The sequence below is a fragment of the Mesorhizobium sp. GW821-FHT07A06 genome (assembly GCF_059419085.1).
The window spans coordinates 843092-899550 of record NZ_JBWKRC010000002.1; the positions used below are offsets into that span (position 1 = coordinate 843092).

The following is a 56459-nucleotide window of genomic DNA, read 5'->3' on the forward strand; positions in this document are numbered from 1 at the left end:
AACGCCGGTGCCGGTGAAGGTCCAGGTCTCGGTGAGGTCGAGCTTGCCGTCATGGTTGGTGTCGCCGACATTAAAGCCGCCGCTGAGATCCGGCGTGACGGTGACGCCTTGATTGTCGGTCACGTTGACGCCCGAAAGCGCGACGTTGCCCACATTGGTGACCGTGTATTTCCAGGAGATCGCCTCGCCGGCCAGGATGTTCAGGCCGTCACCGGATGTCGTACCGTCGACCGTCACCTTGTCGATGGCGATCTCGGGATCAGCGCCGAAATAGCTGGAGCCGTCGGTGGCGCTAGGTGTGGCGACATGACTGGCATCGTCAGTAAAGGAGCCCGTGGCCGTGCCGACATTGCTGTAGTTGCCTTTTTCGGCAACGCCGGTGCCGGTGAAGGTCCAGGTCTCGGTGAGGTCGAGCTTGCCGTCATGGTTGGTGTCGCCGACATTAAAGCCGCCACTGAGATCCGGCGTGACGGTGACGCCCTGATTGTCGGTCACGTTGACGCCCGAAAGCGCGACGTTGCCCACATTGGTGACCGTGTATTTCCAGGAGATCGCCTCGCCGGCCAGGATGTTCAGGCCGTCGCCCGATGTCGTACCGTCAACCGTCACCTTGTCGATGGCGATCTCGGGATCAGCGCCGAAATAGCTGGAGCCGTCGTCGCTGGTAACGGTAGCCGCACCGGCTGAAGCGGAAACGTGGCCGACATTGGCATAGTCGCCTTTGACGGCCGTGCCGCTGCCGGTGAAGCTCCAGGTCTCGGTGGTGTCGAGCAGGTTGTTGTGATTGATGTCGCCGACGTTGAAGCCGCCACTGAGAACCGCCGTCACGACAACACCCTGGTTGTCGGTGACCGTGACGTCCGACAATGCGACGTTGCCGGTGTTGCTCACCGTATATTGCCAGCTGATCGTATCACCGGCGAGCACGTTCAAGCCATCGCCCGTTGCCGCGCCGTCGACCGTCACCTTGTCGATGCCGATTCCAGGCGTATCCGTGCCGGTGCCGGGGGTCGTAAGGGTGCGCCACTCCTCGAAGCCGCCATTGGCTCCGGAGAAGCTTGAAAACAGCGTCACATAGGATCCGGGAGAGACGCCGGCCGCCGTAAAGTCGCTGACCGGGACGAGCACACGGTAGTCGTCCGTTCCCGAGCCATGGTTGGAATCGATCAGCAACTGGTCGGCGCTCAGGTGGAAGACGGAGGTGAATCCGGCGAAGCCTGCATTGTAGTCGGTGAGGGTCGCTCCGGCGTTGGAGATGTAGATATCCAGGCCGGTCATCGTGATGTCGGCGTTTACGGCGTTGTTGCTTTCGTTGAGGTCGAGCCGGAACTCGAGATAGTCGACGCCGCCGACATTGATCGATTGGATGTTGCCGTATTGCAGGTCGTGGGTGAAGGACGCCTTGTTATCGAGGACGTTGCCGTTCTGGTCGGTGTTAAAGCCCTCCTCGATACCTGTCGCCTGCAGCCGCAGGAAGGAATCGTAGTTGCCGGTTCCCGACCCCTCGGTCGTTGCCTCGAGAAGGACACCGGAGCCCAGATATGTTGCCATTATCGTTTCCTCCACATTGTCGTCCGGTCAGCGGCCAAGCCGCTTCCGTCTATCCAGTTTGCTAGCTCCGGACGCCCGGCTCCCGCGGAACGCGGCGTATCGATGAGCGACCGTTTCGCGAAAAGAAGGTGGGTGAATTTGGACAAAAGTACCGAGGCGACGGCGAAGTCTGAACTCGCTTCGCCAGCTGTTTCTGCGGCATGACGGAACACAAGTGCCTTCGAACCGCCTGCCACGCCCACGCCCCACGCCCAAACTCACGCGGTCGATGCCGACCGGCAGAGCCTTAATATTCCCCTAACCATATTGCGCAGGTTGCAATGGATGCGTCTATATAACCGAGGTTATAGGCGCGAACGAAAATTCAATATCGTTAAATACCACGAACGTTGAAGTAAAGACCTGCAACATTAGCCGATTTGTATGAAAGTTTGTCGGCTTTCACTCTCACCGACGAGGCCGCTGGAGTCAGGCCCGTGATCTCATCAAGTCACGGACGGGCAATGGCGCCCCGGAACCGACCTGTTTTCATTTCGGCACCGGGCGCCTTGGTGCCGACAGCGTATCGACATTGATTTAGTAATTGCTAATTCTTTCCGAAAACACGATGCTGTCGGGATGGGTCATCGCATAGGGTGTGCGAGCCTGACCGGGTTGGAGCGCGGCTGAAGGATGGTCACTTCTGTGTTCATTGTCGACGACCATCCGCTGCTCCTGCACGGCCTGGAAGACCTGATTGCCCGAGACCCCGGCTATACGGTCGTCGGATCCGCGCTGGATGGCAGGAGCGCACTGACCAGGATCAGGCAAGACCTGCCCGACGTCGCGGTGATCGACCTGAACATGCCGGGCTTCAGCGGACTCGACGTTGCCGTTGAACTCGGCAAGGAAACGCCGGGCACGCGATGTGTGATGCTGACGGCCGGCGCGTCACAAGGCCAGCTCTACGACATCGTCATGGCCGGCGTCGCCGGGATCGTGCTGAAGGAGTCCGCCATCGGGACGCTGCTGAGATGCATTCGGCAGGTCGCCGCCGGCGGCCACTGGCTGCCTGCCGAAATTGTCGGCGAAGCCCTTGAAATCGAGGCGTCCCGCCGGATCAGATGGCGGAGCCTGTCGTCACGCCTGACCAGGCGGGAGATGGAGATCGCCCGGCTCGTTGCCGGGGACAAGCCTTACGAGCGGATCGCGCTCGACATCGGCATCTCGAAAGGCACGCTGAAGATCCATATGAACAACATATATCGCAAATTGGAAGTTGCCTCGCGAGGCCAGCTTGTGCAGCTCGCCGCCGGCCAGGTCGGACTGGATGCCGGCATCGGGCGCGAATGAGGCCGCCAGCGTATAGGCCGCCCTCGCCTCCAGGACAGGCGCAACTGGTCACGGTGCCGTCATCGTCGACGCCAGTCTTGGCCCGGTCCTGACGTCGACGATCTCGGGCTTCGCGCTGTCGACCGCGCCGTCCCAGCCGCCGCCGAGCGCCTTGTTGAGGGCGATGTAGTTGGTCGCCAGAAGGACGCGGCTCTGCAGCAGGGAATCCTCGGCCGTGTAAAGCGAGCGCTGGGCGTCGAGCACATCGAGCAGGCTGGTCTCGCCGGCCTTGTAGAGCGTGCCTTCGAGGCTCGCCGCCTCGCCATAGGATTTCGCCGACGAGGCAAGCTTGCCGATCCGGATGCGCTCCTGCGCCATCAGCACCAGCGCATTCTCGACATCCTCGAGCGCGGTCAGCACCGAGGCGCGATAGGCGATGAAATACTGGTCGCGCTGCGCGCGGGCGACATCGGCGGCGGCCTGCAGCTGGCCGGCATTGAACAGCGGCACGCTGAGCGAAGGCCCGAACGACCAGCCGATCGACGAATTCTTGCCGAGATCGCCGAGATTGAGGGCCGCCGTGCTGATGTTCCCCGTCAGGCTGACCGAAGGGTAGCGCGCCGCCTCGGCCTGGCCGACCTTGGCGGTGTATTGCGCGTATTGCCGCTCGGCCATGCGCACGTCCGGCCGCGACAAAAGGATGTCGGCGGGAATGCCGGTCGGCATCGGCAGGCGCGGCGACGGGATCGGCTTGCCGCGCTTCAGTCGCTCGCTGAGCGCGGCCGGCGGCCGGCCGGTGAGCACCGACAGGCGATGCACCGCCTCGGCATAGCTTGCTTCCAGCGTCGGCACCGCGGCCTCGGTGCTCGCCGCCTGCCCCATCGCCTTGGCGACGTCTGCCGCTGTCGCCGACCCTGCCAGCGCCATGGTGCGGGTGAGTTCGGCGGTCTGCCGCTGCGAGGTGGCCGAACGCCGGGCGAGCGCGATGCGGGCCTGGTAGCCGCGCGCCTGGGTGTAATAGGACGCGACATCGCCGACCAGCGTCAGCAATGTCGCGCGCAATTCCTCTTGCGCCGCGTCCACGCCGTAGCGCGCGGCCTCGACGCCCCTGCGGTTGGCGCCGAACAGGTCGAGCTCCCAGCTGGCGTCGAAACCGGCCTGGTATTCGCTGTAGATCGAATTGGTCCCCGCCGTGGTCTCTGACGACTTGTCGCGCGTCACCGAGCCGGAGCCATCCACGGACGGCAGCAGCGTGCCGGCGCTCTGGCGATAGCTGGCACGCGCCTCGCGGATCTTGGCCTTGGCGGTGGCGACGTCGAGGTTGCCAGCGACGGCTTCCGCGACCAGCGTGTCGAGCTGCGGATCGTGCAAGCGCTGCCACCATTGCGACAGCTGCGCCGGCTGGGCGGATTTCGTCGGCTTCTCACCGCTCCAGTTCGCCGGCATCGGCAGGATCGGCGTCCGGTAATCCGGCCCGACGACGCATCCGGCAAGCAAAACAGCCGTGATCATGGGCGCAATGAGCCGCCCCGCGGCCACCGGGCCACGTTTCAAACCTGTCATGGGAAGTTCCTTACTGCTAGTTGGCCGTCGCCGGCTTCTCGTCCGTGCCTTGCCCGAGATCCGGGCCGGTATCCTGTTTGGCCACCTTGCCCTTGAAGATGCGCCGCACCGTGACGAACAGCAGCGGCACCAGGAACACGCCGATCACCGTCGCCGCGATCATGCCGCCCATCACGCCGATGCCGACCGAGTTCTGCGCGCCAGAGCCGGCACCGCTGGCGATCGCGAGCGGCGTGACGCCGAGGATGAAGGCCAGCGACGTCATCAGGATCGGCCGCAATCGTTGTCGCGCCGCTTCCAGCGTCGCCTCGACCAACCCCATGCCGGCCGCCTGCCGCTCGATGGCGAACTCGACGATCAGGATGGCGTTCTTGGCGGCCAGGCCGATCGTGGTCAGCAGGCCGACCTTGAAATAGACGTCGTTGGTCTGGCCGAAAAGCGTTGCCGCCGCGAGCGCGCCGAAAATGCCGATCGGCACCGACAGCATGACCGCGAACGGGATCGACCAGCTCTCATAAAGTGCCGCCAGGCACAGGAACACGACCAGCGCCGAAATCGCATAGAGCGACAGCGCCTGGTTGCCTGAAAGCCGTTCCTGATGCGACAGACCGGTCCATTCGTGGGAATATCCGGGCGGCAGTTGCGCCACCAGCCGGTCGATCTCGTCCATCGCCGCACCGGAGCTCACGCCGGCCGCCGCCGCGCCCTGGATCTCGACCGCCGCCGAGCCATTGTAGCGTTCCAGCCGCGGCGAACCGAACGTCCAGTGGCTGGAGGCGAAGGCCGAGAACGGCACCATGGCGCCGCCGGCATTGCGCACCTGCCATTTGTCCAGGTCTTCCGGCTGCATGCGGAAGTTCGCGTCCGACTGCATATAGACCGGCTTCACCCGCCCGCGGTCGATGAAGTCGTTGACGTAATCGCTGCCCCAGGCGCTCGACAGCGTGTTGTTGATGTCGGCAAGGCTGACGCCGAGCGCGCTGGCCTTCTCCTGGTCGATATCGATCGAGAATTGCGGCTGGTCCTCCTGGCCATTGGGCCTGGTACTGGCGAGCAGCTTGCTCTGCGCGGCGAGACCCAGCAGCTGGTTGCGCGTCTGGATCAGCGCGTCATGGCCGGCGCCGTTGACGTCCTGCAGGTAGAAGTCGAAGCCGTTGGTGTTGCCGAAGCCCTGGATGGCAGGCGGGGCAAGCGCGAAGACCTGCGCGTCCCTGATCCCTCGGAAGGCGCCCATGGCGCGCCCGGCAACCGCTTGCGCCGACAAGGCCGGCGATTTGCGCAGGCTGAAATCCTTCATCGGCACGAAAGCGATGCCGACATTCTGCCCGGCGCCGCCGAACCCGAAGCCGGAGGCCGTAAAGACGCCCTGGACGGCGTCCTTTTCCTGCTTGAGATAGTGGTCGGTCACCTCGGCCAGGACACGCTCGGTCCGGTCCTGCGTCGCGCCGACCGGCAGCGACACGCTGGTGATCAGGATGCCTTGGTCCTCTTCCGGCAGGAACGAGCTCGGCAGCCGGGCAAACATCCAGCCCATGGCGACGACGATGGCGAGGAACACGGCGAGGAAGCGCCAGGACCGGTTGATGATGCCGTGCGAACCGTCGCGATAGGCTGTGGTGCCGCGATCGAAGACACGGTTGAACCAGCCGAACGGGCCGGTCTGCGTTGCATGGTCCTTGGGCCGCTTCAGGATCGTGGCGCAGAGCGCCGGCGTCAGCACAAGCGCGACCAGCACCGACAGCACCATGGCCGAGACGATGGTGACCGAGAACTGCCGGTAGATGATGCCGGTCGAGCCGCCGAAGAAGGCCATCGGCACGAACACCGCCGACAGCACTGTGGCGATGCCGACCAGCGCGCCGGTGATCTCGTTCATCGATTTTCGCGTCGCCTCTTTCGGCGACAGATCTTCCTCCGCCATCACGCGCTCGACATTCTCGACCACGACGATGGCGTCGTCGACCAGCAGGCCGATGGCCAGCACCATGGCGAACATGGTCAGCGTGTTGACCGAATAGCCGAACAGCGACAGCACACCGAACGTGCCGAGCAGCACCACCGGCACGGCGATGGTCGGGATGATGGTGGCCCGCAGATTCTGCAGGAAGATGAACATCACCAGGAACACCAGCACGATCGCCTCGGCCAGCGTCTTGACCACCTCCTCGATCGACAGCCGCACGAAGGGCGAGGTGTCGTAGGGGTAGACGACCTCGACGCCTTGCGGGAAAGTCGAGCTCAGCCGGTTGATCGTCGCGCGCACCGCTTCCGCCGTGCTGATGGCGTTGGCGCCGGTTGCGAGGTTGACGGCGACGCCGGCCGCCGGCTGGCCATTGTATCTGGCTTGCGTCGTATAGCTCTCGGCGCCGAGCTCCACCGTGGCGACGTCGTTGAGGCGAACGAGCGAACCGTCGGTCTGGCTCTTCAGGATGATGTTGCGGAACTGTTCGGCGGTCTGCAGCCGGCTCTTGGCCGTCACCGTGGCGTTGAGCTGCTGGCCCTTGCGTTGCGGCATGCCGCCGAGCTGGCCGGCCGAGACCTGCGTGTTCTGCGCCTCGATCGCCGCGGCCACGTCGCTCGGCATCAGCGTATATTTGGCGAGCTTGTCGGGATCGAGCCAGATGCGCATGGCATAGCTGGAGCCGAACAGCTGCGTCGAGCCGACGCCTTCGACGCGCTTCAGCGTGTCGTTGATGGTCGAGTCGACATAGTCGGCAAGATCGGTCGAGTTCATCTTGCCGTCGCTGGAGACGAAGCCGATGACCATCAGGAAGCCGGTTGAGGATTTGGAGACGGTGATGCCGTTGCTCTGCACCACCTGCGGCAGCTGCGACTGCACCAGCTGCAGCTTGTTCTGCGTCTGCACCTGGGCGGTGTCGGGATCGGCCGCGCTGGTGAAGGTCAGCGTGATCGTGGCCTGGCCGGTCGAGGTCGAGGTCGCCGTCATGTAGTCGAGATTGTCGATGCCGGTCATGCCTTGCTCGATGACCTTGGTCACCGAGTTCTCGACCGTTTGCGCGTCGGCGCCAGGATAGGTGGCGCTGATGTTGACCGTGGTCGGCGCGATCTGCGGATATTGCGAGATCGGCAGCGCGGTGAGCGCGAGCAGGCCGCCCAGCATGATCACGATGGCGATCACCCAGGCGAAGATCGGCCGGTTGATGAAGAATGCTGACATCGCCTCAGTTCCCGGTCGACTGGCTGCTATCGGCCATCTTGGACGTGGAAGATGCGGCCGAAGAGGTCTGCGCCCGGTCCTTGACCTCGCCGGTCATCTCGTCGATCGTCACCTCGACGCCCGTCGCGTCGCCGCCGGGCCGCACCAGTTGCAGGCCCTCGACGATGACACGGTCGCCGTCGCCGACGCCCGAATCCACCAGCCAGTTGTTGCCGACGCTGTTGCGCACGGCGAGCACACGCGTCTCGACCTTGCCCTGCGCGTTGATGACCATGGCGGTCGCCTCGCCCTTGGTGTTGCGGGTGACGCCCCGCTGCGGCACCAGGAAACTGTTCTGGGCGACGCCCTCTTCGACCAGCGCGCGCACATACATGCCCGGCAGAAGCAGGCGGTCGGGATTGGGGAACTCGGCCCGCAGCGCAAAGGTGCCGGTGGTCTGGTCGACATTGGCGCCGGCGAATTCCAGCTTGCCGGTCTGGTTGTAGATGGTTCCGTTCTCGAGCTTCAGCTTGACGCTGACATTGGGGCCGCTGAACTTCAGCCGGCCCTCATTGATGGCCTGGCGCAGGTTGAGCAGATTGGTGCTCGACTGCGTGACGTCGACATTGATCGGATCGAGCGAACGGATGGTGGTGAGCAAGGTGTCCTGATTGGCGGTGACCAGGGCGCCCGGCGTCAGCGACGACTTGTCGATGCGGCCGGCGATCGGCGCGGTGATCTTGGTGTAGTCGAGATTGATGCGCGCGGTTTCGACGCTGGCCTTGGCGGACGCCACATCCGCATTGGCCTGGGCCAGCGTTGCGGCGGCATCGTCATAATCCTGTTTGGAAACAACGTTCTGCTTCAGCAAGCCGGCATAGCGGTCGAACTTGGCCTGCGCCGTCGGCACCGCCGCCTCGGCTTTCTGCTGGGCCGCCTGCGCGCTGTCATAGGCGGCCTGGTAGCTCGCCGGATCGATGAGGTAGAGCGGCTGCCCGACCACCACCTCGCTGCCCTCCTTGAACAGGCGCGCCTGGATGATGCCGTTGACCTGCGGCCGCACATCGGCGGTGAGCGAGGCCGAAGTGCGTCCCGGCAGTTCGGCTGTTATCGCCACCGACTGCGGATGCAGCGTGACGACGCCGACTTCCGGCTTGCTTGCACCGGCCATGCCGGCCGGTGTCTTGCTCTGCTCCTGCGAACAGGCCGCCAGAAGAACCGTGGCGGCGAGCGCTGCCGCCCAGGGCGCGAGCCGGCGTGGATGGACCGACACGACGGATTGGCTAGGCGTGAAAGGCATGGCCTGGATCTTTCCCTGGAGTTGCGGCGGCCTGGCACCGGAAGCGAGGCCAGGCAGGATCGATGAAATACGCTCGACGGCGATCGATATCGTGAAAACGGGCCGCGCCCATGCGAGGGCGGCGTCGAGCAGTGCCTCGAAGCGGCTCATGTCGCGCTCCTTCTCCGCGGCCAGATCGAACCCGACGATAGAGTTCCGGGCCGCGATGCCCATCGCGCTCATTTATGCCGATTGGCGGTTGCATGCCAAGCCTTGCCTGCATCCTATGCGGTCTTGCGGTCATGATGATCGTGGAGCTGCCGCGAAACCGGCAGCGACAGGCGCCAGGCGGCAAAATGCAAGCGGATCGCACCCTGCGGCGTGCCGACCGGCGGCGCCGCTGGCGTGACGGCATGGCCGGCGCGCTGGCCGAGCGAGCCGATCGGCCTGACCGACGCGATCAGCCGCAGCATCATCAGGGCTTCCCACATTGCCGAGCTTCCATTGTGTGTGATTTGAAGGGTGGGATGGCTGGATATGTCAGCCATCCCACGGGACCGGCCGGCCCGAGAACGGGTTGGGCGCCGGGCCGGCCGGCGCAGCCGGCTGGAGTGATCAGCCGTTCCCGGGCTGGGGTGGCGGAAGCTGCCCGCCCTGGTCGGGCGGACCTCCAGGCGCGGCTGCATCATTCGGCGGGCCGCCCCAGGGGCCGGGGGGTGGTCCGTGGGGGCGTTCCGCCGAAGCGAGGATTTCGAGCTGTTCGGGAGTAAGCTTGGCGCGCAGCACGGCGATCGCATCCTTGAGCTTGGCGGCCGAAGCCGCGCGCGCCGTGATGTCGTCGGCCAGCCTTTCCTGGAAGGCGAAGGCATCGGGCTTGCCGCCCGGAGCCGCATCAGGCCCCTTTGCCTCGGGACCGCCAGTGCCGCCGGGACCGCGATCAGGCCGGGGCGGCGAAAGCACCGCCTGCAGCGCGCTGGTGTAGTCGCGCCAGGCGTCGAGCTGCTCGCTGCGGATGCCGACGCGCGTCTCGAGCGCCGCCAGCCTGGCGGCCAGCATGAATTCCGGCGGCGGTCCCATGCGGCGGGGACCAAAGCCTTCCGGGCCAACGCCTTGCGGGCCCCAGCCTGGCGGACCCCAGCCTGGCGGACCATGCCGCATCGGGCCATGCGGGCCAAAACCCTGCGGTCCGGGCATCCGACCGTCCTGCATGGCCATGGCGGGCGGCGGCTCGCCCGGAGCGGGGCCGGCATCGGGCTGCGCCGCCAGCGCGGGATGAATCGCGGCGACGGAAAACAGGCCGAGCGCAAGAAGTCTGCTTCGCATGATTGGTGTTCCTTTCTCTCATGCATCGGACGGCCATGAGGATAGGAAGCCTGTTTGTCCGCTTCGCGTCGGCATGTTGCCGAAGGTTTCCGCAAAGGGGCAATTTGTTTCCGAATGTTTCCCGACCCCGGCCAGAAACATTGCGTTGCAATTTTCCATGCCGCCGGCGCGCGCTCTCCCTATAATCAGCTTCAAGCCCCCTACAATCACGGGCAAGGGCACGCCTCATGCAGTCACAACCCCATATCCTCGTCGTGGACGACGACCGCGAGATCAGGACGCTTCTCGGCCGCTACCTCGACGGCCAGGGCTTTCGCGTCTCGGTGGCGGCCGACCGGCGCGAATGCGAGCAGAAGCTGGCCTCCGGCCAGTTCGACCTCGTCGTGCTCGACGTCATGCTGCCGGACGGGTCGGGCCTCGACGTCTGCCGGAGCTTGCGGGACCGCAAGCCGCACGTCCCGGTCATCCTGCTGACGGCGCTGAAGGAGGATGTCGACCGCATCATCGGGCTGGAGCTCGGCGCCGACGACTATCTCGGCAAGCCCTTCAACCCGCGCGAGCTCACCGCCCGCATCCGCGCCGTGCTGCGGCGCGCGGTTCCCGAGGAAGTCCCCGCTCCCCGCGCCCGCATCTACCGCTTCGCCAGCTACCGGCTGGAACCCGACACCCGCAAGGTGACGGACATGCAAGGCGCGAGCATCGATCTCACCGGCGCCGAGTTCGACCTTTTGCAGGTGTTCCTCGACCGGCCCGGACGGCTGCTGTCGCGCGACCAGCTGCTTGATCTCACGCAGGGCCGCGAGCGCGACCCGCTCGAACGCTCGGTCGATGTGCTGATGAGCCGGCTGCGCCGCAAATTCGCCGACACCGGCGACGGGCCGCTGTTCAAGACCGTGCGCAATGGCGGCTACCAGCTCACCGCCCGTGTCGAGACGGTGGAGGTCCCGGCGTGAACTCGCTGCGCCGCCGCCTCATTGTCTTGCTGGTCGCCTCGATCGTCGGCGTCGTCGGCCTGGCGACGGCCGCCATCCTCAGCGTGCGCGGCGGCGGGCCGCCGCCGGAGCTGATCGTGCCCTGGATCGCCCAGCAGATGGAACTGGTGGTCCGGCTGCTGCCGGGCCCGATACCGGACGTGCTGCGGGTGCAATTCACGGACCATCCGGCCGGCGGCAAGGTCGCCAGCGCGGAAACGGCGATGCTCAACCACATCCTGCAACGCCGCGGCCTCGACCTGCAGGCCATCGTCAGCGAAAAAGGAGAGGAACCCGGCCAGGTGGCGTCGGTGCGATTGCCCGACAGCCGCTGGGCGATCATGGATGTGCCGCATCTCAAGCCGCCGGGCCGCGAATGGCTGGTTCTGGCCGGCTGGATCTCGCTGATCGTGGCCGGCGCCACCGCCGTCTCGGTATACTTCACCTCGGTGCTGATCCGGCCGCTGGAAATGCTGGAGGCCGCCGTCTCCAAGATCGGCAGCGATGGTGTGCTGGCGGCGGTGCCGGAAGTGGGCTCGGCCGAGGTCAAGGCGACCGCGCATGCGCTGAACCAGCTGTCGTCGCGGCTCAGGACCGCCATGGAGAGCCGCATGCGCCTGGTCGCCGCCGCCGGCCATGATCTGCGCACGCCGATGACGCGCATGCGGCTGCGCGCCGAATTCCTCGACGAGGACCGCGACAAATGGCTTCACGACCTCGACGAGCTCGACCGCATCGCCGACAGCGCCATCCGCCTGGTGCGCGAGGAGGTGAACCAGGATGCGGTCGAGCCGTTGGACCTGCGCAAGATGGTGGAGGATATCGAAGCCGAGATGGTGTCGCTCGGCCATGCCGTCTCGATCGGCCACCTCGACAAGGTTTCGGTGCGCGCCGGCGCGCTCGGCCTGCGCCGGGCGCTGCGCAACCTGATCGTCAACGCCGCCACCCATGGCAAGGCCTGCGGCATCAACCTCGCGCTCGCCGACAGGCGTGCCGTGCTGACCATTTCCGACAAGGGCCCGGGCATTCCGCCCGACCTCATCAACAAGGCCTTCGAGCCCTTCTTCCGCGTCGACCCCGGCCGCCAGCAATTCATTCCGGGCGCCGGGCTGGGCCTGGCCATCGCCAAGGAGATCATCGAGCGCTATGGCGGGACGGTGACGCTGGAGAACCGCGAAGGCGGCGGGCTGGCGCAGACGGTGGTGTTCAAGGCTGTGTGAGGGGTACGGCGCGGCCCCCCACCCCGATCCGCTTTGCGGATCGACCCTCCCCACAAGGGGGAGGGTGAAAAGTCATCCCGCTATCGCCATCGGCACAGCGCTCTTGTTGGGGATCTGGATATCGATCTCCAGCGTCGACATGGTCTCGCCGCGGTCCATCGAGACCTGCAGGTAGTCCTGGTCGATCTGCACGTGCTTGGCGATGACGGCCATGATCTCCTCGCGCAGGATGGAGACCAGGTCGGGCTGGCTGCGGTTGCGGCGCTCATAGGCGAGCAGCACCTGCAGCCGCTCGCGCGCCACCGGCGCGCTGGAGCGCCGACGGAAAAGGTCGAACACGTTCATGCCGCCCTCCTTCCCAACAGCCGGTCGAGGAAGCCTTTGCGTTCGAAGGGAACGACGACCGGCAGGTCCTCGCCTTCCAGCCGCCTTGCGGCGTCGAGATATGCCTTGGCCGCGGTGTTGAGCGGCTCAGACAGCGTCACGGGCGCGCCGAGGTTGGAGGCGCGCAGCACATCCTGGCTCTCGGGGATGATGCCGAGCAGCGGCACCGAGAGGATTTCCAGCACATCGTCGATGCTGAGCATTTCGCCGCGCGCGGCGCGCGCCGCGTCGTAGCGGGTGACCAGCACGTGCTTGGCGATCTGCTCGCCCTGTTCGGCGCGCATGGTGCGGGCGTCGAGCAGGCCGATGATGCGGTCGGAATCGCGCACCGACGACACTTCCGGATTGGTGACGATGACCGCCTCGTCGGCAAAGCGCATGGCGAGCTGCGCGCCGCGCTCGATGCCGGCCGGGCTGTCGCAGAACACGTAGTCGAACACCGAGCGCAGCTTGTCGATGACTTCGCCGACGCCCTCTTCCGTCAGCGCGTCCTTGTCGCGCGTCTGCGAGGCCGGCAGCAGGAACAGCGTCTCGACCCGCTTGTCGCGGATCAGCGCCTGCGACAGCTTCGCCGTGCCCTGGATGACGTTGACGAGGTCGAACACGACGCGGCGTTCGGCGCCCATGATCAGGTCGAGATTCCTGAGGCCGACGTCGAAATCGACGAGCGCCACCTTCTTGCCGGTCTTGGCCACGGCGGCACCGAGCGCCGCCGTCGAGGTGGTCTTGCCGACGCCCCCCTTGCCCGAAGTGACCACCACTACCTTGCCCATGAAAAATGCCTCCGTTGTTTTTCTCTGTTATTTCAGTCGGCCCGCCGGCTTGCCATCTCGGCAGCCTTGCGGACCAGTCAGCTCAGTGTCTCGACGCGCAGCTTGTCGCCGTCGAGGAAGGCCTGCACCGGCTTGCCGCGCGAAACCCCTTCCATCTCCTCGGCGGTGATGTACCAGCCGTCGACGGACAGAAGCTCGGCCTCGTTGCGGCGGCAGAAGATGCGCGCGCTCGTGTTGCCCAGCGCGCCCGCCGAAGCGCGCCCGCGCAGCGTGCCGTAGACATGGATCGAGCCGGCGGCGACGATCTCCGAACCGGACGCGACCGAGCCGAGCACGATGACATCGCCATGCGGATGCATGATCGCCTGGCCGGACCGGATCGGCGCCTTGATCATCAGCGTGCCCGAATCATAGTGCGAAACCTGCGGCTCGCTCTCGCCCGCCTTGCTTGCGCCAGCCTTGCCCTCGCCACTCCTGCCGCTGTCGGCCTTGCCGTTCTCCGCCCTGCCCTTGCCGGCGCCGCCTTCAGGCGGCTCGGCCTTGTCGGAAACCTCCGCCCTCGCTTTGTCGGCACCCTTGCGGCCAGGCAGCAGCCCATCCGTCGTCGCCTCCTTGGCGCCGACCAGCAAAGGCGGCAGGTCGGGCCCGAGCGAGGCCCCTTCGAGCTCGATGGCATAGATGCGGATGCCCCGCGTCCCAAGCTCCGCCACCAGAGCCGCGATCTCGCTCGGCTGCGGCTTCAAGACGTTCAGGTCCAGCAGCACCGGCCGCCCGGCAAAATAGCCCGGCGAATTGCCAATCCAGTGATCCAGCCCCTGCAGCCACTCCGCCATGGGCGCTTCCGGGGTCAATGTGAAAGCGACGAAAGAACGGGCACGAAAGCGAATGGATTTGGCCTCGAGGGGAGCGGCAAAGGTCACGGCTGGCGAATCCTTACTGAGAGGTAAACGCTAGCGAGAGAATGGTTAACGAATGGTTAACGAAGGGGGTGGTGGTGGACCGTCGGAATTAAGGTTCCTGATAGCCCACCGACCTTGCAGCGGGCCAGCCGGCTGCGTATTCGGCAATCAAGCCACTCCATAAAAACCATAAGTGCGACGAATGGCCAGCGCCTGTTGTCAAAAATAGTCGTGTGTAACGCGCCGCCCAATACTTGTGCAAATTCATGCACCACGTAATGTTGTCGACGGGTGGGTTTATTGAAAGTTGGGGGGAATAGTGAAACGTGCTGTTTTGACAATATCGGTGTTGGCCGGCCTAGCAGGCTGCGCCACGCCGCCGGATAGGATTTCGGGAATTCCAAATTCCGGCCCCTGCACACAGGCCGACAGAGAGCGCCTAGCCGTCATATCCAATCAGCAGAATAAGGCTGCGACCGGTGACGCGCTGGGGGTGTTCCTGATTGGCGTGCCGGTGGCGTCGATGTCGGGAGGCGATCACGAGGCTGAGATCGCGGTGCTCAAGGGGCGGTGTGGCGCGCCGAAGAAATAATCAAGTTCCGGCTGTTGCCGATCTCGCTTCTGAGCATCCGCAGCCTTGGCGTGGCCAGCATAGTAGAAGTGGCAGTGGGAAGCAGAATATATAGTCTTGTGTATGTGGTCGCATACTTTTTGCGTCGGTCAAAATAATGAGCGAGATCACCTTAGATATTCCAGTAGAATCAGCTTGGCCGTCGATTGAAGACGCCGCGCCGAATGAGGAAGGCGGACCGATTGCCCGAACCGGTTTCAACTACCAAGACGAGATAGCCGTAAGCTTCCTCATAGAAATGCTCGAAACGCCGACACTGGTAAAGGTACACTGCGAAACGCATGATGATGTAATTCTTGTCCGCCAGCAGGAATCATCGGCACCACTCTTGGCCGAGTTCGTCCAGGTCAAAGCAAGCGAGCAGGACAAGCTCTGGTCGGTTGCTGACATCAGCCAGAGAAAGGGTGGGAAGGCCGGTACGTCGATTTTCGAAACGTCGCTGGGACGAGACAAGCATGCAGAAGCTTCGACGTTTCGGCTCGTGACGTTGAGGCCCGTCGTGACCGGCCTTGAAGCCCTGACATACGCCTGCGGTACGCCGGGCCGTAGTCCTGATACGGATGGGATGAAGGCGTTACGTGCCGACTTGGAGAGGCGTTTTCCAGAAATTGCTTCGCCGAAAGGAAATGGCTCCAGATATTGGCTGGATAACTGCTTCTGGGATCAACGCCACAGCGAGGAAGCGGTTCGTAGGGACAATGTTCTACGCTTGCTTCGCCTCAGTAGCAAAGAGGGGCACCCACTTCTGCCCGAACCTGCGGAAGCACTACTGCAAGAGCTTCGTGCGCTCGCTAAAGCAGCGGGCGATGCTAAATGGGTTCCAGATCGCGACAAAAAGATCATTAACCGCGCGACAATCCGTGCTTGGTGGGAGCAGCGTACTCAAGAGGTTATTAGTGGCGCAGCGGCGGGAGGAAAGCTCGCGGCCAAAATGGAAGATGCCGCGTTGCCCAAAGAGCTTGTTGGCCTCGCCGTCGAAATGCGGCGCGGCTATGCCGCTGTCTCGCGAACTTCTCGATACTTGGAGCCAGACGAAGCGGAACATTTACAGCGTCGCGTACAATCAGAAGTCATGTCGTTGCGATCCCGATTTGTTGCCGGACAACTCGATCTTAGCGGAGCCGAATTCCACGCGCTTTGTCTGGAACGCATGGATGCGGTGAACGCGGAACGCGGCGCAGATGTTGCAGATCGATCAGCCTTTCTGAAAGGCTGTATGTACGACATAGCGGATCGTTGCCTCCTGAGATTTGCGAGGCCAACATGATGAGGTCACTCAATCGTATCGGGATTAAGTCTGTCGGTCTTCCCCTATCCGCCGATGAAATCGTTGAATTTCATGCGGCGCGGCTAATGCTTTTGGCGCATATCTGCGGGATTTCAGGCAGAATCGACGGCCTTACGAAGATGGCCAAGCTTGATTTCTTCGCACGCTATCCTGATTTCTTCGAAGCAGCACGAGCTGCGATCACCTCAGCCGAAAACGATCAGACGAAGCTTAAAGCGGACACCGACAACAGCGTTGAATCTGCTATGGTACGACATCACTACGGGCCTTGGGATAAGAGGTATTACCATGTGCTCGCCCACCTTGAAGCCAAACGGTTGATTTCGGTATCAAAGGAAGGAAATTCCTACCGCATTGCGCTTACCGACATAGGGCGCGAACGCGCCAAGGCGCTCGCAGCCCTTTCCTCGTATGCTCATCTCGTAGAACGGATGCGACAGGTGAAGAAGACGTTTGGCAGCAAGAGCGGAACGTTCCTAAAAGATCTGATCTATCGGCTATTCGATGAAGAAGTCGCGCAGCGCCCCATGGGGGAGAGGATAGGCCGATGAATTTCCCTTGGCTCACAATCTCCAGTTTGGAGCGGCGCCATTCAAACGGCAACGTCGAAGACCTCACCTTCATGCCTGGCGTCAATCTCATGATAGGCCGGCCAAACACGGGCAAAACCAAATGGTTGCAGACGCTAGATTTCCTTCTAGGCGATCCCGGTGACAATCCTTTTGAAGGTGTAGAGGAAGCCGGGTTAGGCGAAAAATACGACACCGCTGCTGCTCAAATCCTCATTGGTGATGAAACGGTGCGGATCGAGCGACGGTGGCGCGAACCTGGTGCAAAGACCAAGATCTTTGTCAACGACGAGGGCATGCCTGCTCGTGAGTTTCAGCACTGGCTTATGATGAAACTTGGCATTCCATTGCTAAGCTTTCCAAAAGGCAATCCCATGTCAGGTCAGACTTGGCCTGAACTAAGCTTTCGAATGTTGTTGCGCCACATTTACCGTCAGCAACGCTTCTGGAGCGGGATTGCGGATCAGCAGCCCGACGGGGAGCAGCACGCATGTCTATTGCAGTTTCTTGGCTTGGCGGAGCGCATCTACACCGATGAATACGGCCAGCTAGTCAAACTCAAGATGGAAGTCGATAGGCTGAAGGCCCGACGGGACCAGTACGATCAAACGTTGGAAGAACTTGCCCGCGAAGTACTCTCCGAACCAGGTCTAACGGTCAGTGTCACCACCGGGACCGTCAAAGCGGCTCAAGACCGATTGGCGAGCGAAGTCGAAGATCTGCGGAAACGTCGCAACGATCTTCTATTTAAAGCTCGCGAACGTGCGATCTCACCTGCGAATAGAGGACGTGTCGTTCAGTTGGGTGAGAAGCGTGCCGATACGTTGTCCAGGCTTGAGGACAATCGCCGTAAATTGACAGCAACATCAGAACGTGCCGAGGAACTCCGTCGATACCGGGCCGATCTTGCCGATGAGCTGGAGCGGCTCACGCGGGCCGAAGATGCTGGAACAATTCTAGCTGACCTTAGGATCACACACTGCCCTGCTTGCGATCAAGCCATCGCAGCAGCAAAGATCACGGCGGACCGTTGCTTCCTTTGCCATCAACACCTGCCGGATGAACCGATGATGGAGGAACTCGGCGCGGTTCGGCTGCGATTTGAGAGGGATCGCCTTGCAGGAGAGCTTAAAGAAGTCGACGAGCTATTTCGGGTACTTCAGCAGGAAGCCAAAAAATTGACCGGCGAGATTTCGGATGCGGAGGAAAATCTCCGTGCGATTGAGAGTGAGTTGGCACCGGCTCGGCAGGCAATTGCCTCCTTGGTGCAAGAGGAAGTTAGCGCCGTTGATATGGCACTAGGGCAGGCGAACGAGCGCGAGCGACAAATTAGCAGAATTGCAGCTGCGCTTGCGGTTGGCACCGATATAGCCACTCGCATCGACGAGCTTGAGAAACAAATCGCGCCTCTTCAGGACCGGGTCGACGAGATGGGGAGAGCAACCGACTTCGATGCTGCGGCAGCACTACTGGAAGACGGTATGAATGAGTACGTCAATGCGATCAATCGCCTACACCCAGATGTCTGGCGACACAGCCCTGTCACTATCGACGTCTCTAAATCGGACTTCAAAATGAAGATCGGTAAGAGGAAATGGAATGCAGCCCTTGGAGGGACTGACACGCTCTACTTTTTAATGGCCTACCACTATGGCTTATTAACCTTGAGCTCAAAAGTTGGTTGTCACTATCCTGGCTTTGCCATCATCGACGTACCAGGCGAGTTTTCAGGTGAAGCGGTGGAGGACAAAGAGAACTTTATCGTTCAGCCATTTATCGACCTCCTAAAGAATGAGGAGTACGGTGGAGCGCAACTCATCATGACTGGCGCTTCATTCGTAGGCTTGGAGGGCGCACACTTCCAACGCTTGACACACGTCTTTGCTGCTTAGACACGTCCGATTGCTTTGTTGCCATATCCGGGGTCGCTGTTTTACAGGTCCCACTCATGACTTTGCAGGGTGGAAAGATACCAAGCTTCGCCTTCATGCACCTAACGATTGGAGCGCAGTGGAGCTTTGATAAGGGTCTTGGTTCTACGCACGAGAATTCGAAGTAATGCAACGTAGCTTCCAAGCGTTCCCCCTCAGTGCCGCTTAAAATACTGCACCTCCTTCTCATGCTTCTCCGCCGCTTTCCGCGTCTCGAACGTCCCCAGGTTGCGCCGTTTCCCGGTCTTCTCGTCCTTCTTGCGGGAATAAAGCCGGTATTTGCCGTCCTTGAGTTTGCGGATCATCTCGCTCTCCCTCGCTAGGATCGATCAGGATTTGCGCCTCGCCTTCAGGCCGCGCGCGGCCTGCTCGATCGCGGCGCGGTCGGTGCCAAGGCGGTCGATCAGGTCCTGCGCCTCGTCGCCCGACAGGCCGGTGCGCATGGCGAGTTGCTCGACCTCCAGCACGTCGGTGCTGGCGATTTCGCGGGTTTGCGGCAGCGCGTCGTCGGCTGTCAGCGGCAGGGCGGCTTCCCTGTCGATCTCCATTTCGGCCTGGTGCCAGTGCCGCTCGTGGTCGCCATGGGCGCCGCCTTCGCGTTGCCAGATGGCGTAGGCGCGGTCTCGGATCTTGTCGTTGCGGTCGTCGCTCATCGTCGTTCTCCCTTGGTGTTCGGGAAGAACGCCGCGCCTGCGCGAATGATCCAAAAATTCTGCGTGATCGCTGGCCCAGGTGGAATTGCCGGATGAAGCGAGGCGCCGGGCGGAGCCGGGCGCAAAATGATCCAGGCGGCGGGGCAAGCCCGCCGCCTGGATGCCGGCCGTCGTGGACGGCCTTGGTGTCAGTGGCCCCAGATGCCCTGGCCGGAATCGGCCGGCATGTCGAGGCGCGGCTGTCCCGACGCCGCGCTGTCGGTGATGCTGTGGGTGACGCGTGGGTCGACCGCCTTGGCGCCGGGCATCATCGCATGGGTGGCCGGATAGCCGCCGGCGGCGGGGACGAAGTCCGAGCCGAAGTGGTCGCTGCCGGCAAAGGCCATGCCGGAGGCAAACAGCAGTGAGGCAATGGTCAATACGATCTTCTTCATTTCAGTTTTCCATCTTCTTGAAGTTGACATCTGGCCCCGACGCGCCGCCCGCCCGCGTTTCATGGGACCGTGTTTGCTGCTCCTCAGGCGAAACCGGGCAACCGCCACCCTCACGGCGTTCTTGCGATGTCCGGCTGTCAGCGCACGACCGTGTCGGTTCGTTGTTGCGCTGTTGGCCGCTTCAATAAGGGCCTGGTGTTTGTGCGGGCGTGGTAGGCGGCGTGGTAAAACCCGCCGCCTGAGTGGAATTTTGCGTGGAATGCGGCCCCGCGTGCCTCAAACCGGCAACCGCACCTCCAGGGAGAACTGGTTCTCCACGGCCAGCAATGCGTTGACCATTTCCTTGTCGCGCCGGCGCTTTTCCAGATAGCGGGCCAGCAGCCAGTCCAGCGAGAGCGTGCCGGCGCCGACGGCGGCCAGCACGAACATGCCGCCCGATATGGCCAGGTCCTTTTCGAAATGCAACAGTTCGTTCTGGTTGGCGAAGTTGACGTGGAACAGCAAGGCCGTGGACAGGCAGAACAGGCCGAGCCCGATGCCGCCCAGCCGCGTCAGCAGGCCTGTCGCCACCGAGAGCCCTGCCCCCAGCTGCAGCGCGATGGTGGCGGCGAACAGCGGCAGCCCGACGCCTTGCGCGGCCATCGCCTTGGCGGCGCCGTCGAAATGGGTGGCCAGTGTCACGCCCTCATGCAGGAAGATGAAGGACATGAGCAGGCGGCCGGCAAGCAGGGTCACGTCCCTGATGTGGTATTTCGTGGCGAGGCCGGTGAGCTTCGCGGCGATGTCATTGGGTGTCATGGTCAGCCTCCAATTTTTGGGCACGGGCCAATTTGGTAACAGGTGGGCGCCGCCCGCCGCGGGACGCGCGAAAACGGCGCCTGCCGGATGTGATGTTCGAAAAGGCCGGAGCCGACTCGAGGGAGAGGCGCCGGCTCCGGCAAGGGGCGCCAGCCACGAGCGCCCGAACTGGTGGTGGGGGACTGGAGCGGTCAGTCCCGGTCCCCCACTCCGGCCGCATCGCGGCCACCTTTCCCCCGCCCCCGCGGAGGGAAAGGAAATGGGTCGCGGTCTTACTGCGTCACCTTGGTGTCGATGGCCTTTTGCAGGTCGGAAAGCTCGTCGCAGCCGGCGGGGCAGAGTTTCTGCAGCGAGGCCAGCTGCTCCTTGGCCTTGGCCATGTCGCCGGTCTCGACATAGAGCTCGCCCAGATATTCGCGGGCGGCCTTGTGGTCGGGCTTCAGCTCCAGCGCCTTGTTGTAATAGGTGAGCGCGGTGGCGGTGTCGCCAGTCTTGCGCAGCGTGAAGCCGAGCAGATTGTAGACGTCGGCCTGCTGGTTGTCCTGCGCGAGGTCGCGCAGATCGGCCAGCGCGCCCTTGTAGTCCTTGGCGGCGATCTTGGCCTGGACGGCGGTCAGGTCGGGCGCGTCGGCGCCCTCGATGTCGTCGACCGCATAGGCCGGCATGATGGTCGCGACGGGAACCACGGTCAGCACGGCAATGGCGCCGAGCAGGCCGTAGAGGGCGTGCTTGCCCAGATAGGATTGTTTCATTGTCTTTCTCGCTTGGTTTGGGTTGCCCGTTCAAATCTGAACGGGTGTGAAGCCGTAGGCGCTGCCGTCCTTGACGAAGACGCCGGTGCCGGGGAACGGGAAGTGCGAACCGGAAATGCGGATGTTGTCCGCGATCACCCGGTCGATGATCTTGTGGCGCGTGGTGATGGCGGTGGGCCCATCCTGGTCGTAGCTGCCTTGCCATTCCGGATGCGGCGCCAGAAGGGCCGGCACATACATGGTGTCGGCCGAGATCATCAGCTGCTCCTTGCCGGAATTGGCGAGATAGACGGAATGTCCGGGCGTGTGGCCGGGTGCTGCGATGATCTGGATGCCGGGCGCCACTTCCGCGCCGTCCTGGACCAGCTTCCAGTTCTTCCATTTCGGGAAGTTTTCGGCGATGCGCTTGCCCGCCGGCTTGCGGCCCTCGGGCAGCTTGGCCAGCCGGCTCGGATCGGTCCACCAATTGTACTCGGTCGCGTTGACGATCAGCTCGGCATTGGGGAACACCGGCGTGTTGGTGCCCTTCTCCATCAGGCCCCAGACATGGTCGGGGTGGAAATGCGAGATCATGATGGTGTCGATCGCCTTGTAGTCGATGCCGGCGGCGGCCATGTTGGCCGGCAGATGCGTGGCATTGGCCTGCCACTGGCCGACGCCCGAGCCGGCATCCATCATGATCAGCTTGCCGCCCATCTTGAGCACGACGACGGTGAGCGGGATGGGCATGAAGTCGGTGGTCAGCCCCGCCTTGGCAAGCGCCGCCTTGGTCTCGTCGACCGAGACATCCTTGATGAAGGCCGGGTCGTGCGGCTTCTTCCAGATGCCGTCATAGATGGCGGTCACCTCGATATCGCCGACCGTGTATTTGTAGAAGCCGATGGTCGGCTCGACCAGCAGTTCCGCGAAAGCGGGACGCGTGAACTCGAGCTTGCCGGCAAGACCGAAGGCGGCGGCGGCGGCGGCGGATTGAAGCACTGTGCGGCGTGTCATGCTGAACATGGTGGTCTCCTGTGGGTTGCGGTGGCGGCAAAGTCGGAAGGCGAGAAACTCCGGGGGTGACGGAGGGCCACGCCACATGGCCCTCCGTCCTGAGTGCGGACCGGGTCGGGACCTCGAGGAGGGGGCCCCGACCCTGAACTCAGTTGCCCGGCACAGGCGGGCCGACGAATTCGCCCGCATCAGTCTGGGAAGCGGCCTGGCTGGGACCGGTCGTCACCTTGGTGTCGACCTTGTTCTGGCGCGCCTTGTAGGGGACCGAGGCGGTGGCGTTGCTGTCGACGGCGGCAAGCGGCTGGTTTGCCGTGTCGGCGTTGAAATGGTCGCTGCCGGCAAAGGCGCTGGTGGTGGCCACCAGAATGGCCGCGGCGGTAAGAGCGAGGTTTTTCATGTCGATGATACCTGTTTGTTGAGGCACGGGTTGAAGGCCAGCGCCTATCGGCCCCAGAGGCTGTCGCGATCGTGCCGGGCGACGATGTCCTGAACCGAGGTCTGGTCCTGTTCGGTCCTGAGCTGTGCATCGGCGCCGTTCCGGGGTGCCGTGTCGGAGATCGAGGCCGTGACAGCGGTGTCGACGGAAGGCTGGTTGCCGCCTTCGAAATGATCGCTGCCGGCAAAGGCGGCACTCGCGGCAAGCAACATCGCGGCCACGCTGAGAGCGAGCTTGGTCATTTCCAGAAATCCTTGTTTCGTTTCTTCGGGTCGCGGGCCGTATTGGCCCCGCTGCAGTGAAGACCCGGCGGGGCGGTGCTTTATTCCCGGGGGCGGCGAGATTTTTTTGAAAGGGAGGATTTCAAGGCGCGCGGCCAAGCCAGGCGCTTTCCGCCAGGTGCATCGCATGGACGCACAAAGGCGCCGGCGCAGCGCGCCGACGCCTTTGGAGATGCGCCGGATCAGCGCCGCTTACGGACAGGTCTTCTTGCCGCAGACCGCGATGCAGATCGCCTCGTTGGAGCAGGTGTAGGTCTTCCTGGAACTGGTGCCGGATGAAGCGCCGCCGCTGGAGGCGGCGAGTTGTCCGGACGCGCCGAGGTCCAGCGCCTTCATGTCGCGATTGCTCGCGCTGATCTTGCCGCATGTCTCGCTGCCGCAGACAGCCCTGCAGATCGCCGGGTTCATGCATTTGTAGGCCGCGAAGACCTCGGTTGGAAGAAGGGCGCAGAAAACCGAGATGCCGAGAATCCACCTTTTCGCCGCACGCATTGTTGCCTCCTGTGGCCAGTTTTCCCGATGTCGCGGAGGCCCGGCCGCCCAGCCTCCGTTCCCGCGCGTGCCTCCGGCACCGCGTCCACGGTGCGACTATGCGGATGCGGGAGCCTCGGCGTATCGCAGGGACGGCACAGGTGGATGGCACTGTCGGAACAGGCGCCTCACTGCGCCAGGCCGGCGCGCACCTCGGAAGGCGTCATGCGATAGCGCGACCGGAACTGCCGGTAGAAGGTCGATGGCTCGACCAGCCCCGCCTCGAAGGCGAGATCGGCGATCGGCCTTGCGGCGAAAAGCGGGCTGGCGAGTTGCCGGTGGATCCGCTCCAGCCGCCTTTGCATGACATAGTCGGAAAAGCTGTGCCCTTCCTCCGCGAAGAGACGCCTGATGTAGCGCGGGCTGAGCCCAAGGCCCCTTCCCGCCATCTCCGCCGACAGCCGCGCCTTGTGCATATTCTCCTCGATATAGCGCTTGATGGCCTCGATGCGCGCGGCGCGGACGCCGCGCCCGGCGATCAACTCACCCACCTCGCGGCTGGTTCCGACCGCCGCGGCGAACAGATCGGCAATGTGCTGGGCGGCCAGCGGCGCAAGCCCGGCGCTCATCCCGCCGCGCGCCACCGCCGTGACATAGGCCAGGAGGAGCCGCGCCTCCGGCGTGCCGGGGTTGATCGCGTCGGGCCTGAGATCGCCGACATGGCGCACCAGCGGCTCGAGCGTCGACCTGTCGAAGCGGGCGCAGATGGTCCAGCCCCCGCCTGGCGCCCTGGCGCGCCAGCGTCCGTCCATCGGCATGATGCAGGGTGCGCCGGCCGGCGTCTCCACGGTTCCCTGGCCTGGCGTGTCGAAGCCCCAGCCACCCGCGATCCAGGACACGACGAGATCGTCATTGGCGTCCTGCCGCAAGGCCGCCGTGCGTTCCCAGGCCATCGGCGAGACCTTGCCCTCGGCCACGCTCACCCCTGGCAGCAAAAGGGTGGAGGCGTTCAGATGCAGCGCGCCGCGATCGAGCGGAGCAAGGTCCAGCCGCATGCAGATGCGGCCGTAGAATTCGCGCACCGCCGCTTCGCGCTCGCGATCCGCGATCTCGTCCGTGGACAGGACGATGACATTGTCCTGGCTGGCCACCTGCTTCCGCCCCCGTTCTTCCGGTTGGTTTTCGTGCGGGCGGCGGCGGGAATTCAAGGCCTGAGTGAACGCGCCGCGCAAATGTGGCGGCAGGCGCAAGGAATGTGGCCGTGGGTGCAAAAACCGGCATCGGATTGCCGGCCGGCGAGGCTCCTAGCGGAGGTCGCGGATCCAGCGCCATAGGGTGCGGTCCGCGCCATGCCCGGCTGGCAGGCCGCGCCCCTGCGCGGCGAGCGCCCGCATCTCGCGTGGCGTCATGTCGAAGCAACGCCGGAAGGCACGGACAAAACTCTTGCGGTGGCCGAAGCCGTGGCGGTCGGCGATCTCGCCGATGGCTTCGTGCTGGCGGGCGGGATCGACGAGCTCGGCGCGGCAGCGGCGCAGCCTTTCCTCCTGGATGTATCGGGAAAGGCCGCCATACGGCTCGAACAGGTAATAGAGCTTGCGCGTCGAAATGCCGAACAGCGCGGCTATCGTCGCGGCCGTGAGGTCGCGGCTGCCGACATGCCTGTCGATGTGGCGGCGGATTTCGCCGGCCAGCGCCAGTTGCACCGAAGCGGCGTTTTCCTCCGCCACGGCCGAATTGATGGCCGCCGCGGCAAGATCCAGCGTCGGCCTGGTCACCGCCTCGGCATCCTCGCCGCTCATGGCCGGCGCTGCCGCGTAGAGGCCGAGGAGATGGCCCCGCAACAGTGCCGTCAAAGGGGCATTGCCCGGGATGACGCGCAGATTGTGCTCGTCCGGCGCCTTCAGGAGCGGCGCCAGCAGGCGGCGCGGCATGGTCAGGTTGAGGCTGTCGATGCCGGATGTCCCCGTCGACTGGGCCTGCGCCAGGTCGGAGACGATCAGGTCGCCCGGGCAGGCCTTTTCATCCGGCCCGCCGTCGCGCCGGCCGTGGCTGCCCCGCAGGCAGACCTGCACGGTGATCTGGTCGAGACCGTCGCGGCCGATGCGGGCGCGCGAACGGTCGAAGGTCTGCGCGACGCATCGGTACGAACTGAGTGCGATTTCGCCGAAATGAAACGCTTCGGCATGGACATGGAACCGGTCGTCGCCGCCATTGCGCAGGCGAACGTCATAGAAGAAACCCATGTTCTCCCGCCACAGCGCGACCGCGTCCCTGGGCGCCAGGCCCGCCGTGTCCAGCACCGAACGCGGCACCCCGCGTCCCACGGGAGCCCTCCCCGGCACCACGTCCTGACCGTTGCCTCCCGCTGCCATCCGCCACGATCCTGAAAGCCGCGAACCACCCAGCATAGGCATGGATGGCGGGCCGCGACAACACCGGCCTTGCATGGCAGCCGAGGCCGGCTCCTCCAGCCCGCAATATCTCGCTCAGACACAATTCAGAAACAAGTTTCAACACTTCGGAAAAACTGGCGAAAAGATCGGATGCCATAACCATCCCGCGGGGGACTGCCGGGATTCCTTTTCGGAAGCTTCGGGTCCGCCACCAACAAGGGCCAAATCGCAGCGGCGGCACAGCCGAAAATGCCGGATCGAACGGCGGTATGAACAGCCGGGCGATGCGCGGCCAGGACGAGAGAGTTTGGAAATGGATCACGGTGTCGATATCGCCGCACTCGACAGGGACACGGCAAGACCGGACGGAGCGCCCGAAGCCGGCGTCGCGAGCTTCGATGCGCTCATAAGAAGTGCCCAGCGGTCCGCGGCCACGCACGGCCAGGTTCTGACCGGCGCGGACTTCGCCCGGGCAGGCCGGCCCGATGAGCGGCTGGACGCGGTCTTCGAGGAGCTCGCCGAGACATTCGCAGCCTTGCCGGCGGTGATCTCCGAGGGACGTGTCTGGACGTATCAGGAGCTCGACAAGCGCGCCAACCAGTTCGCCCGCCTGCTCGTCAAGCGCGGCGTTCGGCCGGGCGACCGGATCGGGCTTATCCTCGACCGGTCGGCGGAGACCTATGTCGCGGTGCTCGCGGTGGTGAAGGCGGGTGCCGCCTTCGTGCCGCTGGCCACCGCCTTTCCGCAAGAGCGCATGGCGCTGATCATCGACGACGCCAGTGTCAGCCTGATCGTCACCATCGCCACCTATGCGTCGCGCGCCGACCAGTTGCCGGTTCCCCACGTGCTGATCGACAGCGCCGCCGCCGAGATCTCCAGACAGTCCGACGCGCCGCTGAAGCTGCACAGGGCGCCGGCCTCCGTCGCGGTCGAAGACATCTGCTACATCCTCTACACCTCGGGCACGACAGGCAGGCCGAAGGGCGTGGCCGTCCGGCACCAGAGCTTCGTCAACTTCATCCGGGTAGCCGCCGCATCCTATGGCTACCGGCCGGGCGACCGCGTCTACCAGGGCATGACCATCGCCTTCGACTTTTCCTCCGAGGAGATCTGGGTGCCGTTCGTCGCCGGTGCGACGGTGGTGCCCGCGCCCGGCCAGATGCCGCTCGTCGGCGAGGAACTCGCCGATTTCCTGCGGCATCACGACATCACCTGCATGGCCTGCAGCCCGACCCTGCTGTCGTCCATGGCCAGCGACGTGCCCAGCCTGCGCACGCTCCTGGTCGGCGGCGAGGCCTGCCCGCACAATCTGGTGGTGCGCTGGTCGAAGCCCGGGCGGCAGATCCTCAACACCTACGGCCCGACAGAGGCGACCGTCACCGCGACCATGGGCGCGCTGACGCCGGACAAGCCCGTCACCATCGGCGCGCCGCTGCCCACCTATTCCATCGTCATTCTCGATCCTTCGCTGCCGGAACTGGCCGAGCCTGGCGAACTGGGCGAGATCGGCATCGCCGGCATCGGGCTCGCGGTCGGCTATCTCAACCGGCAAGACCTCACCGAACAGAAATTCATCCCCGACTTCATCGGCCTGCCGAACAACCCGTCGAAGCGCATCTACCGCACGGGCGACCTTGGCCGGATCAACGCCGATGGCGAGATCGAGTATAACGGGCGCATCGACACCCAGGTGAAGATCCGCGGCTATCGCATCGAGCTCGGCGAGATCGAGGCGGTGCTGCTGGACCAGCCTGCCATCGCGCAGGCCGCCGTCACCACCTGGGAGATCGAGCCCGGCCGTGTCGAGCTCGTCGCCTATTACGCGCCCAAGGCCGGAGCATCGGCGATCTCGCGCGCCGATCTCGCCCAGACGATGAAGCGGCGCCTGCCGGACTACATGGTGCCCTCCTATCTGGAGGAACTGCCGGCTATCCCGATGACCGTCTCCAACAAGGTGGATCTTCGCCAGTTGCCGAAGCCGACCAGCGTCCGGCTTTCCGCCGACCGTGAGATGGTCGCGCCCGGCAATGACGACGAGCGCTTCCTGGCCGACGCGCTGGCCGCCGTGTTGAAATTCGACGCGGTCTCGGTCGAGGACAATTTCTTCGACGATCTCGGCGCGAACTCGCTGCTGATGGCTCATTTCTGCGCCCGCGTTCGCACCCGCAAGGAATGGGCGACGACGTCCATGCGCGACATCTATCTCTATCCGACGGTTGCGCGCCTGGCCAAGCACCTCGCCATGGCGGAGGAGATGACGACGGCCACCTTCGAGCCCGTCCTCACCCGCCGGGCCTCGAACCTTGTCTACTGGACCTGCGGAGCGGGCCAGCTTTCGTTCTACCTTGTCTACAGCTATGTCGCGCTGTGGGTCCTCGACCACGGCCTCGACTGGGTCTATGACGCGCTCGACGAGCCGCTGCAGCTTTACATCAGGTGCGTGGCGCTCTCCGCCGGCGTGTTCTTCGGCATGTCGGGCTTTGCCGTTGCCGCGAAATGGCTGCTTGTCGGCCGCTGGAAGGCCGAGGCATTTCCCATCTGGGGCCTGCGCTACTATCGCTTCTGGGTCGTCAAGACGCTGATCCGCACTGCGCCCGTCGTGCTGTTCCGCGGCAGCCCGCTCTACAGCATCTATCTCCGGCTTCTCGGCACCAAGCTCGGCCACAACGCCGTCATCGAATCCAAATCCGTGCCGGTCTGCACGGACCTGATTTCGATCGGCGCCAACACCATCCTGCGCAAGGAATCGATGATCCTCGGCTATCGCGCCCAGTCCGGCTATATCCACACCGGGCCGCTGACCATCGGTCGCGACGCCTTCGTCGGCGTCGGCTCCACGCTCGACATCGACACCTCGATCGGCGACGGCGGCCAGCTCGGCCATTCGTCCTCGCTGCAGAGCGGGCAAAGCATTCCCGACGGCGAGCACTGGCACGGATCGCCGGCCGTGCCGACCACGGCGGACTATTGCAAGGTGCGCAACGCGAACCCTTACGAGGTCCGGCGTTTCCTCTATGAAGCCGTCCAGCTGGTGCTGCTGTTCGCGGTCATCACCCCGCTGCCGCTCCTGTTCCACAGCTATTGGGAATATGTCGGCGACGACTATCAGGAGACGATCGGCCTTGTCGCGATCGGCACCACGGTCACGCTGTTCGGCTATATCGCCGTGGCCTTTCTCGCCGCCACGGTGGTGCCGCGCGTTTTCAGCCTGATCCTGAAGCCGGGCCGCACCTATACGCTCTATGGCTTCCGCTACTGGCTGCAGACCGTCTCGGAATTCTCGAGCAACTCGCGGGTGCTGGGGCTGCTGTTCGGCGACAGCTCGGCCATCGTCCACTATATGAGCGCCATCGGCTGGAACCTCAACAAGGTGGTGCAGACCGGCTCCAATTTCGGCTCCAACCAGCAGCACGAAAACCCGCTTCTGTGCGAGATCGGCACCGAGACCATGGTGTCCGACGGGCTGTTCATGATCAATGTGCACAAATCCGCCTCGGCGTTCCGGCTGGAGCCGACACGCATTGGCGAGCGCAATTATCTCGGCAACAACATCTACTATCCGCCGGATGGCCGCACGGGCGACAACGTCCTGCTCGGCACCAAGGTGATGATCCCCATCGATGGCCCGGTGCGCGAGAATGTCGGGCTCCTGGGTTCGCCTGCCTTTGAAATCCCGCGCATGGTGAACCGCGACAAGGAACTCATCGCCGGCGTCGACGAGGCCGACCGGCGCCAGCGCATCCCGTTCAAGAACCGCCACAACCTGGTGACGATCCTTCTGTTCATTGCCACCCAATGGGTCATGCTGTTCGCCACGCTGGCGATCTGGGACCGCGCGCTGAACTACTACACCGAATGGAACGAGGTCGCCCTCTTCGTCGCCGTGATCCTGACCTCGGCGATCACCATTCCGTTCTACATTCTTGTGGAGCGGGCAAGCCTTGGCTTTGGCCGGCTGAAGCCGCGGATGACGACGATCTACGATGTCGACTTCTGGCGCCACGAACGCCATTGGAAGCTTGCCGATACACCGATCGTGCGCCTGTTCGCCGGCACGCCGTTCCGGCCGGTGATCCTGCGCATGCTGGGCGTCAAGGTCGGCAAGCGGGTCTATGACGGCGGCAGCAACCTGACCGAGCGTTCGCTGGTCGAGATCGGCGATGACGTCACGCTCAACGAGGGCTGCGTCATCCAGGCCCATTCGCTGGAAGAAGGCGCGTTCAAGTCGGACTTCATCCGCATCGGTGACGGTTGCACGCTCGGACCCTCCGCCTTTGTCCACTACGGCGTCGTCATGGGCAAGGGATCGATGGTCGATGCCGACTCCTTCGTGATGAAAGGCGAAGTGCTGGAGCCCAACTCGATCTGGCGCGGCAACCCGGCCAAGCTGCATCGTTTCGTCGAGCCGATCATGGATGACGGCTCCACGGCGTCATCCTGACGATCCCGAGAGCATCGGAGGTCACGTGACAGAGCGATCCGGAAGCACGCCCGACATCCGGATCGCGCCGCTTACCCCGGCCAATCGCGCCCTGGTGGCAGCACTGCGGCTGGCCCCCGACCAGATGGATTTCGTCGCGGGCAACGCGGCCTCGCTGCGCGAAGCCAGATCCGATCATGACGCGCGGCCGCGCGCGATCATGGCCCGGGATCGTGTTGTCGGGTTCCTGATGTACGAGGCGCCAAGCGATGACGACGAGGCGCGCATCTATCGGTTCATGATCGACCGCGCCAGCCAGGGCAAGGGCTACGGCAAGGCCGCGCTGCGCGAGGTGCTGCGCGAAATCGGCGGGCTCGGTCACATCAGGCACGTCTCCATCTGCTACGAGCCGGAGAATGAAGCGGCACGCCAGCTCTACCGTGCCGCCGGTTTCGTCGAAGAAGGGCTCGACGAGGATGGCGAAATGATCGCCGACCTCGCCCTGCCGGCATCGACGGGCGATCGATGACGCCCGCCGCGAATCCTTCGCCTCCGGATCTGCCCGAGGAAACCTCCCTGGCGCAGGCGCTGGCCGCCATCGCCCCGCATGGGGTCCGCACCGGATGCCGGCTCATACGCGAAGGCGACGAGACCCATCTTTTGCCCGAGGAGGCGCGTTCCATCCCCGCCCGCCAGCCGGCCATGCGACGTGCCAGCGGTGCGGCCCGCTGGATCGCGCACCGCCTGCTGGCCGACATCGGCATCAAGAACATCGCCATCCCGCGCGCGCCATCAGGTGCTCCGGTCTGGCCCCACGGGACAATTGGTTCGCTCGCTCATGACGACGACATGGCCGTGGCGGCGGTCGCGCGCATTGCCGATATGAGCTCGCTCGGTATCGACGTCGAGCCCGCGCTGCCCTTGCCCGATGACGTTTTCGCGCTCGTTGCAACCGGCGCGGACCGGATGGATACAGCCGACCAGCATCTTGCCGGCCGCATCCTCTTTGCCGCCAAGGAAGCGGTCTACAAGGCCGTCTATCCGCTGGACCACCAGGTGCTGGGCTACGAGGATATCACCGTCGACCTGAACACAGGCCGCGCGACGACAACGACCGGCCGCAGGGCCAACCTCGTCTACTGCATCGCCCCGCGCGTGGTCGTACTGGCGTTTATCGGGGAATAACGCATCGTCTATTCGGCCAGAATCTCGCGATAATCCCTCACCTGCCCATCCAGCCCGCGTATCCGCCAGCTCTCCCCGTCCCGCGCCTCGATGGAGCACGGCCCGAGCGGCACCTTGCCGCCGCCTTCCGGCAGGTCGAGCACGTAGACGGGATTGCAGATACCCGACAGCCGCGCCCTCAGCGCTTCCACCAGCGCCTGGCCCTCGGCGATCGTGGTGCGGCGGTGGGCCATGCCGCGCGCGAGATCGCCATGGTGCAGGTAATAGGGTTTTACCCCGAGCCGATACATCAGTTCACGGCAGAGCTCTTCCAGCACCTCGACGCTATCGTTGACGCCTTTCAGCAGAACACTCTGGTTGAGCAGCACGAAGCCGGCTTGCCGCATCGTCCGGCAGGCCGCCTCGGCGGCGTCGGTTATCTCGCGGGCATGGTTGAAATGGGTGACGACGGTGACCATCAGCCGGCCCTGCAGCGCTTCGACCAGGCCTGATGTGACGCGTGTCGGCAGCACCACCGGCACGCGTGTGTGGATGCGCAAGAGCCGCACATGAGGAATGGCCTCGATGCGCGCGAAGATTTCGGCCAGCGCCTTGTCCGGCAGCGACAGCGGATCGCCGCCGGTCAGGATCACCTCGCGGATTTCGGGATGCTCGGCGATATAGGCCAGCGCCGGCTCCAGCGCCTCGCGCGTGTAGCCGCGGCCGATCGAGGTCAGCGATTCCTTGCGGAAGCAGAAGCGGCAATAGACCGCGCACTGATAGGTTGGGAACAACAGCACCCGGTCGGCATGGCGATGCGTCAGCCTGGGCACCGGGCTGAAATCATGGTCGGCGATCGGATCGCCAAGCTCGCCCTCCGTTTCCACCAGTTCGCCGGGCGACGGGATGACCTGCGCGCGGATCGGGTCGGCCGGGTCGTTCCAGTCGATCAGGTCGAGATAGGCTTTCGGCGCACGCACCTTGTGCCGGCTGGCGGCCTCCTGCGCGGCTTGACGCTCGGCGGGCGACAGCGGCAGGCGGTCGAGATCGCGAACATGGCGCACGCCCTGGCGGACATCGTCCTGCCAGGCGGCGTCGAGGGCGCGGGTTGCGTCTTTGAGGTCAGTCATTGCAGGTCTCGGCTTTTCGCGCGGACCTATCGGCCGGATGGCCCGCGCGGTCAACCACCGTGGCAGCATCCATTGTCATGCACCGAGATCCGCCGACCCTTGCCGCGCAGCCGGCTCACCCAGTGCCCCCACCCCTGCCAGCCATCCCCACAAAAGCACTCTCAATCGTCTCGAACCTCAGTTCCGGATAAAGCGCCCCCGCCTCCGGAGTGCCCGTCTCAAGCGCGGTCTCACCGCGGATCCAGAACGCCCGCAGCAATCCAAGCCCTGGCGCCACCGCGATCATCGCCTCCAGTTCGTCAGCGCTCATGTTCACGATGCGCGGCGCGCGGCCGCTCACCCGGCGCCACAGGTCAATCATCGCGCCCTGCGTGATCCTGTTCCGCGCGATGCGGATTTCGCGGCGGACAGCATTGGGATCCTCCAGCGCGCGCATGGTGACGGCGGCGATATCCTTCTCGCTGACAAAGGTCGCCGGCACATGGCCGTCGCCATAGAGCGTCACCTCGTCCGGCGGCAGCGGTGTCGATCCGAAGCGCGTCAGGTCGCCCAGCGTCGCCACCCAGGTCGAGAAGAAACCGTTGGTGTAGATCACCGTATAGGGCAGGTCGGCCTCCCTGACCGCGTCGAACACGGCCCTCTTGATGTCAAGCGGTGCGATCGTGCCGGGTGCGGCGGCGGCAAAGTCGAGGCCGAAGCCGGCGGATGGCACGAAACGGGAGACGCCGACATCTTTCACGGCGCGCACCAGCGTCATCTCGCTGGCCGAACCGACATGCACCGAGCTGATGACGCGATCCGCCTTGCCGACGGCGCGCACGAGGCTGTCATAGTCGTCGAGATCGCCGACATGCACCGTGGCGCCCAATTCCTTGAGCGGGCGCATCCGCGCTTCGTTGGCTGAAGTGGCTGCCCGGACCAGGACATGCAGGCTGTCGCCATTGCGCGCGCTGGCCTTCGCCATCTCGCTGCCGAGAAGTCCCGTCGCGCCGATGATCAGGGTGCTGGTCATATCCCCCTCCCATTGCCCGGAATTCCATTACCAAGGACAGAGCCGTCCCAGTCGCGCTCGAAGCCGATGTCCCGCAAGCGGCGGTCGGAAAGTCGGGAAAGCCGGCGCAGCGTGCGCCGGCGCTCGAACGCTGCCGTGCTTCGCATGGCGAGGCCGCTCATCGCGGCGCCGATATATCCAAGGGTCGGACTCATTTTTCGTCTCCTGTGTTCGCTAGACGCAAGCGTGCCCGTGCCGCCCAATGGGCGAGCATGATGATCGCTCACATCAATGTCTGGTCTTCAGCGCATCGATGAACCGGAAAAGTCCGATATGGATGCGCGGTGCACGCTGAATATCCGCTATTTTCAGGCTGGACGACAAACGACTCTTTGTGCAGGATTTGTGAGCAATGCTCACAGGTTGAGATCATGCCGCGTCGACTGCCACCCCTGACCGCTCTGCCCGCCTTCGACGCGGCCGCGCGGCATTTGAGTTTCTCCAGGGCGGCGGAGGAACTCAACCTCACCCATGGCGCAATCAGCCGTGCCATCCGCAACATCGAGGATAGGCTGGGCATCCAGCTTTTCGACCGGGGGACGCGATCGGTGCGCCTGACCGCCGTGGGTGCTGCCTACGCCTTGGAAGTCGGCAAGGCGCTCGACCAGATCGCCGCCGCCACCATCGCCGCCACGCCCGACCGCTCGACGCGCATCCTGAGCGTCAGCACATCGGATGGCTTTGCCGGCCGCTGGCTGGTGCCGAGGCTGCACCGCTTCCATCGCGCCAATGCCGAGATCGACGTGCGGCTGGCGACCTCGGGCGTGCTGGCCGATTTCGTCAGCGACGGCATCGACATCGCCATCCGCTATGGCAAGGGCGGCTATACCGGCGTGACGGCGGAATTTCTCGCCGACGAAGAAGTCTTCCCCGTCTGCAGCCCGGAACTTCTGCAAGGCGAACATCCGCTGCGCCAGCCCGGAGATCTCCGGCATCACAAGCTGATCCATGACGCCTTTCGCATCGACTGGGCGACATGGCTGCAACAGGCCGGCGTCGAGGGCATCGACCCCAAACGCGGTGTGCGCTTCGATTCCGCCACCTTCGCCGTCGAGGCCGCCGTGCATGGCGAAGGCGTGCTGCTCGGCCGCAGCGCGCTGGTCTCGGCCGACCTCGCGTCAGGGCGGCTGGTGCGACCCTTCGGCCTCGCGCTGAAATCGGCGGCCAGCTACTACCTCGTCTATCCCGACGGCGCGCTGCGGCAGAAAAAGGTCAGGGCATTCCGCGATTGGCTGTTTGCCGAGGTGGCGGCTGACTGGGTTGGGATGCCCAAGGGCGGCTGAGGAAGGCTTGTGCCTATGCCGCTCTCGACCCCACCAACCCCAGCCGCGACAAGCTCTCGGCCGTTGCGACAATCGCCTCTTCGGCCGGGCGTGCAAGCAAGGCTTGCGGCGCCGCGCTGACCCCAACCCGGACCCTCGGCCATACCTCCCCACAAGGGGAGGTATGGAGCTCAGCTTTTCCGCATTTCCGGAAGAGCGCTATCTTGGAGGCCGGCAGGGCGCCTCCTCACCCTTCCCCTTGTGGGGAGGGTCGCTGCGAAGCAGTGGGGTTGGCGCGTCGCCGCAAAGAGCAAGCGAGACAGGTGGACAGCTCGGGGCTGTCCACCTGGCCCCCGCCTGGTGCATGCCGCCCCAAAGGGGGCATCGGTTTTCAGGGAACCGACATGCAGGCCCCGCGGACAGAGTGGACGCTGGCGTCCGCGGCGACCAGTCGTCATATGACGACTGGCGCATGCGGCAATGGCGCTCCCGCCTACTCCTTGGCGCGATAGGCGTCGGGCACGACGAACACTTCGTCGGCCCGGCCATAGCCGCCGTCGGCAACCTCTTCCACCAGCACCATCGTGGTGGGTCTGGCGACTTCGCCGAAGAAGTCGACGAACATGGCCGTGGTTCGGTGGATGAGGTCTTCCTTCTGCGCCCTGGAGAGTGCGGCCTGCGGTACCTTGATGTTGGCGAATGGCATGATCGTTTCCTTGCTTCTCGAGGTTGGATTTCAGGCTTTGGGATGGAGCAGGTCGGCAAGGCCGATCCGTTCCATGAGTTGCGCGCGCACGCGGTCGGCAACGCCGTTGACGATGGCAGCGCCATCATCGGAAGGGTCGATATGCACGCGCAACGGGCGGCTGCCGTGCGGCATCGCCACGAGGTCGACGATTGCCCGGGCGATCTCGGCCGGGTCGGCATCCACCGGCTCCAGGGACGCCAGCCCCTTCAGCACCTTCTGGTCGACATCGGCATAGGGACCGGCCCAGTAAGCGTCGGCGCGCTCGGTGTCGGCGGGTGCCGCCGCGTGATGAAAATGCTCCGTGCCCTTGGTGAAGGCGCCCGGCACCACGATCGTCGTTTCGATGCCGAAGCGGGCGAGTTCCAGCGCATAGCTCTGCGCCAGCGCGTCCATGCCGGCCTTGGCGGCGAAGTAAGGCGCCAGGAACGGCGGCGTGCCGCCGCGCGTGCTGCTCGAGCCGACCCAGATCATCTGGCCCCGGCCGAGAGAGCGCATATGCGGCAGGGTCGCACGGTTGACGCGCTGCGTGCCGACGACATTGACATCATAGAGCTGAGCCAGCTGTTCAGGCGAGAACGCCTCGGCCGGCCCGAACCCCATATGCCCGGCATTGTGGATCAGCACGTCAAGTTGGCCGGCCTCGCCCAGTATATGCCGGATCGCCGCTTGCGCCGAGGCATCCGAGGTGACGTCGAGCGCGACGGTCTTCAGCGCCACGCCCGCGTCACGAGCGAAGTTTTCCATCTCGGCTACCGCGGCGCCACGCGCCGAGGGGTCGCGCATCGAGGCATAGACAGTGTGGCCGGCCTTTGCGAGCGCCCGCGCGGTCATCGCGCCGAAGCCGCTGGAGGCGCCGGTGATCAGGATTGTCTTTTGCATCATGGCCTCCTCAGATCACGCCGCCATTGGCGCGGATGATTTGTCCGTTGACCCAGCCGCTATCCGGCCCGGCGAGGAACGAGACCACGCCGGCAATGTCGTCGGGCTGGCCGAGCCGGCCGAGCGGGATCATCTTGCCAATGGCCTCGATCTGCGCCGCGCTCTTGCCATCCGTGAACAGCGCGGTCTCGACCGGTCCGGGCGCCACGGCGTTGACGGTGACGCGGCGCGCGCCAAGCTCCTTGGCGAGGATATGCGTCATCGCTTCGACGGCCGCCTTGGTGGCGGCGTAGACGCCATAGCCCGGCTGGTAGAGGCCAACGACGCTGCTGGAGAAATTGACGATGCGGCCGCCGTCGCGAAGCCGCTTCGCGCCTTCGCGCATGCCACGGAACACGCCGCCGAGATTGATCGCGACCTGCGTGTCGAACGACGCATCATCGGTCGCCGCGATCGGCGACAGTCTCATGATGCCGGCATTGTTGACGAGGATGTCGACGCCGCCGAAGGCCTTCTCGCCGGCGTCGAAAAGTGTTGCGATGCCGATCGGGTCGGCGATGTCGGCCTGCACGGCGACCGCCTTGCCGCCATCGGCGTCGATCGCGCCGACAAGCGCTTCGGCCTCGGCGCGGCCCCGTGCATAGTTGACGACGACGGCGACGCCGTCGCGGGCGAGCCGCCGCGCGATCGCCGCACCGATGCCCTTGGAAGCGCCGGTCACGATCGCGGTTCTGGTTGGATTTGTCATGGAAGTCTCTCCGTATTGCTGGTGACACGGATATAGGCCAAGCCAGCTTCCGGATAATCAGCCGCCTCTTGACATCACTATTCGGAAACTGCGAACAAAGCCCATGGATCGTCTGGACACGATGCGGCTCTTCGTCCGCGTGCTGGAGCGGCGCAGCTTCACCGCCGCCGCCGCCGATCTCGGCCTGCCGCGCTCGACCGCGACGGAAGCGATCCGGCGGCTCGAGGAACATCTCGGCGCGCGGCTGCTGGAGCGCACGACACGCCAGGTGAACGCCACGCAGGATGGCGAGGCCTACTATCAACGTTGCCTCTCCATCCTGGCCGAGATCGAGGATGCCGAGGCCGCCTTCCGCAACGCCGAGCCCTTCGGCCTGCTGCGCATCGACGCCAGTACGCTGCTCACCCGCACCTTCCTGTTGCCGCGCCTGCCGGAGTTTTTGGCCCGCTATGCCAGGATCGACCTGCAGATCGGCCAGAGCGACCGGCTGGTCGATCTCGTGCGCGAGGGCGTCGACTGCGTCATCCGCGTCGGCGAGCCGCCCGACAGCGGCATGATCATGCGCCGGCTGGGGATGATCCGCGAGATCACCTGCGCCAGTCCCGCCTATCTCGAACGCCACGGCACACCCGCTTCCCCCGATGCGCTCGACGGCCACCAGGCGGTGGGCTTCGTTTCGTCGCGCACCGGCGAGGTGCTGCCCTTCGAGTTCACCGTCGGCGGCAAGACGCGCGAGGTTCGATTGCCGGGCCGCGTCGCCGCCAACAATTCCGACACCGCCGCCGACCTGGCGCGGCTTGGCCTCGGCCTCATCCAGGCGCCGCGCTATCGCTTCGAGAAGGAGCTTGCCGACGGCACGCTCATCGAGGTGCTGGCCGACTACCCGCCATCGCCGACGCCGCTCTCGGCACTCTACCCGCAAAACCGGCAGCTCTCGCCGCGCCTGCGCGTCTTCCTCGACTGGGCGGCCCGCATCTTCGCCGAGGCGAACTTGTAGGAGCAATGCCAGGAAAAGTGTGTGGCGGTTTTCCCGGGAAAAACGCCTGGCGTTTTCCCTTGGGAATCGCATCAAAACAAAGAGATAGGCTTCCGTCGTTGCCCATCGGCGCCATCTGATGCCATTGTTGCCGCGACAGCGCGCCATGGGGAGATGGAGCGCCGCCAGGGAGGACCGACATGACCAGCATACGAGCCGGCTTGCCGCGCTACGAGGATGCCGTTTCGCGCTTTCGCATCGAGGATGAGATCGCCAGGCTCGACGGCGACCCGGCGACCGGCATCAATGCCTATGTCGAATGCTGCGGCCGCCATACCGGGCAGGACCGGCTGGCGCTGCGCGCGATCTCCGCCGGTGGCGAACTCCGGCTGTTCAGCTTCGATGACCTCGCCGATATGTCGGGCCGTGTCGCCAATATGCTCAAGGGGCTGGGCGTCGGCCCCGGCGATGTCGTGGCCGGCATGCTGCCGCGCATTCCCGAACTGGTGGCGCTCATCCTCGGCACCTGGCGCATCGGCGCCGTCTACCAGCCGCTTTTCACCGCTTTCGGGCCGAAGGCGATCGAGCATCGCCTGGGCTACAGCGGCGCCAGGCTGGTGGTGACCAACCCGGCCAATCGCGGCAAGCTCGACGAGATCGAGAACAGCCCGCCGATCGCCACCATTCTTGGCCCCGATGATGCCTTGGCCCAAGGCGACATCGATTTCCGCGCCGCGCTTGCCGCCGCCTCCCCCGATTGCGAACCCGTCATGCGCAAGGGCGAAGACCTGTTCATGATGATGTCGACATCAGGCACGACGGGCCTGCCCAAGGGCGTGCCGGTGCCGCTCAGCGCCCTGCTCGCCTTCGGCGCCTATATGCGCGACGCGATCGGGCTGCGCCCCGACGACGTCTTCTGGAACATCGCCGATCCGGGCTGGGCCTACGGCCTCTATTACGCCATCACGGGCCCGCTGATGCTCGGCATCGCCACCACCTTCAACGAGGGCGCCTTCACGGCTGGGAGTACCTACGAAATCATCGAGCGGCTCGGTGTGACCAGCCTTGCCGGCTCGCCCACCGCCTTCCGCCTGCTGCTGGCCGAAGGCCCCGAGGCCGCCGCTGGCGTCAAGGGCCGCCTGCGTGTCGTGAGCAGCGCCGGCGAGCCGCTCAACCCGGAAGTGATCCGCTGGTTCGACACCCATCTCGCCGCCCCCATCCACGACCATTACGGCCAGACCGAGAACGGCATGATGGTCAACAACCACCACGGGCTTGCGCATAGGGTTCGCGCGGGATCGTCCGGCTTCGCCATGCCGGGCTACCGCATGGTGGTGCTGGACGAGGCTGGCAACGAGCTTGGCCCCAACCAGCCCGGCGTCCTAGCTGTCGACATCGCCAACTCGCCGCTGCGCTGGTTCGACGGCTATCACCAGGTCGAGACACCCGCGATGGCGGGCGGCTATTACCGCACCGGCGACACGGTGGAATACGAACCGGACGGCTCGGTCTCCTTCATCGGCCGCGCCGACGATGTCATCACCTCGTCGGGCTACCGCATCGGCCCCTTCGATGTCGAAAGCGCGCTCATCGAACATCCCGCCGTCAACGAGGCGGCCGTGGTCGGCGTGCCCGATCCGCGGCGCACCGAGATCGTCAAGGCCTTCGTCATCCTGGCGCCCGCCTACCAGGGCAGCCCCGAGCTTGCCGAGGAGCTGGCCCAGCATGTCCGCAAACGGCTTTCCGCGCACGCCTATCCGCGCGAGATCGACTTTGTCGCCGAACTGCCGAAGACGCCAAGCGGCAAGATCCAGCGGTTCCTGCTGCGGAAGGCGGAGGTGGAGAAGCGGAAGAGTTGAAAGCCCGCAACCGGGCAACGAACTCCACGGCCGATCCGATCTTCAGCCGAGGCGCGCACGAAACAAGGTCGAGCCATCCGCCAGGCGCGACCTGGAGATGTCGCGCAATCCAGCCTCGGTCATCCAGGCGCGGTACTGACCTTCCGTGTAGGATTCGCCATGGCGATAGAGGTTCAGGAAGGTGAGATTGAGAAAGACACCCTCGGGCGGGCCGAGGCGGTCGTCATCGACGACGCCCCATCCCGCGATTGCGATCTCGCCGCCATGCGTGAGGCAACGCGCCGCGTTCAGGATCGCACTGCGCGCCTGATCGGGCGGAAGGACCTGGACGACGGCCTTCAGGATCGCCAGATCGTGCCGGCCGATCGATGGCGCCACGGTTATGTCCCCCTCTTCGACAGTCACGTCGTCGGCACCATATTCGGCCAGGATGGATGGCGCGACCGCCGCGACCGTCGGGAGTTCCATCAGCGTCGCCGCGATCCGTGGCCACCGCTCGCGAAGTCCGACCAGAATGGTCCCGGCGCCCCCGCCGATATCGATCACCGAACGGATCGCGGAGAGGTCCATCTCCCGGGCCAGGTTTCTGCCGAAAACCACCCCGCCCGGTGCGAGCATGCGGCTGAAGGCGGCCGCCGCCTCGGGGCCGGCCTCGGAAAAATCGTGCAGCGCGGCCGGCCGGTTCTGCCGCAGCGACTCGGCGGTCAAAAGGTCGGCTCCCCAGAGCTCGCGCAGCAGCGCATGATCGCCGCCGCGATAGGTCGTCTTGGACGCGTCGAGGAAGGCCGACGCTTCGGCTCCGTTGCGAAAGCGACCATCCTCGACTTCGAGCAGACCGATGCTGGCGAGCGCATAGAGGAGCCGCGACAGACGATCGGGCTCGACCTTGAGCGCGGCCCCCAGGCTGTCGGCGGTCGCCACATCGCCACCGAGCCGGGTGAAGATGCCAAGGTCCAGCCCGGCGCGAAGCGCCAGTGCGGCGGGCACCGCCGCGATCAATCCGTCGATCCGATCATGATCCGCCATCTCACGCCCCCTGCCGCGATCCAGGACCGAGCTTGAAGCAGCTCACATGAGATTGGAACCTCCGTTCCGCGGAAAATGTTGCCGCCTCGACCAACTCGCGCGGCGTCGGCGGAGCGCCGCCTACCCTCTTGCAGGTTGGTTCTAGATCACCGCGCGGACCCTGCCTGCCTTGTCGAGGCGACAGCGGACTTGCGCTTGCCGGACTTCGATGCCGCCTCGTCTCGCATAGTCTATTCGCACCATGATCGGCGCCGTCAGCGCGCTCCCGGATTGACGCAAGGCACCCGCGCTTACCGCACGGACACGGACAGCGCCAAGCGGCTTGGCGGCGGACATGATCGCCGCGCGGCAGGCTTGTACGACCGTGGCCGGCGTGCCTGGTTTCGCCGTCAGGGCTTCCAGGGGTGCGAAGGGATATCCCATGGTGAGGTCGCCCTGACCGGCTTTGGAAGGCCTGAGGACGGATGGCAGGACGATCGGTTGCCTGGTGGCCTTGGCCAGGGTTGTCGCTGTCATGGCGGTGGCCGTGGCTGTCGCGGCAGAGCCGGTGGTGGCGGCGGCCTGGCCACCGGGAGCGGCCGCCGATCCGTTTTGGGCGGACGAATCGGCGCCCACGCCGACGCTGGTCGACACGCCTGCACCCGAGGTGCCAACATCGCCGCTGGCGCTGACCGACCCGCTGCCTGCGCCGACCGAAGCTCCGACGTTGGCTCCGCCAACGCCATCGATGCTCGCGCCCACCCCTACGGATGCGCCTTGCGAACCGGCGCTCACGCCGGCGCCGACGCCGAGACCGCCGGCCCTGCCGCCTATACCTGCTTCGAGAGCCGAGGCAGGCCCGATTGCGATACCCATCGTCAACGCGGCCGCGAAGTATTTCTTCATTGTCATCCTCCCAGCGCCATGCATCTCGCTCACCTGTCCTTCACTGCGCGGGTGGTCGCACCGGGAGCAATGCGGTTGGAAGAGCGATGGTTGCCAGCAGGACAGGTTGCGGCGACTTTGAGCCTTTCACTTTCCGTTTTTTCGGCAGGTCCGGGTTACGGGCTGCGACCGGACGCGATGGCGGACTTGCGAGCGCGCTCTTGGAGGTACCTGCCTTGGGCGCGCGCATCTCGGCCGCGGTCCGACGCTTGTCCTTGATGGCGTCGATTTCCGCACGCGCGGCACTGAGGCTGCGGGCCAAGCCGTTGGCCCTCTCCCGCTCCTGGTCCAGCGCCGCACTCAAGCCTATCGAGCTCTGCTTCAAGGCGTCCCGTTCCTTGCGGGCACTGTCGAGGTCACGCATGGCTGAATCCGCCCGTCGACGTTCCAGTTCGAGCGCTTCTCCGGCTTGGTTTGAAGCGGCGTCAGCCACTTGCCGGTCCTTCAGGGCCTTGGCCTGCTCCGCCGCGGCCAGGTTTGCGCTCGTCTTGAGAGCATCGATGGTCTGCCGAGCCGTGGCGAGTTCCTGTTCCAGGAGCTCGGCCTTGTGGCGCTCCTCTTCCAGCGCCTGGTTCGCGGCGGCGTGGGAGGCATCGGTGGAGGGATGCGTTTCAGGCATCGCGCCTTTCTTGCCGTCCCAGAGACTGGCTTCCGCCCTGAAATCCTGGATGGCGCGCAGCGCGGTGTCCAGGTTGGCCGTGAGCGCTTCGTCCGTTTGCTGCTGCTCTTTCAGGGCCTGCGCTTGCTTGGCCAGTTCAGCCCGTGCAGCGGCCAATTCGCGGCGCAAGGCCTCCTCCACCGCGCCGGGCGGCGTTTGTGGGCCGTTGAGGGCATTCGCTCCGCCGGGCGCGGGATTGAATATGTCGGTTCCGACCGCTCCGGATCGCACATTGCCCGGTTCTTTCGCGATATCCGTATGGTCCGAAACCGCGACCGACGAACGGCCATTGACCGCGGCCGTCGCGGACGCATCGGGCGCCAGCTGGCTGTTCGCGGGAGACGCAGACAGCAGAACGAGGATGGACGAAACAAAGGACAGCGTGGCCTTACACCCGTTGCCACCTATCCTGTGAAGTAGAACAAAAGCGCGTCGCTTAATAAGGGTGAAGTCAAAGAGCCGGCATTTGGCCCTGGTACCTTGCAAATGATTCATCGCTTGACCTCACCTGGCGCGACCCTCACCGCGATCGTATTCTCCACTTAGTTCGAGCCACGGCGCTGGATGCCGCGTCACCGCGACGCTATCTTCTATTTCTCTGCTTGTTGTCATTCGAACGAACGAAACTTTCCCTGAGACGACCCTGTTCGGATGAGCCGCGCCGAGCATGCCCGGCCGCGCGACCAGACTTACGCAGGCCGGATCGATCGAGCATCCGAGCCTTGACTGCACGGGGGCGTGCGGTCTCTTGTCCCAGCGCGGACGGCAAGGGAGGTGCCCACCATGGAAAAGATCATCCTGGACCGCGACCCCGGATATGATGACGCCATCGCCATCCTGCTGGCCGCCGGCAATCCGAAGATCGATCTCCTCGGCCGCGGGCCCGGCCTTCTCAGCTCTGGTCCAGCTTCGTCCGGATTGCGCCGATGGCATTCACGATCGCGTCGGCGGCTTGGCGATCAAGCGCGATCTCTACCATGCCTTCGGTCGTCTGGATCGAGAGGATACCGAGCGTACCCCTGTCATCCTCGACGGTGCTGACGTGGATTTCAGTTGGCACGAAAGGCCGTGCCTTGTCCTTACGCTTCATCGGATACCCACATCATCGAGCAGCCGACAATCGTGCAACTTTTTGACACATACAAGCCAGCTCAGGTTGAATCTCGCCCGGGGTGAAGATCTCCCGCGTGGCCGCCCGCTTCATGGCTCGGTGCCGCCCGGGCGTCGCACCTGTCACAGCACATTCATTGTTGACGGATATTTTGTCGACACGTCGTTTTCAGCTGCGATGCAGGAAGCGCCATGCCTGTTCACCCTCGGTATGATAGCGGTTGCCTAAAAACCTCCGTGGAGCTGTCGGAGGGTTTTGGTGGTTGGTTTGTCCGCGTATGCGAGAACGACCAGGAAATTTTCCATCAATTCAGGCGTGAGCGCGATGCGATCGCCTTCGCGGGCACGCAGCGCAAGCGCCTTGGGCTGCCCCGTCCGCCGGAGCGGGCAGCAGCCGACGGCCGCAAGACGGTCGGGAAGATCAACCAGATAGCGGATATGCTAAGAACCGGGGGGCTCGGTCGGTTCTTCCAGTTGTCGCGACGCTGATCGAGGAGTGCCAGGCGTCCGCAACTCGCGTCGGGCTTTTCATGTTTTCTGATACGGCTTCCTTTACACGGCCGGCGGAAGCCGGCTTGATCGATCCGCCAATGGCAACACGGAGGATCCAAGCTCGAGGCCGGTCTGGCCCGAACTCAGTGCGCCACGCCATCCGAACCGTGCAGCAGCCGCCACGCCGAACCAACCCGCCCGTCGAATTGCGCCGCAAAACGCTCCGCCGCCACATCCTCCAGGCCGTCATCGACGAGCGCCTCGATGCTTCGCCGCATCAGGGCGAGCTGCATCCGCCTGGCGTGCTCGAGGTCGGCCTCTCGCATGATTTCCGTCACGTGGTAGGCGATGACGGGTTGGCCGAGGCACGACACAAGCGCGTTGGCCTCGGCTGTTACAGTGGTCACCGCGTCTTCGATCTTCATTGTGGCGATCCTCATCAAGAATGATGCGGACGCCTCCCCGCAAGGCGACGGTGGTCCGTCGCTTATTCTTTTGATTTCAGACTGCCGCGCGACCGAAGGCTGCGCGCCAGGCCAATAATTGCTGTCTTCTCAGGTCCCTCGAGCAGCCTCGTTGGCCAAAACAATATCCGCCAAATTTGATTCAAAGGCGAACTGATAGTTAACTGATGGTTAATGACGGCGCTTGCGGTCCCTCCCCGGCAAGGATGTTTCGCCTCCACGTTTCCTGCCGCGCAATAGCCGCAAAGCTGCCCGATGGCTGCCTGGCCTGTTGATCGCCACGAAGAAAGGTTCTGTCATGCGGTTGGTCTGGACGGTCATGTTTGCACTCGCCAGCGGTGCTGCCTTCGCCGCCTCGCCCGAGGACGACTATATCGCCGCGCGCGACAAGGCGATTGCCGAGATCGCGGCGATGGAGAGCACGAACACCGCCGTGGAAACGCTCGACGCGGCCAATGAAAAGGCCCGCGCCGATCTCGAAAAACGTCTCACCGCCCTCCTCGGCCCCTTCACGGTCAAGGATTTCCCGGCTGCCGGCACGATCAATATCGAAAGCCTCAGTTCCTCCGATGTCGGCTTCGGCATGCTCGACGGGCTGCGCCATGGCACCGAGGACGGCCCCAGCATCGTGGCATCGACACGCGGGCTGGTCGAGCGCTGGCTCAAGTCGCGTGCGGCCGAGACGGACGCCGACCTCAAACTGCCCACCAGCTTCGACGCGGCGCTGAAACTCGACGCCTTCTATACCCAGGCCATCGGCAGCGACGCCGCCTTCACCGGCACGCTCGACTTCGCGCTGAAGACGCCTGATGGCGCCGATATGGCGATCGCGCGGCTCGGCGGCTGGGCACAGGATATCGGGCCGAACTACGACCAGGAGGTCATCGTCACGATCGTTAAGGGCAACAGCGTCCTGATCGCCGAGGCGCCCGCGGCGCCGCCGGTCCCGAAGATCGCGGCCTGCGACGCCGTCTGGACCGCCGCCGACGCCGCCGCCCAGAAACTGGCCAAGCAGGCCACCGACGACAGCGACGAAAACACATCCGATGCCGCCAACGCCGCCTGGACGAAAGGCGACGACGACTTCCGCGCCTGCATGGGCAAGAACCTGCCCGGCACCCCGGCCTTCCCCGCGCTGCTCGCCCAGGCGCAGGCGCTGGCGGATCACATGGCGGGGAAGTAGGGGGACGAAACAGGCGCGACGCCAACGCCGCCAATCTCCCCCCTAGTGGGGGAGATGTCCGGCAGGACAGAGGGGGGCGCCGTAGAGTAAAAGCCTCGATATCCCTACCTCGGACCAGCCCCTTACAATGACCCACACGCCCCTGCCGCCAAGACACCGGGCCAGCGCCAGATCGATGCGCAAGGTGATGACGGGTGCCGAGTTGAAGCTTTGGAACGAACTTCGCGCGCACCGGCTGATGGGCTTGGGTTTTCGCCGGCAATTTCCAATCGCCGGTTACATTGTCGACTTCGCGTGCCCGGAGAAAAAACTCATCGTTGAAGTCGATGGTTCGCAGCATGGCGACGAAAATCTGGCGATAGCCGACCAGACCAGGACGAAGCGCCTGGAACAGGATGGCTGGATCGTGCTGCGCTTCTGGAATGATGATGTCATTCGCGACATTGGCAATGTTTGCCAGCATATCGTCATCGTGACGGGTTTGGGCGGGACGGACTGAGAAGTCGGCGGGACAGCGCCCCCCTCTGCCCTGCCGGGCATCTCCCCCACTAGGGGGGAGATCGATAAATCGCAGTTGCCAGCACCGCAAAAAATGGTTGAAAGGAAGTCCTGAACGCGCCCCGGCGCGGCGGGCGGATGAAAAGCGTGGGAAAACCGGAATGACGACGGATACGAAAACGACGGAAACCAGGGCGTTCGAGGCGGATGTTTCGCGGCTGCTGCACATGATGGTGCATTCGGTCTATTCCGATAAGGACGTCTTCCTGCGCGAGCTGATTTCCAACGCGGCTGATGCCTGCGAGAAGCTGCGCTTCGAGGCTGTCAGCCGCCCGGAGCTTCTGGCCGACGATCCCAAGCCGCGCATCTCGATCTCGGCTGACGCGGACAACAAGCAGATCACCGTCGAGGACAACGGCATCGGCATGAGCCGCGACGACATGGCCGAGGCGCTGGGCACGATCGCCCGCTCCGGCACCCGCGCCTTCATCGAGCGCGTCGGCTCCGGCACCGAGGACACGCAGCTCATCGGCCAGTTCGGTGTCGGCTTCTACTCCGCCTTCATGGTGGCCGACCGGGTCGATGTCATCAGCCGCCTGGCGGGAAGCGAGGAAGCCTGGCGCTGGTCGTCGGACGGCAAGGGGTCCTATGAGATCGCGCCCGCCCCGCTCGAAGCCGCGCCGAAGCGCGGCACCCGCGTCGTGCTGCATCTCATGGACGATGCCGTCTCCTACACCGGATCCTACCGGCTCGAGCAGTTGGCCAAGTCGCAGTCGGGCCATGTGCCGGTGCCGATCACGCTCATCGAGAAGCCCGGCGCCGAGGCGCGCGACATCGCCGACGGCACGGCACTCTGGGTCCGGCCGAAAAGCGAGATCAAGCCCGAGGAATATACGGACTTCTATCGCGGCGTCGCCGGCCAGTATGACCAGCCGGCCGCCACCATCCATTTCCGCGCCGAGGGCCGGCAGGAATATTCGGTGCTCGCCTTCGTGCCGGGCTCGCGTCCGTTCGATCTGTTCGACCAGGACCGCAAGGGCCGCATGAAGCTCTATGTGCGCCGCGTCTTCATCACCGACGATGCCGACCTTCTGCCGCGCTACCTGCGCTTCGTGCGCGGGCTTGTCGATTCCGCCGACCTGCCGCTCAACGTCTCGCGCGAGATGATCCAGGAAAGCCCGCTGCTCGCCTCCATCCGCAAGGGCCTGACCAACCGCGTGCTCGGCGATCTCGCCAAGCTCGCCGAAAACGAGGCCGACGCCTATGCGAAAATCTGGGACAATTTCGGCGTCGTCCTCAAGGAAGGACTCTACGAGGACTATGAGCGCCGCGAGCAATTGCTGAAGCTCGCCCGCTTCCGCTCGACCGCCTCTGGCGAAGCCTGGCGCGGCCTTGCCGACTATGTTGCCGCGATGAAGGAAGGCCAGAAGGCGATCTTCTTCATGGCCGGCGACGACCGCGCCCGGCTCGAAGCCTCGCCGCAGCTCGAAGGGTTCAAGGCGCGCGGCATCGAGGTGCTGTTGCTCACCGATCCGGTCGACAGTTTCTGGGTGACGATGGCGCCCGAATTCGACGGCAAGCCGTTCAAGTCGGTCACGCAGGGCGTGGCCGAGCTGTCCGACATCCAGCTGCTCGACGAAGCCAAGAAGCAGGAGACAGTGGCGACGCCGGAGGTCGACGGCTTCCTGGCCTTCGTCAAGTCCGCCCTTGGCGATGCCGTCTCGGACGTGAAGGCATCGGATCGCCTGACCGAAAGCGCGGTCTGCCTTGTCGCCCCCGAACACGGCCCCGACCGTCAGTTCGAACGGCTGATGAACGCCGCCGGCCGCCTCGACAAGGCGGCCAAGCCCATCCTCGAAATCAACCCGAGGCATGAGCGCGTGCTGGCGCTCGCTGGCCTCGGCGAGGACGAGCAGGCCTTCAAGGACGATGCCGCCCATCTTCTCTACGACGAGGCGCGCGTGCTCGACGGCGACAAGCCGGCCGACGCCAGGGCGTTCTCGGAACGGCTCGCAAGGCTGATCGCGCGCGGCATCTCGAAGGGCTGAGCAATTCCAGGAAAAGTGTGAACGGTTTTCCCGGGACAAGCGCGTAGCGCTTGCCCTTGGGAATTGCGCCAAACAAAGTGTCAGCGCCGCTTGGCGGCCGGGCCTCATTGCCCCGCGGCAGTGGCGGGCATGCGGTTGGGGTGCCTGAGATGGGTCGGCGTGATGCCGGTCTGCTGGCGGAACACCCGGCTGAAATGGCCGGCATTGGTGAAGCCGCAGCGATAGGCGATGTCGCCGATCTGCAGGTCGCTGCCTTCGAGCAGCGACTTGGCATGATGCACCCTGAGCGCCAGATAGGCCGCCATCGGACCGATACCGAGCTCGGTCCCGAACAGCCGCTCGAGCTGGCGCCGCGAGCAATTCAGGCGGTCAGCGATCTCGGTCACCGAGAGCGTCTCCTGGAGGTTGCTCTCCATCAACAGAAGTGCGCGCTTCACCGCGCGGCTCGACGCCTCCGGAAACAGGTCGCCGACGGGCTGCACGTCGCGGCTGCTTCTGATCCGGTCGAGCACCAGGATCTTGGCGGCCTTTTCCGCCGCCTTCTGGCCGATGAACTGGGACACGAAGTGGCCGGCGAGGTCGGCCGCACCCGTGCCGCCGGCGCATGTCGAACGCCCACGGTCGACGGAAAACAGACTGTCGGCATGGGCGTTCACTTCAGGGAACTGGCTGCGAAAATCCTTGATGTGAAACCAGCTGACGGCCGCGGCGTAGCCGTCGAGCAGGCCGTAGCGCGCCAGCACGAAGCTTCCCGTGCAGAGCGCCGTCAGCGGCACCCCCTTCTCGGCGGCGCGCAGCAGGAACGTTTCCTTGTCCGAGCTCAGGCTGCGGTTGGTGTCGAGCAGGCCGCCGACCACGACGACATTGTCGAAATCCTCCGGATTGCCGATCCCCTTGGTCGGCAGCAATTCGACGCCGCAACTCGCCCGGATCGGCAGGCCGCGTTCGCCGACGATCTCCCAGTCGAACTCGATCCTGCGGCTGCGGTCGCCCTCGTCGCCCGCGAGACGCAGCGTGTCGATGAACAGCGACAGCGGCGACAGCGTGAAGTCGCGAACCAGCAGAAACGCAAACCGCCTTGCCATTGTGTTTCCGGAACCGTCCCCTCGCCCGTGCTGGAGCCTGTTATCACCGATCCGTATTGTTTGGCACAGGCGCCAGCCTCGCGATCCCCAGGAGCGGCCGTCGGATGTCGGAGATGCGACCGACGATCCCCGGAGGAAGTGGATATCAGGCGCACCGTCGGCCGGATACGGGATGGAACAAAAAGGGCCCGGGCGCCAGGCGCCCGGGCCTTTCTTCAGGGATGTCGCGGGCTCAGTTCTTGCCGACGCCGGCGGCAGCCTGTTCGATCAGCTTGGCGACCGCCGCCGGATCGGAGACATAGACCGCGTGGCTGCCGGGCACTTCCACCGTCGTGGCTCCGGCCCGGGTCGCCATCTGGCGCTGCGCCGGCGGCGGGATCATGTGGTCGTCGGTGGCGACGAGATACCAGCTCGGCTTCACCCTCCAGGCCGGCTTGGTGACCTTGCCTTCCAGTGCCGGGATACCCCACGGCACCTGCGAGTCCGCCATGAAGGCAGCGAGCGAGGGGCGCACATCGGCGGCGAAGGCAGCGGCGAACTTGGCCTTGTCGAGCATCAGGAAGCCGTCGACGGGCGGCAGGATCGGCGGCACCGATGCGCCGGGAGGCGGGTTGGCGATCAGGGTCGAGACCGACTCGCCGGCATCCGCCGCGAAGGCCGCGATGTAGACGACACCAGCCACCTTGGGATCGGTGCCGGCTTCCGACACCACCACGCCGCCATAGGAGTGGCCGACCAGGATGACATTGCCCGGAGCGGCGGCGATGGCGCGCTTCGTCACCGCGACATCGTCGGCGAGCGAGGTGGTCGGGTTCTGGACGATGGTGACGTCGTATCCGTCCTTCTTGAGCTGGTGGTAGACGCCTTCCCAGCCGGAGCCATCGACGAAGCCGCCATGAACGAGGACAACGGAATTTGCTGCATTGTTCGACATTTGAGTTCTCCTTTTCAAAGTGTTGTTTGCGTTGGTTGCAGGAGGACTATGCGACGCGGCCGCCGCGCTCGCTTTGAGGCGGCCTTCAGGACCTCTTGATTTTCCCTTGAGATGGCTTTGATTTTGCGGCCACGACACGGCTACAGTGTCCAGAGTCGCGATTTCCGCCCATCCGGAGCCAGCAATTGCCGTATCTCTTCGAGGATTTCGCCCTGGACGGCGAGCGGCGCGAACTGCGCCGTGGCGATGATCTGGTCCCCGTCGAGCCGCAAGTGTTCGACCTCTTGCAGTATCTGATCCGCAATCGCGAGCGGGTGGTGAGCAAGGACGACCTGGTCGACGCTGTCTGGCAGGGGCGCATAGTTTCCGACGCCACGCTGGCCAGCCGTGTCAACGCCGCCCGCAGCGCCCTTCAGGACAATGGCGAGCAGCAGCGCCTGGTCCGCACTATCCTGCGCCGGGGCTTTCGGTTCGTCGGCACCGTGCGCGAGGAGGTCGGCGCCGAGGCGATCGCCCCGGTCGAGCAGGCGAAGCCCGGCCTTGGCATTCCGGCCCGCCCCTCCATCGCCGTGCTGCCCTTCGTCAACCTGAGCGGCGATGCCGATCAGGACTATTTTGCCGACGGCATGGTCGAGGACATCATCACCGGTCTGTCGCGCATCCGCTGGCTGTTCGTGATCGCGCGGAATTCTTCGTTCACCTACAAGGGCCGCGCGGTCGATGTGAAGCAGGTCGGGCGCGAGCTCGGCGTGCGCTATGTGCTGGAAGGCAGCGTGCGCAAGGTCGGCAGCCGCGTGCGTATCACCGGCCAGTTGATCGATGCCGAGGATGGCGGCCACCTGTGGGCCGAGCGCTACGACCGCGAGCTGACCGACGTGTTCGCGCTGCAGGACGAGATCACCATCAGCGTCGTCGCGGCCATGGAGCCCAATTTGCGCCGGGCCGAGATCGAACGCGTCAAGCGCCGGCGCCCCGACAGTCTCGACGCCTACGATCTTTTTCTGCGCGCGCTGCCCGACGTCTACACCTTCATGCCGCAGGGCGCCGCCAGGGGCCTGCCCCTGCTCGACCAGGCGCTGGCCATCGAGCCGACCTATGCGCTCGTCCACGGCTTTGCCGCCTGGGCGCACCAGACCCTTTTTATCCGTGGCGGCATGGAGGCGGAGCATAGCCGGAAGGCGTCCCGCCATGCCCATGCGGCGATCGAGCACGGCTCGGGCGACGCCATGGCGCTGGCTTTGGCCGGTTTCACCATCGGGCTGGTCGAGCATGACCGCAGGCTCGCCGACCAGGCGTTTTCGCAGGCGCTCGCGCTCAGCGCCTCATGTGCCTTCGTCTATGCCTTTGGCTGCGTGCCGGTCGCCTATGGCGGCGATGCGACACGGGCCATCGACTGGGGCGAGCAGGCGTTGCGGCTGAATCCGTTGGACGCCATGAACTGCGTCCCGCAAGGCATGATCGGCTTCGGCAATTTTCTCAACGGCCGGCATGAGCAGGCAATCGCGGCCGGCCGGCGGGCGGTGGAGATGAACCCCGGCTTCAGCATCCTGCACGGATGGCTGGCCGCTCCCCTTGCCCGACTCGGCCGGATCGAGGAGGCCAAGGCATCGGCCGCACGGCTGTTGTCGCTTGATCCCCGCTTCACCATCGGCCGCTGGTCCGCCGCCGTCGGACTTGCGCCTGGCATCATCGACGACGTCAGCGACGCCATGCGAACGGCAGGGTTGCCGGCATAGAAAGCGATTGCCGCCTGGTAAAAATCAACCAGGTCGAACGGCCACGGCCCCTGTTGCCACGCCGTCCGCCGATCGAGTTTCGTCGTTTATCGCGGCCGCGGCGCACGGATGTCCACTGGCTCAATCGCCTGGTGTAGACATCGGGCCGTTAATCACCCAATCTTGGCACCGGGAACAAAACAGGCGCTTCAAAGAAAGCGCACCGGGTGGTCATGAAACGACGATGGACATTGTATGATCCGCGGCTGGCCTGGATGCTGGTCGCGCCGGTGCTCCTGCTGCTGATCTTCTTCCTGGTGTTGCCGATCGCCGTGATGGGCGCCTACACCTTTTTCACCTTCGTCACCGCCGGTGTGGAAACGAGCGTACTGACGACCGCCAACTGGCACGAATTCCTCACCGACAGCTACTATCACGGCTTCCTCCTGAAGACGCTGCGCGTCGGCGCGATGACGGCGCTGCTCTGCGGCGTGCTCGGCTATTTCCCGGCCTATTTCATCTGGGCGACGACCTTCAAGCACAAATGGCTGCTCCTGCTTTTGCTCATCGTGCCGTTCTGGATTTCCTTCACCATCCGCACCTTCTCCTGGATCAACATCCTGGGCGAACAAGGCGTCATCAACGTCGCGCTGCTGAGGATGGGGATCATCAGCGATCCGCTGCCGATGCTCTACAATGAGGGCGCGGTGATCCTGGGACTCCTGCACTTCCTCCTGCCCTACATGATCCTCAACGTCTATGTCAGCCTCGAGGGCATCGACCGCACGCTGATCTCGGCCGCCCGTTCCATGGGCTGCACCAGCGCGCAGGCGTTCCGCGAGGTCACGCTGCCGCTGTCCCTGCCGGGCCTGGCGGCAGGCCTGCTGCTCTGCTTCGTGCTGGCCGCCGGCAGCTACGTGACGCCGCAGCTTCTGGGTTCGGGGCGCGACGCGCTGTTCGGCAATTTGATCTACGACACCATCATGGGCGAGCTGAACTGGCCGATGGGCGCCACGCTTTCGATCGTGCTGTTCCTGGTGCTCGGCTTCTTCGCCGCCATCTACACCCGCTACATGGGCATGTCGCAGATCGTCAAAGGACTTGGTGGATGACGGGGTTGGGCGGATGAAGGCGCGGCGCAAGGAAGAAGGCAGATGGGCCTGGCGGCTGACCGGCTTCGTCACGATCTGCGTCTACATCTTCATGTTCGCGCCGATCGTGGCGACCGTCATCCTGTCGTTCAACGCCTCGATGTTCGGCGGCTTCCCGATGACCGGCTTCTCCCTGCAATGGTACGCCAAGCTGATGACCAACGAGCAGGTGCTGGCCGCCTTCCGCACCTCGCTGTGGATCGCGCTGCTCACCGCCGCCGTCACCACGGCGATAGGCGTGGTCACCGCCTTTGCGCTGGTGCGCTTCGAATTCCCCGGCAAGCAGGCGCTGAGCACGCTGGTGATCCTGCCGGCGCTGGTGCCGGAGACCATCCTGGGCGTCGGCCTTCTGGTGCTGATCAAGGCGGTCGACCAGCCAAGGACCATGCTGCTGCTGGTGCTCGGCCATATCCTGCTCGCCGTGCCCTATGTGGTGCTGATCGCGCAGGCGCGCATGGTCGGCATCCGGCGCGTCTACGAGGAGGCGGCGCTCTCGCTGGGCGCCTCGCGTTTCTCGTCGTTCCGCGAGATCACGCTGCCGCTGCTCATCCCCGCCGTCGTCGGCGGCGCGCTGCTCGCCTTCACCATCTCGTTCGACAACACGTCGGCCAGCCTGTTCTGGCGCCCGGCCGGCGTCGAGACCATGCCCACCCAGATCCTTTCGATGCTCAAGATCTCGATCAGTCCCGAGATCAACGCGCTCGGCACCGTGATGATCCTGGTGACCGTAGGCATCCCGCTGCTCGGCGGCCTGATCCTGCAAAGCCTGACCAGATTGAAAAGACGTGGCGAACCAAAGGAGGAAGCACGATGAAACTGTCCAACGGCAAGCGGCTTGAACGGCTGCATGATCGATATCGAAACGGTGATCTCAGCCGCCGCACTTTCCTGACGCTGACAGCCGCCGCGGCTGCCGCGGCGGGTCTCGACATGCCCTGGATGCGGCAGGCGCTCGCCGCGGTCCAGGAGGTTCGCTTCGACGGCTGGGGCGGCACTGTGCAGGACGCGATCGACAAATACGCCTTCCAGCCCTACACCACCAAGACCAAGATCAAGGTCGTCCAGGGCACGTTCGGCGACGAGGACGAGATCATCACCAAGATCAAGACCTCGAAGCCCGGCGACTACCAGGTCATCCATTCCTCCGGCGTCAACTACTACATCAAATACGTCAATGGCGGCCTGACCTCGGAGATCAACGAGGCCAACATCCCCAACATGGCGAATGTGCTGCAGCCGATGATCGAGCCGTTCCGCAAGCTGACGCCGAAACTCTCGGCCGTGCCTTACGACTACGGCACGACAGGCATCGCCTACAACACCAAGGTGATCTCGCCCGAGGAAGCCAAGGAAAAGGGCGCCGCCCTTTTGCTCGACAAGAAATATGCCGGCAAGGTCGGCGGCTATGACGACATGACCACGCGCGTCTGGTACGCCGCGCTCGCCACCGGGCAGGATCCCAACAACATCAAGGACATGGACACGATCTGGGCCAAGGTGCGCGAGACGCGCGACCTTGCCAAGAAGTTCTGGAGTTCCGGCGCCGAGCTGATGGACCTGCTTTCCAAGGGCGAGATCGTGGTGACCGACGCCTGGTCGGGCCGCGTCGCCGCCTTGCAGGACCAGGGCCATCCGATCGGCTATCTCGATCCGGCCGGCTCCTATGCCTGGATGGAGGACATGCTGATCCTGAAGGGCTCGCCGATGGCCGAGTGCGAGGAGCTGATCAACTTCATGCTCGACCCGGCGACCTCCATCGCGGTGGCCGAGGGCCAGAGCTATCCGCCATCGCTCGACCCGACCAAGGTCAAGCTCACCGAGAAGATCGAGAAGCTGCCGGCCTTCGACAAGACCGGCACGATGAAGTCGCTGACCTTCGCCGACCCGGTCTACTGGGCGACCAACGAGGACGCCTGGACCAAGCAGTGGAACAGGATCTCGAAAGGTGCCTGACAGAAACGACCTTTCAGAATTGCCCCGGCCGGAAGCGGCCGGGGCGACGCTGTCCGGCGCGGGCAAGGCCGCATCGGACAGCGCCGAAGCGAGCCAGCCGGCGGTCGAGTTTCGCAACATCGACATCGCCTATGGCAAGTTCGTCGCCGTGCGCGATTTCTCGCTGTCGATCCGCAAGGGCTCCTTCGTCACGCTGCTCGGCCCTTCGGGCTGCGGCAAGACCACGATCCTGCGCTCCATCGCCGGCCTGGTCGATATTTCAGGCGGCCAGATCATGATCGATGGGCGCCGGGTCGACGACGTGCCGATCTACAAGCGCAACATCGGCCTTGTCTTCCAGAGCTACGCGCTGTTCCCGCACAAGACCGTGTTCGACAACGTCGCCTTCGGCCTGAAATACCGCAACGTGCCGAAGCCGGAAATCGTGCGCAGGGTCGGCAAGGCGCTCGAAATGGTGCGGCTGCCGGGCAGCGAGAAGAAACTGCCCTCGCAATTGTCGGGCGGCCAGCAGCAGCGCATCGCGCTTGCCCGCGCCATCGTCTTCGAGCCGCAGGTGCTTTTGCTCGACGAGCCGCTATCGGCCCTGGACGCCAACATGCGCGAGGAGATGCGCGTCGAGATCAAGAAGATCCAGAAGGAAACCGGCATCACCGCCATCTTCGTCACCCACGACCAGGAAGAAGCGCTCTCCATGTCGGACCGCATCGTGGTTATGAACGCGGGATCGGCCGAGCAGATCGGCACGCCCGAGGAAGTCTACGAGCGGCCCGCCACCGCCTTCGTCGCCGATTTCCTCGGCAAGGCCAACATGCTGGCCGGCACCGTGAGCGGATCCGGCAAGGCAACCGCAGTGGTGCTTGCCAGCGGCCAGACGGTCAACGTGGCCTGTCCTAGGCAGCTTGCCGACGGCAGCAAGGTCA

54 protein-coding genes (1 of these 54 cut by a window edge) are annotated in these 56459 nt (G+C 64.7%); 21 read left to right on the forward strand and 33 right to left on the reverse strand.

What is annotated here, in order from left to right; genetic code table 11:
- Window positions 1–1551 (reverse strand): DUF7507 domain-containing protein (locus tag AC07SZ_RS09560; protein WP_494914046.1); only part of this gene is annotated, 1551 nt, incomplete at its 3' end.
- A gap of 672 nt (window positions 1552–2223) precedes the next feature.
- Between AC07SZ_RS09560 and AC07SZ_RS09565 the strand changes: the two genes are divergently transcribed.
- A complete protein-coding gene (locus AC07SZ_RS09565) occupies window positions 2224–2883 on the forward strand; it encodes a response regulator (protein ID WP_056571274.1) in 660 nt (219 codons plus the stop codon).
- Window positions 2884–2931: 48 nt separating this feature from the next.
- Here AC07SZ_RS09565 and AC07SZ_RS09570 read toward each other — a convergent pair whose 3' ends face one another.
- The 5 genes from AC07SZ_RS09570 to AC07SZ_RS09590 form a co-directional block, all read right to left on the reverse strand.
- Entirely contained in the window at window positions 2932–4425 is a 1494-nt protein-coding gene (locus AC07SZ_RS09570) for an efflux transporter outer membrane subunit (protein WP_494914047.1), read from the reverse strand.
- Window positions 4426–4441: 16 nt separating this feature from the next.
- Entirely contained in the window at window positions 4442–7603 is a 3162-nt protein-coding gene (locus tag AC07SZ_RS09575) for an efflux RND transporter permease subunit (RefSeq protein ID WP_494914048.1), read from the reverse strand.
- A 4-nt stretch (window positions 7604–7607) separates the two neighbouring features.
- Window positions 7608–8882, reverse strand: coding sequence for an efflux RND transporter periplasmic adaptor subunit (locus AC07SZ_RS09580; RefSeq protein WP_056572103.1), 1275 nt, complete (start codon window positions 8880–8882; stop codon window positions 7608–7610).
- Between the two features lie 263 nt (window positions 8883–9145).
- Complete coding sequence (locus AC07SZ_RS09585) at window positions 9146–9352, reverse strand: hypothetical protein (RefSeq protein ID WP_056571267.1); 207 nt, start codon at window positions 9350–9352, stop codon at window positions 9146–9148.
- A 124-nt stretch (window positions 9353–9476) separates the two neighbouring features.
- Window positions 9477–10184: a hypothetical protein gene (locus AC07SZ_RS09590; protein ID WP_172372940.1), complete on the reverse strand. Its 708-nt coding sequence runs from the start codon at window positions 10182–10184 to the stop codon at window positions 9477–9479.
- A gap of 227 nt (window positions 10185–10411) precedes the next feature.
- Between AC07SZ_RS09590 and AC07SZ_RS09595 the strand changes: the two genes are divergently transcribed.
- Window positions 10412–11137 carry a response regulator gene (locus tag AC07SZ_RS09595; RefSeq protein WP_494914049.1) on the forward strand — a complete coding sequence of 242 codons (726 nt, stop codon included), beginning with the start codon at window positions 10412–10414 and terminating at the stop codon, window positions 11135–11137.
- Entirely contained in the window at window positions 11134–12375 is a 1242-nt protein-coding gene (locus AC07SZ_RS09600) for an ATP-binding protein (protein WP_494914050.1), read from the forward strand. The genes AC07SZ_RS09595 and AC07SZ_RS09600 overlap by 4 nt, the downstream gene beginning before the upstream one ends.
- Before the next feature lie 72 nt (window positions 12376–12447).
- Here the strand turns inward: AC07SZ_RS09600 and minE are convergent, their stop codons facing one another.
- The 3 genes from minE to minC all read right to left on the reverse strand — a co-directional run bounded on the left by minE (window position 12448) and on the right by minC (window position 14452).
- Window positions 12448–12720 carry a cell division topological specificity factor MinE gene (minE, locus tag AC07SZ_RS09605; protein WP_056571260.1) on the reverse strand — a complete coding sequence of 91 codons (273 nt, stop codon included), beginning with the start codon at window positions 12718–12720 and terminating at the stop codon, window positions 12448–12450.
- Window positions 12717–13532, reverse strand: a complete 816-nt coding sequence (gene minD / locus AC07SZ_RS09610; protein ID WP_056571258.1) for a septum site-determining protein MinD — start codon at window positions 13530–13532, stop codon at window positions 12717–12719. Before minD ends, minE begins: the two co-directional genes overlap by 4 nt.
- Window positions 13533–13609: 77 nt before the next feature.
- Window positions 13610–14452 carry a septum site-determining protein MinC gene (gene minC / locus AC07SZ_RS09615; protein WP_494914051.1) on the reverse strand — a complete coding sequence of 281 codons (843 nt, stop codon included), beginning with the start codon at window positions 14450–14452 and terminating at the stop codon, window positions 13610–13612.
- Between the two features lie 707 nt (window positions 14453–15159).
- On the opposite strand from minC, the gene AC07SZ_RS09620 reads away from it, so the two are divergent.
- From AC07SZ_RS09620 to AC07SZ_RS09630, 3 genes are read left to right on the forward strand one after another with little or no spacing between them, the layout of a single operon-like run.
- The gene (locus tag AC07SZ_RS09620) at window positions 15160–16329 is read left to right on the forward strand and encodes a dsDNA nuclease domain-containing protein (protein ID WP_494914052.1); all 1170 of its coding nucleotides are present in this window, start codon (window positions 15160–15162) and stop codon (window positions 16327–16329) included.
- The gene (locus AC07SZ_RS09625) at window positions 16326–16901 is read left to right on the forward strand and encodes a hypothetical protein (RefSeq protein WP_494914053.1); all 576 of its coding nucleotides are present in this window, start codon (window positions 16326–16328) and stop codon (window positions 16899–16901) included. Before AC07SZ_RS09620 ends, AC07SZ_RS09625 begins: the two co-directional genes overlap by 4 nt.
- Window positions 16898–18811: a hypothetical protein gene (locus AC07SZ_RS09630; protein WP_494914054.1), complete on the forward strand. Its 1914-nt coding sequence runs from the start codon at window positions 16898–16900 to the stop codon at window positions 18809–18811. The genes AC07SZ_RS09625 and AC07SZ_RS09630 overlap by 4 nt, the downstream gene beginning before the upstream one ends.
- A 194-nt stretch (window positions 18812–19005) precedes the next feature.
- Here the strand turns inward: AC07SZ_RS09630 and AC07SZ_RS09635 are convergent, their stop codons facing one another.
- From AC07SZ_RS09635 to AC07SZ_RS09685, 11 genes are all read right to left on the reverse strand, one after another.
- On the reverse strand, window positions 19006–19155 hold the full coding sequence (locus tag AC07SZ_RS09635; RefSeq protein WP_494914055.1) for a hypothetical protein: 150 nt from the start codon (window positions 19153–19155) through the stop codon (window positions 19006–19008).
- A gap of 24 nt (window positions 19156–19179) precedes the next feature.
- The gene (locus AC07SZ_RS09640; protein ID WP_494914056.1) at window positions 19180–19503 is read right to left on the reverse strand and encodes a DUF2934 domain-containing protein; all 324 of its coding nucleotides are present in this window, start codon (window positions 19501–19503) and stop codon (window positions 19180–19182) included.
- Between the two features lie 188 nt (window positions 19504–19691).
- Entirely contained in the window at window positions 19692–19937 is a 246-nt protein-coding gene (locus AC07SZ_RS09645) for a hypothetical protein (RefSeq protein WP_494914057.1), read from the reverse strand.
- Window positions 19938–20213: 276 nt separating this feature from the next.
- Window positions 20214–20735 (reverse strand): DoxX family protein, encoded by a 522-nt coding sequence (locus AC07SZ_RS09650; RefSeq protein WP_494914058.1) that lies wholly within the window; start codon window positions 20733–20735, stop codon window positions 20214–20216.
- Between the two features lie 272 nt (window positions 20736–21007).
- Window positions 21008–21487 (reverse strand): tetratricopeptide repeat protein, encoded by a 480-nt coding sequence (locus tag AC07SZ_RS09655; protein WP_056571232.1) that lies wholly within the window; start codon window positions 21485–21487, stop codon window positions 21008–21010.
- Window positions 21488–21517: 30 nt separating this feature from the next.
- Window positions 21518–22489, reverse strand: a complete 972-nt coding sequence (locus tag AC07SZ_RS09660; protein ID WP_056571230.1) for an MBL fold metallo-hydrolase — start codon at window positions 22487–22489, stop codon at window positions 21518–21520.
- A gap of 139 nt (window positions 22490–22628) precedes the next feature.
- The gene (locus tag AC07SZ_RS09665) at window positions 22629–22877 is read right to left on the reverse strand and encodes a DUF680 domain-containing protein (RefSeq protein ID WP_494914059.1); all 249 of its coding nucleotides are present in this window, start codon (window positions 22875–22877) and stop codon (window positions 22629–22631) included.
- Window positions 22878–22921: 44 nt separating this feature from the next.
- Window positions 22922–23158 (reverse strand): DUF680 domain-containing protein, encoded by a 237-nt coding sequence (locus AC07SZ_RS09670; protein WP_494914060.1) that lies wholly within the window; start codon window positions 23156–23158, stop codon window positions 22922–22924.
- A 231-nt stretch (window positions 23159–23389) separates the two neighbouring features.
- A complete protein-coding gene (locus AC07SZ_RS09675) occupies window positions 23390–23689 on the reverse strand; it encodes a hypothetical protein (RefSeq protein WP_056571224.1) in 300 nt (99 codons plus the stop codon).
- Between the two features lie 167 nt (window positions 23690–23856).
- Window positions 23857–24819, reverse strand: a complete 963-nt coding sequence (locus AC07SZ_RS09680; protein ID WP_172372916.1) for an AraC family transcriptional regulator — start codon at window positions 24817–24819, stop codon at window positions 23857–23859.
- Window positions 24820–24972: 153 nt separating this feature from the next.
- Window positions 24973–26040, reverse strand: coding sequence for a helix-turn-helix domain-containing protein (locus AC07SZ_RS09685; RefSeq protein WP_172372914.1), 1068 nt, complete (start codon window positions 26038–26040; stop codon window positions 24973–24975).
- Between the two features lie 334 nt (window positions 26041–26374).
- On the opposite strand from AC07SZ_RS09685, the gene AC07SZ_RS09690 reads away from it, so the two are divergent.
- Genes AC07SZ_RS09690 through AC07SZ_RS09700 form a run of 3 tightly spaced genes read left to right on the forward strand, consistent with a single transcriptional unit; the run spans window position 26375 to window position 31666 of the window.
- The gene (locus tag AC07SZ_RS09690; protein ID WP_494914061.1) at window positions 26375–30502 is read left to right on the forward strand and encodes a Pls/PosA family non-ribosomal peptide synthetase; all 4128 of its coding nucleotides are present in this window, start codon (window positions 26375–26377) and stop codon (window positions 30500–30502) included.
- Between the two features lie 25 nt (window positions 30503–30527).
- The gene (locus AC07SZ_RS09695) at window positions 30528–31010 is read left to right on the forward strand and encodes a GNAT family N-acetyltransferase (protein WP_494914062.1); all 483 of its coding nucleotides are present in this window, start codon (window positions 30528–30530) and stop codon (window positions 31008–31010) included.
- A complete protein-coding gene (locus AC07SZ_RS09700; protein WP_494914063.1) occupies window positions 31007–31666 on the forward strand; it encodes a 4'-phosphopantetheinyl transferase family protein in 660 nt (219 codons plus the stop codon). The genes AC07SZ_RS09695 and AC07SZ_RS09700 overlap by 4 nt, the downstream gene beginning before the upstream one ends.
- 8 nt (window positions 31667–31674) lie before the next feature.
- On the opposite strand, the gene AC07SZ_RS09705 is transcribed toward AC07SZ_RS09700, so the two are convergent.
- The 3 genes from AC07SZ_RS09705 to AC07SZ_RS09715 all read right to left on the reverse strand — a co-directional run bounded on the left by AC07SZ_RS09705 (window position 31675) and on the right by AC07SZ_RS09715 (window position 33981).
- Window positions 31675–32775, reverse strand: coding sequence for a KamA family radical SAM protein (locus AC07SZ_RS09705; protein WP_494914064.1), 1101 nt, complete (start codon window positions 32773–32775; stop codon window positions 31675–31677).
- Between the two features lie 115 nt (window positions 32776–32890).
- The gene (locus tag AC07SZ_RS09710) at window positions 32891–33787 is read right to left on the reverse strand and encodes an NmrA family NAD(P)-binding protein (protein ID WP_172372906.1); all 897 of its coding nucleotides are present in this window, start codon (window positions 33785–33787) and stop codon (window positions 32891–32893) included.
- A complete protein-coding gene (locus AC07SZ_RS09715; protein WP_081294865.1) occupies window positions 33784–33981 on the reverse strand; it encodes a YjiS-like domain-containing protein in 198 nt (65 codons plus the stop codon). The genes AC07SZ_RS09710 and AC07SZ_RS09715 overlap by 4 nt, the downstream gene beginning before the upstream one ends.
- 216 nt (window positions 33982–34197) lie before the next feature.
- Between AC07SZ_RS09715 and gcvA the strand changes: the two genes are divergently transcribed.
- A complete protein-coding gene (gene gcvA / locus AC07SZ_RS09720; RefSeq protein ID WP_056571208.1) occupies window positions 34198–35109 on the forward strand; it encodes a transcriptional regulator GcvA in 912 nt (303 codons plus the stop codon).
- Window positions 35110–35581: 472 nt separating this feature from the next.
- Here gcvA and AC07SZ_RS09725 read toward each other — a convergent pair whose 3' ends face one another.
- From AC07SZ_RS09725 to AC07SZ_RS09735, 3 genes are read right to left on the reverse strand one after another with little or no spacing between them, the layout of a single operon-like run.
- The gene (locus AC07SZ_RS09725) at window positions 35582–35794 is read right to left on the reverse strand and encodes a tautomerase family protein (protein WP_065005305.1); all 213 of its coding nucleotides are present in this window, start codon (window positions 35792–35794) and stop codon (window positions 35582–35584) included.
- Between the two features lie 30 nt (window positions 35795–35824).
- On the reverse strand, window positions 35825–36718 hold the full coding sequence (locus tag AC07SZ_RS09730) for an SDR family oxidoreductase (protein WP_494914065.1): 894 nt from the start codon (window positions 36716–36718) through the stop codon (window positions 35825–35827).
- 7 nt (window positions 36719–36725) lie between these two features.
- A complete protein-coding gene (locus AC07SZ_RS09735) occupies window positions 36726–37463 on the reverse strand; it encodes an SDR family oxidoreductase (protein ID WP_494914066.1) in 738 nt (245 codons plus the stop codon).
- A 103-nt stretch (window positions 37464–37566) separates the two neighbouring features.
- Between AC07SZ_RS09735 and AC07SZ_RS09740 the strand changes: the two genes are divergently transcribed.
- Together AC07SZ_RS09740 and AC07SZ_RS09745 are read left to right on the forward strand one after the other, a co-directional pair.
- Window positions 37567–38460, forward strand: a complete 894-nt coding sequence (locus AC07SZ_RS09740; protein WP_065005302.1) for a LysR family transcriptional regulator — start codon at window positions 37567–37569, stop codon at window positions 38458–38460.
- 179 nt (window positions 38461–38639) lie between these two features.
- Complete coding sequence (locus AC07SZ_RS09745) at window positions 38640–40298, forward strand: acyl-CoA synthetase (RefSeq protein WP_494914067.1); 1659 nt, start codon at window positions 38640–38642, stop codon at window positions 40296–40298.
- Window positions 40299–40340: 42 nt separating this feature from the next.
- Here AC07SZ_RS09745 and AC07SZ_RS09750 read toward each other — a convergent pair whose 3' ends face one another.
- The 4 genes from AC07SZ_RS09750 to AC07SZ_RS09765 form a co-directional block, all read right to left on the reverse strand.
- Entirely contained in the window at window positions 40341–41324 is a 984-nt protein-coding gene (locus AC07SZ_RS09750; protein ID WP_494914068.1) for a methyltransferase, read from the reverse strand.
- Between the two features lie 141 nt (window positions 41325–41465).
- A complete protein-coding gene (locus AC07SZ_RS09755; protein ID WP_494914069.1) occupies window positions 41466–42209 on the reverse strand; it encodes a hypothetical protein in 744 nt (247 codons plus the stop codon).
- 40 nt (window positions 42210–42249) lie between these two features.
- Window positions 42250–43401: a hypothetical protein gene (locus AC07SZ_RS09760; RefSeq protein WP_494914070.1), complete on the reverse strand. Its 1152-nt coding sequence runs from the start codon at window positions 43399–43401 to the stop codon at window positions 42250–42252.
- A 397-nt stretch (window positions 43402–43798) separates the two neighbouring features.
- Window positions 43799–43996: a hypothetical protein gene (locus AC07SZ_RS09765; protein WP_056571190.1), complete on the reverse strand. Its 198-nt coding sequence runs from the start codon at window positions 43994–43996 to the stop codon at window positions 43799–43801.
- Window positions 43997–44208: 212 nt separating this feature from the next.
- On the opposite strand from AC07SZ_RS09765, the gene AC07SZ_RS09770 reads away from it, so the two are divergent.
- The gene (locus AC07SZ_RS09770; RefSeq protein WP_494914071.1) at window positions 44209–44505 is read left to right on the forward strand and encodes a hypothetical protein; all 297 of its coding nucleotides are present in this window, start codon (window positions 44209–44211) and stop codon (window positions 44503–44505) included.
- 146 nt (window positions 44506–44651) lie between these two features.
- On the opposite strand, the gene AC07SZ_RS09775 is transcribed toward AC07SZ_RS09770, so the two are convergent.
- Window positions 44652–44933 (reverse strand): hypothetical protein, encoded by a 282-nt coding sequence (locus AC07SZ_RS09775; RefSeq protein ID WP_494914072.1) that lies wholly within the window; start codon window positions 44931–44933, stop codon window positions 44652–44654.
- Between the two features lie 337 nt (window positions 44934–45270).
- Between AC07SZ_RS09775 and AC07SZ_RS09780 the strand changes: the two genes are divergently transcribed.
- The 3 genes from AC07SZ_RS09780 to htpG all read left to right on the forward strand — a co-directional run bounded on the left by AC07SZ_RS09780 (window position 45271) and on the right by htpG (window position 48701).
- On the forward strand, window positions 45271–46155 hold the full coding sequence (locus tag AC07SZ_RS09780; RefSeq protein WP_494914073.1) for a hypothetical protein: 885 nt from the start codon (window positions 45271–45273) through the stop codon (window positions 46153–46155).
- Between the two features lie 127 nt (window positions 46156–46282).
- Window positions 46283–46654 carry an endonuclease domain-containing protein gene (locus tag AC07SZ_RS09785; protein ID WP_494914074.1) on the forward strand — a complete coding sequence of 124 codons (372 nt, stop codon included), beginning with the start codon at window positions 46283–46285 and terminating at the stop codon, window positions 46652–46654.
- Between the two features lie 160 nt (window positions 46655–46814).
- Entirely contained in the window at window positions 46815–48701 is a 1887-nt protein-coding gene (htpG, locus tag AC07SZ_RS09790) for a molecular chaperone HtpG (protein ID WP_494914075.1), read from the forward strand.
- Window positions 48702–48805: 104 nt separating this feature from the next.
- Here the strand turns inward: htpG and AC07SZ_RS09795 are convergent, their stop codons facing one another.
- A complete protein-coding gene (locus AC07SZ_RS09795) occupies window positions 48806–49786 on the reverse strand; it encodes a GlxA family transcriptional regulator (RefSeq protein WP_494914076.1) in 981 nt (326 codons plus the stop codon).
- Between the two features lie 232 nt (window positions 49787–50018).
- Window positions 50019–50720, reverse strand: a complete 702-nt coding sequence (locus tag AC07SZ_RS09800) for an alpha/beta hydrolase (RefSeq protein WP_065005293.1) — start codon at window positions 50718–50720, stop codon at window positions 50019–50021.
- A 185-nt stretch (window positions 50721–50905) separates the two neighbouring features.
- Here AC07SZ_RS09800 and AC07SZ_RS09805 point away from each other — a divergent pair, with 185 nt between their 5' ends.
- The 5 genes from AC07SZ_RS09805 to AC07SZ_RS09825 all read left to right on the forward strand — a co-directional run.
- A complete protein-coding gene (locus AC07SZ_RS09805) occupies window positions 50906–52456 on the forward strand; it encodes a winged helix-turn-helix domain-containing protein (RefSeq protein ID WP_494914077.1) in 1551 nt (516 codons plus the stop codon).
- Window positions 52457–52668: 212 nt separating this feature from the next.
- Window positions 52669–53547 carry an ABC transporter permease gene (locus AC07SZ_RS09810; RefSeq protein ID WP_172349478.1) on the forward strand — a complete coding sequence of 293 codons (879 nt, stop codon included), beginning with the start codon at window positions 52669–52671 and terminating at the stop codon, window positions 53545–53547.
- A 13-nt stretch (window positions 53548–53560) separates the two neighbouring features.
- Window positions 53561–54400 (forward strand): ABC transporter permease, encoded by an 840-nt coding sequence (locus tag AC07SZ_RS09815; protein WP_056571177.1) that lies wholly within the window; start codon window positions 53561–53563, stop codon window positions 54398–54400.
- Window positions 54397–55539 carry an ABC transporter substrate-binding protein gene (locus AC07SZ_RS09820; RefSeq protein WP_081294864.1) on the forward strand — a complete coding sequence of 381 codons (1143 nt, stop codon included), beginning with the start codon at window positions 54397–54399 and terminating at the stop codon, window positions 55537–55539. The genes AC07SZ_RS09815 and AC07SZ_RS09820 overlap by 4 nt, the downstream gene beginning before the upstream one ends.
- Window positions 55532–56459: the 5' portion of an ABC transporter ATP-binding protein gene (locus AC07SZ_RS09825; protein WP_081294863.1), read on the forward strand. It continues 251 nt past the right edge of the window; 928 of the gene's 1179 nt are visible here — the first part of the coding sequence; its start codon is at window positions 55532–55534; its stop codon lies beyond the right edge, outside the window. The genes AC07SZ_RS09820 and AC07SZ_RS09825 overlap by 8 nt, the downstream gene beginning before the upstream one ends.

Coding starts and splice junctions, on each gene's coding strand:
- AC07SZ_RS09705 (WP_494914064.1), bottom strand. CDS start 32,775: ATGACTGACCTCAAAGACGCAACCCGCGCCCTCGACGCCGCCTGGCAG.
- AC07SZ_RS09690 (WP_494914061.1), top strand. CDS start 26,375: ATGGATCACGGTGTCGATATCGCCGCACTCGACAGGGACACGGCAAGA.
- AC07SZ_RS09635 (WP_494914055.1), bottom strand. CDS start 19,155: ATGATCCGCAAACTCAAGGACGGCAAATACCGGCTTTATTCCCGCAAG.
- minD (WP_056571258.1), bottom strand. CDS start 13,532: ATGGGCAAGGTAGTGGTGGTCACTTCGGGCAAGGGGGGCGTCGGCAAG.
- AC07SZ_RS09750 (WP_494914068.1), bottom strand. CDS start 41,324: ATGGCGGATCATGATCGGATCGACGGATTGATCGCGGCGGTGCCCGCC.
- AC07SZ_RS09590 (WP_172372940.1), bottom strand. CDS start 10,184: ATGCGAAGCAGACTTCTTGCGCTCGGCCTGTTTTCCGTCGCCGCGATT.
- AC07SZ_RS09625 (WP_494914053.1), top strand. CDS start 16,326: ATGATGAGGTCACTCAATCGTATCGGGATTAAGTCTGTCGGTCTTCCC.
- AC07SZ_RS09685 (WP_172372914.1), bottom strand. CDS start 26,040: ATGGCAGCGGGAGGCAACGGTCAGGACGTGGTGCCGGGGAGGGCTCCC.
- AC07SZ_RS09700 (WP_494914063.1), top strand. CDS start 31,007: ATGACGCCCGCCGCGAATCCTTCGCCTCCGGATCTGCCCGAGGAAACC.
- AC07SZ_RS09570 (WP_494914047.1), bottom strand. CDS start 4,425: ATGACAGGTTTGAAACGTGGCCCGGTGGCCGCGGGGCGGCTCATTGCG.
- AC07SZ_RS09715 (WP_081294865.1), bottom strand. CDS start 33,981: ATGAGTCCGACCCTTGGATATATCGGCGCCGCGATGAGCGGCCTCGCC.
- AC07SZ_RS09810 (WP_172349478.1), top strand. CDS start 52,669: ATGAAACGACGATGGACATTGTATGATCCGCGGCTGGCCTGGATGCTG.
- AC07SZ_RS09595 (WP_494914049.1), top strand. CDS start 10,412: ATGCAGTCACAACCCCATATCCTCGTCGTGGACGACGACCGCGAGATC.
- AC07SZ_RS09575 (WP_494914048.1), bottom strand. CDS start 7,603: ATGTCAGCATTCTTCATCAACCGGCCGATCTTCGCCTGGGTGATCGCC.
- AC07SZ_RS09585 (WP_056571267.1), bottom strand. CDS start 9,352: ATGTGGGAAGCCCTGATGATGCTGCGGCTGATCGCGTCGGTCAGGCCG.
- AC07SZ_RS09765 (WP_056571190.1), bottom strand. CDS start 43,996: ATGAAGCGTAAGGACAAGGCACGGCCTTTCGTGCCAACTGAAATCCAC.
- AC07SZ_RS09580 (WP_056572103.1), bottom strand. CDS start 8,882: ATGCCTTTCACGCCTAGCCAATCCGTCGTGTCGGTCCATCCACGCCGG.
- AC07SZ_RS09815 (WP_056571177.1), top strand. CDS start 53,561: ATGAAGGCGCGGCGCAAGGAAGAAGGCAGATGGGCCTGGCGGCTGACC.
- AC07SZ_RS09665 (WP_494914059.1), bottom strand. CDS start 22,877: ATGAAAAACCTCGCTCTTACCGCCGCGGCCATTCTGGTGGCCACCACC.
- AC07SZ_RS09735 (WP_494914066.1), bottom strand. CDS start 37,463: ATGACAAATCCAACCAGAACCGCGATCGTGACCGGCGCTTCCAAGGGC.
- AC07SZ_RS09785 (WP_494914074.1), top strand. CDS start 46,283: ATGACCCACACGCCCCTGCCGCCAAGACACCGGGCCAGCGCCAGATCG.
- AC07SZ_RS09800 (WP_065005293.1), bottom strand. CDS start 50,720: ATGTCGAACAATGCAGCAAATTCCGTTGTCCTCGTTCATGGCGGCTTC.
- AC07SZ_RS09775 (WP_494914072.1), bottom strand. CDS start 44,933: ATGAAGATCGAAGACGCGGTGACCACTGTAACAGCCGAGGCCAACGCG.
- AC07SZ_RS09630 (WP_494914054.1), top strand. CDS start 16,898: ATGAATTTCCCTTGGCTCACAATCTCCAGTTTGGAGCGGCGCCATTCA.
- AC07SZ_RS09655 (WP_056571232.1), bottom strand. CDS start 21,487: ATGAAACAATCCTATCTGGGCAAGCACGCCCTCTACGGCCTGCTCGGC.
- AC07SZ_RS09660 (WP_056571230.1), bottom strand. CDS start 22,489: ATGTTCAGCATGACACGCCGCACAGTGCTTCAATCCGCCGCCGCCGCC.
- gcvA (WP_056571208.1), top strand. CDS start 34,198: ATGCCGCGTCGACTGCCACCCCTGACCGCTCTGCCCGCCTTCGACGCG.
- AC07SZ_RS09620 (WP_494914052.1), top strand. CDS start 15,160: ATGAGCGAGATCACCTTAGATATTCCAGTAGAATCAGCTTGGCCGTCG.
- AC07SZ_RS09640 (WP_494914056.1), bottom strand. CDS start 19,503: ATGAGCGACGACCGCAACGACAAGATCCGAGACCGCGCCTACGCCATC.
- AC07SZ_RS09730 (WP_494914065.1), bottom strand. CDS start 36,718: ATGATGCAAAAGACAATCCTGATCACCGGCGCCTCCAGCGGCTTCGGC.
- AC07SZ_RS09770 (WP_494914071.1), top strand. CDS start 44,209: ATGCCTGTTCACCCTCGGTATGATAGCGGTTGCCTAAAAACCTCCGTG.
- AC07SZ_RS09795 (WP_494914076.1), bottom strand. CDS start 49,786: ATGGCAAGGCGGTTTGCGTTTCTGCTGGTTCGCGACTTCACGCTGTCG.
- AC07SZ_RS09745 (WP_494914067.1), top strand. CDS start 38,640: ATGACCAGCATACGAGCCGGCTTGCCGCGCTACGAGGATGCCGTTTCG.
- AC07SZ_RS09565 (WP_056571274.1), top strand. CDS start 2,224: ATGGTCACTTCTGTGTTCATTGTCGACGACCATCCGCTGCTCCTGCAC.
- AC07SZ_RS09760 (WP_494914070.1), bottom strand. CDS start 43,401: ATGAATCATTTGCAAGGTACCAGGGCCAAATGCCGGCTCTTTGACTTC.
- AC07SZ_RS09755 (WP_494914069.1), bottom strand. CDS start 42,209: ATGAAGAAATACTTCGCGGCCGCGTTGACGATGGGTATCGCAATCGGG.
- AC07SZ_RS09645 (WP_494914057.1), bottom strand. CDS start 19,937: ATGAAGAAGATCGTATTGACCATTGCCTCACTGCTGTTTGCCTCCGGC.
- AC07SZ_RS09780 (WP_494914073.1), top strand. CDS start 45,271: ATGCGGTTGGTCTGGACGGTCATGTTTGCACTCGCCAGCGGTGCTGCC.
- AC07SZ_RS09650 (WP_494914058.1), bottom strand. CDS start 20,735: ATGACACCCAATGACATCGCCGCGAAGCTCACCGGCCTCGCCACGAAA.
- htpG (WP_494914075.1), top strand. CDS start 46,815: ATGACGACGGATACGAAAACGACGGAAACCAGGGCGTTCGAGGCGGAT.
- AC07SZ_RS09740 (WP_065005302.1), top strand. CDS start 37,567: ATGGATCGTCTGGACACGATGCGGCTCTTCGTCCGCGTGCTGGAGCGG.
- AC07SZ_RS09820 (WP_081294864.1), top strand. CDS start 54,397: ATGAAACTGTCCAACGGCAAGCGGCTTGAACGGCTGCATGATCGATAT.
- AC07SZ_RS09670 (WP_494914060.1), bottom strand. CDS start 23,158: ATGACCAAGCTCGCTCTCAGCGTGGCCGCGATGTTGCTTGCCGCGAGT.
- AC07SZ_RS09710 (WP_172372906.1), bottom strand. CDS start 33,787: ATGACCAGCACCCTGATCATCGGCGCGACGGGACTTCTCGGCAGCGAG.
- AC07SZ_RS09725 (WP_065005305.1), bottom strand. CDS start 35,794: ATGCCATTCGCCAACATCAAGGTACCGCAGGCCGCACTCTCCAGGGCG.
- minE (WP_056571260.1), bottom strand. CDS start 12,720: ATGAACGTGTTCGACCTTTTCCGTCGGCGCTCCAGCGCGCCGGTGGCG.
- AC07SZ_RS09675 (WP_056571224.1), bottom strand. CDS start 23,689: ATGCGTGCGGCGAAAAGGTGGATTCTCGGCATCTCGGTTTTCTGCGCC.